The sequence below is a fragment of the Sporanaerobium hydrogeniformans genome (assembly GCF_002735925.1).
In the GTDB taxonomy this organism is placed as follows: Bacteria; Bacillota; Clostridia; order Lachnospirales; family Cellulosilyticaceae; genus Sporanaerobium; species Sporanaerobium hydrogeniformans.
The window spans coordinates 230,685-288,355 of sequence record NZ_PEDL01000002.1 but is presented as its reverse complement, the minus strand read 5'-3'; the positions used below and the strand labels follow the sequence as shown (position 1 = coordinate 288,355).

60 protein-coding genes and 3 pseudogenes (2 of these 63 cut by a window edge) are annotated in these 57,671 nt (G+C 34.1%); 5 read left to right on the top strand and 58 right to left on the bottom strand.

Features of this window, described 5'->3' with window-relative positions:
• From nusA to proC, 49 genes and pseudogenes are all read right to left on the bottom strand, one after another.
• On the bottom strand, nucleotides 1-668 hold the 5' portion of the coding sequence (gene nusA / locus CS063_RS04280) for a transcription termination factor NusA (RefSeq protein WP_099448441.1). Its footprint begins 454 nt before the window's first position; 668 of the gene's 1,122 nt are visible here — the first part of the coding sequence; its start codon is at nucleotides 666-668; its stop codon lies beyond the left edge, outside the window.
• Nucleotides 669-740: 72 nt separating this feature from the next.
• Entirely contained in the window at nucleotides 741-1,202 is a 462-nt protein-coding gene (locus tag CS063_RS04275) for a ribosome maturation factor RimP (protein ID WP_099448556.1), read from the bottom strand.
• Between the two features lie 172 nt (nucleotides 1,203-1,374).
• On the bottom strand, nucleotides 1,375-2,433 hold the full coding sequence (gene ispG, locus CS063_RS04270; RefSeq protein WP_099448440.1) for a flavodoxin-dependent (E)-4-hydroxy-3-methylbut-2-enyl-diphosphate synthase: 1,059 nt from the start codon (nucleotides 2,431-2,433) through the stop codon (nucleotides 1,375-1,377).
• Nucleotides 2,430-3,467, bottom strand: coding sequence for a M50 family metallopeptidase (locus CS063_RS04265; RefSeq protein ID WP_180270675.1), 1,038 nt, complete (start codon nucleotides 3,465-3,467; stop codon nucleotides 2,430-2,432). Before CS063_RS04265 ends, ispG begins: the two co-directional genes overlap by 4 nt.
• A complete protein-coding gene (locus tag CS063_RS04260) occupies nucleotides 3,452-4,630 on the bottom strand; it encodes a 1-deoxy-D-xylulose-5-phosphate reductoisomerase (RefSeq protein ID WP_099448438.1) in 1,179 nt (392 codons plus the stop codon). Before CS063_RS04260 ends, CS063_RS04265 begins: the two co-directional genes overlap by 16 nt.
• A 12-nt stretch (nucleotides 4,631-4,642) precedes the next feature.
• Nucleotides 4,643-5,452, bottom strand: coding sequence for a phosphatidate cytidylyltransferase (locus CS063_RS04255; RefSeq protein WP_099448437.1), 810 nt, complete (start codon nucleotides 5,450-5,452; stop codon nucleotides 4,643-4,645).
• Nucleotides 5,453-5,463: 11 nt separating this feature from the next.
• Complete coding sequence (locus CS063_RS04250; RefSeq protein WP_180270674.1) at nucleotides 5,464-6,180, bottom strand: isoprenyl transferase; 717 nt, start codon at nucleotides 6,178-6,180, stop codon at nucleotides 5,464-5,466.
• Between the two features lie 53 nt (nucleotides 6,181-6,233).
• Nucleotides 6,234-6,788: a ribosome recycling factor gene (gene frr, locus CS063_RS04245; protein WP_099448436.1), complete on the bottom strand. Its 555-nt coding sequence runs from the start codon at nucleotides 6,786-6,788 to the stop codon at nucleotides 6,234-6,236.
• A 16-nt stretch (nucleotides 6,789-6,804) separates the two neighbouring features.
• Nucleotides 6,805-7,515: a UMP kinase gene (gene pyrH, locus CS063_RS04240; RefSeq protein WP_099448435.1), complete on the bottom strand. Its 711-nt coding sequence runs from the start codon at nucleotides 7,513-7,515 to the stop codon at nucleotides 6,805-6,807.
• A gap of 112 nt (nucleotides 7,516-7,627) precedes the next feature.
• Nucleotides 7,628-8,536 (bottom strand): translation elongation factor Ts, encoded by a 909-nt coding sequence (gene tsf / locus CS063_RS04235; RefSeq protein WP_099448434.1) that lies wholly within the window; start codon nucleotides 8,534-8,536, stop codon nucleotides 7,628-7,630.
• Nucleotides 8,537-8,555: 19 nt separating this feature from the next.
• The gene (gene rpsB / locus CS063_RS04230; protein ID WP_099448433.1) at nucleotides 8,556-9,299 is read right to left on the bottom strand and encodes a 30S ribosomal protein S2; all 744 of its coding nucleotides are present in this window, start codon (nucleotides 9,297-9,299) and stop codon (nucleotides 8,556-8,558) included.
• A gap of 150 nt (nucleotides 9,300-9,449) precedes the next feature.
• Complete coding sequence (locus CS063_RS04225) at nucleotides 9,450-9,971, bottom strand: hypothetical protein (protein WP_099448432.1); 522 nt, start codon at nucleotides 9,969-9,971, stop codon at nucleotides 9,450-9,452.
• Nucleotides 9,972-9,974: 3 nt separating this feature from the next.
• On the bottom strand, nucleotides 9,975-10,388 hold the full coding sequence (locus CS063_RS04220) for a DUF6115 domain-containing protein (protein ID WP_099448431.1): 414 nt from the start codon (nucleotides 10,386-10,388) through the stop codon (nucleotides 9,975-9,977).
• 11 nt (nucleotides 10,389-10,399) lie between these two features.
• Nucleotides 10,400-10,705 carry a hypothetical protein gene (locus CS063_RS04215; protein WP_099448430.1) on the bottom strand — a complete coding sequence of 102 codons (306 nt, stop codon included), beginning with the start codon at nucleotides 10,703-10,705 and terminating at the stop codon, nucleotides 10,400-10,402.
• Nucleotides 10,706-10,728: 23 nt separating this feature from the next.
• On the bottom strand, nucleotides 10,729-11,478 hold the full coding sequence (locus CS063_RS04210) for a FliA/WhiG family RNA polymerase sigma factor (RefSeq protein ID WP_099448429.1): 750 nt from the start codon (nucleotides 11,476-11,478) through the stop codon (nucleotides 10,729-10,731).
• A gap of 21 nt (nucleotides 11,479-11,499) precedes the next feature.
• Complete coding sequence (locus tag CS063_RS04205) at nucleotides 11,500-11,991, bottom strand: chemotaxis protein CheD (protein ID WP_099448428.1); 492 nt, start codon at nucleotides 11,989-11,991, stop codon at nucleotides 11,500-11,502.
• A complete protein-coding gene (locus tag CS063_RS04200) occupies nucleotides 11,988-12,611 on the bottom strand; it encodes a chemotaxis protein CheC (protein WP_099448427.1) in 624 nt (207 codons plus the stop codon). Before CS063_RS04200 ends, CS063_RS04205 begins: the two co-directional genes overlap by 4 nt.
• 19 nt (nucleotides 12,612-12,630) lie before the next feature.
• Nucleotides 12,631-13,086, bottom strand: a complete 456-nt coding sequence (locus tag CS063_RS04195) for a chemotaxis protein CheW (RefSeq protein WP_099448426.1) — start codon at nucleotides 13,084-13,086, stop codon at nucleotides 12,631-12,633.
• 11 nt (nucleotides 13,087-13,097) lie between these two features.
• Nucleotides 13,098-15,119, bottom strand: a complete 2,022-nt coding sequence (locus CS063_RS04190) for a chemotaxis protein CheA (RefSeq protein WP_099448425.1) — start codon at nucleotides 15,117-15,119, stop codon at nucleotides 13,098-13,100.
• A gap of 1 nt (nucleotide 15,120) precedes the next feature.
• Nucleotides 15,121-15,753: a CheB methylesterase domain-containing protein gene (locus CS063_RS04185; protein ID WP_099448424.1), complete on the bottom strand. Its 633-nt coding sequence runs from the start codon at nucleotides 15,751-15,753 to the stop codon at nucleotides 15,121-15,123.
• A gap of 111 nt (nucleotides 15,754-15,864) precedes the next feature.
• Complete coding sequence (locus tag CS063_RS04180) at nucleotides 15,865-16,743, bottom strand: MinD/ParA family protein (protein ID WP_099448423.1); 879 nt, start codon at nucleotides 16,741-16,743, stop codon at nucleotides 15,865-15,867.
• Nucleotides 16,736-17,869, bottom strand: coding sequence for a flagellar biosynthesis protein FlhF (flhF, locus tag CS063_RS04175; protein WP_099448422.1), 1,134 nt, complete (start codon nucleotides 17,867-17,869; stop codon nucleotides 16,736-16,738). Before flhF ends, CS063_RS04180 begins: the two co-directional genes overlap by 8 nt.
• Nucleotides 17,866-19,905, bottom strand: coding sequence for a flagellar biosynthesis protein FlhA (gene flhA, locus CS063_RS04170; protein WP_099448421.1), 2,040 nt, complete (start codon nucleotides 19,903-19,905; stop codon nucleotides 17,866-17,868). The genes flhF and flhA overlap by 4 nt, the downstream gene beginning before the upstream one ends.
• 2 nt (nucleotides 19,906-19,907) lie before the next feature.
• A complete protein-coding gene (gene flhB / locus CS063_RS04165) occupies nucleotides 19,908-21,044 on the bottom strand; it encodes a flagellar biosynthesis protein FlhB (protein ID WP_099448420.1) in 1,137 nt (378 codons plus the stop codon).
• Complete coding sequence (locus CS063_RS04160; protein WP_099448419.1) at nucleotides 21,041-21,823, bottom strand: flagellar biosynthetic protein FliR; 783 nt, start codon at nucleotides 21,821-21,823, stop codon at nucleotides 21,041-21,043. The genes flhB and CS063_RS04160 overlap by 4 nt, the downstream gene beginning before the upstream one ends.
• A gap of 15 nt (nucleotides 21,824-21,838) precedes the next feature.
• Entirely contained in the window at nucleotides 21,839-22,105 is a 267-nt protein-coding gene (gene fliQ / locus CS063_RS04155; RefSeq protein WP_099448418.1) for a flagellar biosynthesis protein FliQ, read from the bottom strand.
• 11 nt (nucleotides 22,106-22,116) lie between these two features.
• A complete protein-coding gene (gene fliP / locus CS063_RS04150) occupies nucleotides 22,117-22,857 on the bottom strand; it encodes a flagellar type III secretion system pore protein FliP (protein ID WP_308415421.1) in 741 nt (246 codons plus the stop codon).
• A 34-nt stretch (nucleotides 22,858-22,891) separates the two neighbouring features.
• Nucleotides 22,892-23,239, bottom strand: coding sequence for a flagellar biosynthetic protein FliO (locus tag CS063_RS04145; protein WP_099448416.1), 348 nt, complete (start codon nucleotides 23,237-23,239; stop codon nucleotides 22,892-22,894).
• An 88-nt stretch (nucleotides 23,240-23,327) separates the two neighbouring features.
• Nucleotides 23,328-23,690, bottom strand: a complete 363-nt coding sequence (locus CS063_RS04140) for a response regulator (RefSeq protein ID WP_099448415.1) — start codon at nucleotides 23,688-23,690, stop codon at nucleotides 23,328-23,330.
• Nucleotides 23,691-23,707: 17 nt separating this feature from the next.
• Nucleotides 23,708-24,985 (bottom strand): flagellar motor switch phosphatase FliY, encoded by a 1,278-nt coding sequence (gene fliY / locus CS063_RS04135; protein ID WP_099448414.1) that lies wholly within the window; start codon nucleotides 24,983-24,985, stop codon nucleotides 23,708-23,710.
• Nucleotides 24,985-25,971: a flagellar motor switch protein FliM gene (fliM, locus tag CS063_RS04130; protein ID WP_099448413.1), complete on the bottom strand. Its 987-nt coding sequence runs from the start codon at nucleotides 25,969-25,971 to the stop codon at nucleotides 24,985-24,987. Before fliM ends, fliY begins: the two co-directional genes overlap by 1 nt.
• Nucleotides 25,972-25,995: 24 nt before the next feature.
• The gene (locus CS063_RS04125; RefSeq protein ID WP_180270673.1) at nucleotides 25,996-26,463 is read right to left on the bottom strand and encodes a flagellar basal body-associated FliL family protein; all 468 of its coding nucleotides are present in this window, start codon (nucleotides 26,461-26,463) and stop codon (nucleotides 25,996-25,998) included.
• Nucleotides 26,464-26,472: 9 nt separating this feature from the next.
• Nucleotides 26,473-27,240, bottom strand: coding sequence for a flagellar motor protein MotB (locus CS063_RS04120; protein WP_099448411.1), 768 nt, complete (start codon nucleotides 27,238-27,240; stop codon nucleotides 26,473-26,475).
• A gap of 12 nt (nucleotides 27,241-27,252) precedes the next feature.
• A complete protein-coding gene (locus tag CS063_RS04115; protein ID WP_099448410.1) occupies nucleotides 27,253-28,038 on the bottom strand; it encodes a motility protein A in 786 nt (261 codons plus the stop codon).
• 12 nt (nucleotides 28,039-28,050) lie between these two features.
• Nucleotides 28,051-28,245, bottom strand: coding sequence for a flagellar FlbD family protein (locus tag CS063_RS04110; protein WP_099448409.1), 195 nt, complete (start codon nucleotides 28,243-28,245; stop codon nucleotides 28,051-28,053).
• Nucleotides 28,246-28,263: 18 nt separating this feature from the next.
• Nucleotides 28,264-29,610 carry a flagellar hook protein FlgE gene (locus CS063_RS04105; protein WP_099448408.1) on the bottom strand — a complete coding sequence of 449 codons (1,347 nt, stop codon included), beginning with the start codon at nucleotides 29,608-29,610 and terminating at the stop codon, nucleotides 28,264-28,266.
• A 39-nt stretch (nucleotides 29,611-29,649) separates the two neighbouring features.
• Nucleotides 29,650-30,459 (bottom strand): flagellar hook capping FlgD N-terminal domain-containing protein, encoded by an 810-nt coding sequence (locus tag CS063_RS04100; protein ID WP_180270672.1) that lies wholly within the window; start codon nucleotides 30,457-30,459, stop codon nucleotides 29,650-29,652.
• 13 nt (nucleotides 30,460-30,472) lie between these two features.
• Complete coding sequence (locus tag CS063_RS04095) at nucleotides 30,473-31,798, bottom strand: flagellar hook-length control protein FliK (RefSeq protein WP_099448406.1); 1,326 nt, start codon at nucleotides 31,796-31,798, stop codon at nucleotides 30,473-30,475.
• 12 nt (nucleotides 31,799-31,810) lie between these two features.
• The gene (locus tag CS063_RS04090; RefSeq protein ID WP_143452440.1) at nucleotides 31,811-32,620 is read right to left on the bottom strand and encodes a MotE family protein; all 810 of its coding nucleotides are present in this window, start codon (nucleotides 32,618-32,620) and stop codon (nucleotides 31,811-31,813) included.
• A 180-nt stretch (nucleotides 32,621-32,800) separates the two neighbouring features.
• Nucleotides 32,801-33,073 carry a hypothetical protein gene (locus CS063_RS04080; protein ID WP_099448404.1) on the bottom strand — a complete coding sequence of 91 codons (273 nt, stop codon included), beginning with the start codon at nucleotides 33,071-33,073 and terminating at the stop codon, nucleotides 32,801-32,803.
• Between the two features lie 8 nt (nucleotides 33,074-33,081).
• Nucleotides 33,082-34,382: pseudogene (fliI, locus tag CS063_RS18120) on the bottom strand (flagellar protein export ATPase FliI).
• 2 nt (nucleotides 34,383-34,384) lie between these two features.
• Nucleotides 34,385-35,149 carry a FliH/SctL family protein gene (locus tag CS063_RS04070; RefSeq protein WP_180270671.1) on the bottom strand — a complete coding sequence of 255 codons (765 nt, stop codon included), beginning with the start codon at nucleotides 35,147-35,149 and terminating at the stop codon, nucleotides 34,385-34,387.
• Nucleotides 35,142-36,155 carry a flagellar motor switch protein FliG gene (fliG, locus tag CS063_RS04065; protein WP_099448402.1) on the bottom strand — a complete coding sequence of 338 codons (1,014 nt, stop codon included), beginning with the start codon at nucleotides 36,153-36,155 and terminating at the stop codon, nucleotides 35,142-35,144. Before fliG ends, CS063_RS04070 begins: the two co-directional genes overlap by 8 nt.
• Nucleotides 36,155-37,741 carry a flagellar basal-body MS-ring/collar protein FliF gene (gene fliF, locus CS063_RS04060; RefSeq protein ID WP_099448401.1) on the bottom strand — a complete coding sequence of 529 codons (1,587 nt, stop codon included), beginning with the start codon at nucleotides 37,739-37,741 and terminating at the stop codon, nucleotides 36,155-36,157. The genes fliG and fliF overlap by 1 nt, the downstream gene beginning before the upstream one ends.
• Nucleotides 37,742-37,775: 34 nt before the next feature.
• Complete coding sequence (locus tag CS063_RS04055) at nucleotides 37,776-38,084, bottom strand: flagellar hook-basal body complex protein FliE (RefSeq protein WP_099448400.1); 309 nt, start codon at nucleotides 38,082-38,084, stop codon at nucleotides 37,776-37,778.
• Nucleotides 38,085-38,101: 17 nt separating this feature from the next.
• Nucleotides 38,102-38,542 (bottom strand): flagellar basal body rod protein FlgC, encoded by a 441-nt coding sequence (gene flgC, locus CS063_RS04050; protein ID WP_099448399.1) that lies wholly within the window; start codon nucleotides 38,540-38,542, stop codon nucleotides 38,102-38,104.
• A 15-nt stretch (nucleotides 38,543-38,557) separates the two neighbouring features.
• Nucleotides 38,558-38,926 (bottom strand): flagellar basal body rod protein FlgB, encoded by a 369-nt coding sequence (gene flgB / locus CS063_RS04045; protein ID WP_099448398.1) that lies wholly within the window; start codon nucleotides 38,924-38,926, stop codon nucleotides 38,558-38,560.
• 312 nt (nucleotides 38,927-39,238) lie between these two features.
• Nucleotides 39,239-39,820: a hypothetical protein gene (locus CS063_RS04040; protein ID WP_099448397.1), complete on the bottom strand. Its 582-nt coding sequence runs from the start codon at nucleotides 39,818-39,820 to the stop codon at nucleotides 39,239-39,241.
• Nucleotides 39,821-39,909: 89 nt separating this feature from the next.
• Complete coding sequence (gene proC / locus CS063_RS04035; RefSeq protein ID WP_099448396.1) at nucleotides 39,910-40,710, bottom strand: pyrroline-5-carboxylate reductase; 801 nt, start codon at nucleotides 40,708-40,710, stop codon at nucleotides 39,910-39,912.
• Between the two features lie 133 nt (nucleotides 40,711-40,843).
• Here proC and CS063_RS04030 point away from each other — a divergent pair, with 133 nt between their 5' ends.
• Nucleotides 40,844-41,287, top strand: a complete 444-nt coding sequence (locus tag CS063_RS04030) for an NfeD family protein (protein ID WP_099448395.1) — start codon at nucleotides 40,844-40,846, stop codon at nucleotides 41,285-41,287.
• Nucleotides 41,288-41,290: 3 nt separating this feature from the next.
• Complete coding sequence (locus CS063_RS04025; RefSeq protein ID WP_099448394.1) at nucleotides 41,291-42,223, top strand: SPFH domain-containing protein; 933 nt, start codon at nucleotides 41,291-41,293, stop codon at nucleotides 42,221-42,223.
• Nucleotides 42,224-42,287: 64 nt separating this feature from the next.
• On the opposite strand, the gene purB is transcribed toward CS063_RS04025, so the two are convergent.
• The 6 genes and pseudogenes from purB to CS063_RS03995 form a co-directional block, all read right to left on the bottom strand.
• Nucleotides 42,288-43,718 carry an adenylosuccinate lyase gene (gene purB, locus CS063_RS04020; RefSeq protein WP_099448393.1) on the bottom strand — a complete coding sequence of 477 codons (1,431 nt, stop codon included), beginning with the start codon at nucleotides 43,716-43,718 and terminating at the stop codon, nucleotides 42,288-42,290.
• Between the two features lie 209 nt (nucleotides 43,719-43,927).
• On the bottom strand, nucleotides 43,928-45,463 hold the full coding sequence (gene rny, locus CS063_RS04015) for a ribonuclease Y (RefSeq protein ID WP_330400967.1): 1,536 nt from the start codon (nucleotides 45,461-45,463) through the stop codon (nucleotides 43,928-43,930).
• Between the two features lie 195 nt (nucleotides 45,464-45,658).
• Nucleotides 45,659-46,713 (bottom strand): annotated as a pseudogene (recA, locus tag CS063_RS18115) (recombinase RecA).
• 72 nt (nucleotides 46,714-46,785) lie between these two features.
• Nucleotides 46,786-48,021, bottom strand: a complete 1,236-nt coding sequence (locus CS063_RS04005) for a competence/damage-inducible protein A (protein ID WP_099448391.1) — start codon at nucleotides 48,019-48,021, stop codon at nucleotides 46,786-46,788.
• A gap of 72 nt (nucleotides 48,022-48,093) precedes the next feature.
• Nucleotides 48,094-48,429, bottom strand: a complete 336-nt coding sequence (locus tag CS063_RS04000; protein WP_099448390.1) for a YHS domain-containing protein — start codon at nucleotides 48,427-48,429, stop codon at nucleotides 48,094-48,096.
• A 116-nt stretch (nucleotides 48,430-48,545) separates the two neighbouring features.
• Nucleotides 48,546-49,235 carry a YesL family protein gene (locus tag CS063_RS03995; protein WP_180270670.1) on the bottom strand — a complete coding sequence of 230 codons (690 nt, stop codon included), beginning with the start codon at nucleotides 49,233-49,235 and terminating at the stop codon, nucleotides 48,546-48,548.
• Between the two features lie 278 nt (nucleotides 49,236-49,513).
• Here CS063_RS03995 and CS063_RS18110 point away from each other — a divergent pair.
• Together CS063_RS18110 and argH are read left to right on the top strand one after the other, a co-directional pair.
• Nucleotides 49,514-50,724: pseudogene (locus CS063_RS18110) on the top strand (argininosuccinate synthase).
• A gap of 21 nt (nucleotides 50,725-50,745) precedes the next feature.
• Nucleotides 50,746-52,131, top strand: coding sequence for an argininosuccinate lyase (gene argH / locus CS063_RS03985; RefSeq protein WP_099448388.1), 1,386 nt, complete (start codon nucleotides 50,746-50,748; stop codon nucleotides 52,129-52,131).
• A gap of 64 nt (nucleotides 52,132-52,195) precedes the next feature.
• Here argH and cobT read toward each other — a convergent pair whose 3' ends face one another.
• The 3 genes from cobT to glgB all read right to left on the bottom strand — a co-directional run bounded on the left by cobT (nucleotide 52,196) and on the right by glgB (nucleotide 56,185).
• On the bottom strand, nucleotides 52,196-53,266 hold the full coding sequence (cobT, locus tag CS063_RS03980; protein WP_099448387.1) for a nicotinate-nucleotide--dimethylbenzimidazole phosphoribosyltransferase: 1,071 nt from the start codon (nucleotides 53,264-53,266) through the stop codon (nucleotides 52,196-52,198).
• A 27-nt stretch (nucleotides 53,267-53,293) separates the two neighbouring features.
• Nucleotides 53,294-53,821 carry a hypothetical protein gene (locus CS063_RS03975; RefSeq protein WP_099448386.1) on the bottom strand — a complete coding sequence of 176 codons (528 nt, stop codon included), beginning with the start codon at nucleotides 53,819-53,821 and terminating at the stop codon, nucleotides 53,294-53,296.
• A 90-nt stretch (nucleotides 53,822-53,911) separates the two neighbouring features.
• Nucleotides 53,912-56,185, bottom strand: coding sequence for a 1,4-alpha-glucan branching protein GlgB (gene glgB, locus CS063_RS03970; RefSeq protein ID WP_180270669.1), 2,274 nt, complete (start codon nucleotides 56,183-56,185; stop codon nucleotides 53,912-53,914).
• Nucleotides 56,186-56,333: 148 nt separating this feature from the next.
• On the opposite strand from glgB, the gene CS063_RS03965 reads away from it, so the two are divergent.
• Nucleotides 56,334-57,671 carry the 5' portion of a hypothetical protein gene (locus CS063_RS03965; RefSeq protein WP_099448385.1) on the top strand. Its footprint extends 24 nt past the window's final position, so the window shows 1,338 of its 1,362 coding nt (coding positions 1-1,338); the start codon lies at nucleotides 56,334-56,336; the stop codon falls past the right edge of the window.

Below are 57,671 nucleotides of genomic sequence, written 5' to 3'. Positions count from 1 at the left end.
GATACAATCACTTGAGCGCCTGCATTTTTACTCTTCACTTCTAACTTGCCTTCATTTTTATTAAAATCCTTTACGTTAAGTAAATAGAAAGCTTTATACCCCCCCATACCATCTTCTTGCTGCATTTGTGATTCTAGATCTTCTGTTGGTATAGCTTCTGTTAAAGGAAGAGAAGCTTCTGTAAAATCAAGCTGTACAATATAGCCATTTTTTTCTTTTCTAAGCACTTTACCTTTAACAATGTCATTTAATTTAACGCTATATTCTTCATATACCATTTGACGTTCAGCTTCTTTAATTTTTTGGATAACAACTTGTTTTGCATTTTGAGCTGCAATACGACCAAAGTTTTTAGGTGTAATTTCTATATCCATCATATCCTCTAATTGAACATGACTACTGAGTCTTTTAGCCTCTGTTAAGCCAATTTCAAAAAGTTCATTCATTAATTCTTCATCTGCTACAACTTTTTTGGTAGCAAAAACTTTAACTTCACCTTTTGTTTCATCAATATCTATTTTTAAATTCTGTTTTCCTGATGCACTGATTCCAAAATGCTTTTTACAAGCTACCTCAATGGATTGTTTAATCGCATCTATTAGCTTATCCTTGTTAATCCCCTTTGATTTTGCAATTTGGTCAATTGCCATAATAAATTCTTGATTCATTTTTATCCTCCTCCAAGGTCATTACACTTTCCTAAAATAATCCTTTATGCCCTGTCATTTAATAGGACAACATTAAAAAAGAATGGCTAATCTTACAATAGCTACGTTTTTCATAGGTATATTGATGACTTCATCCTCATCTTCTAGTGTTAACAATTCATCTGTTTTAGATAGTAACTTTGCTATAAAATGCTTTTTCTTATTAAAGGCTTCATACAATTTAACATCTACCATTTCACCTTTAAAGCGTTCAAAGTCTTTCTCTCTCTTTAAGATACGATCTAAACCAGGTGAACTCACTTCTAGCATATAAGCTGGCTCAATTGGATCTTTTTCATCTAGTAGCGGATTAAGTGCACGTGTAATTGTTACACAATCATCAACTGTTATCCCACCCTCTTTATCTACAAAGATTCTTAAATAATAATTAGGTCCTTCTTTAACAAATTCTATATCTACTAACTCATAATCTCCCTGCTCTAAAATAGGTGTTACAAGTGATGTTACCTCTTCAATAATTTGTTTTTTATTCATACTCTCATCCTTTCTATAGCCTATAGTTTGGCATAAACCATAGGATATATACATATAAACAATATAGAAAGAGTGGGCATATACCCACTCTTTCTGAAACGTTCTAGAATTATAATTATTAATTATACTCCTTTTCCCTCTAAAAATCAAGTTTCTTATTAAACAAGGCTTTTTAAAGGTTTTCAATTTCTTTCATAAAAGTTTCAAAGAGTTCTTCTTCTCTTACCTTTTTTATAATTTGACCCTTCTTAAAGATAAGACCTTCTCCCTTGCCGCCAGCAATACCTATATCTGCCTCTCTTGCTTCTCCTGGACCATTTACTGCACATCCCATTACGGCAATTTTAATGTCTTTTTTTAAATGCTTAGTTGCCTCTTCTACCTTTTGAGCTAGTCCAATCAAATTAACTTGTGTACGCCCACAAGTTGGGCAGGAAATAATTTCCGGACCAAATTGTCTTAGTTCTAGAGACTGCAACACAGCCTTTGCACATTCTATTTCTTTTACAGGATCATCCGAAAGTGAAACCCTTACTGTATCACCAATGCCCTGTGAAAGAATAGCACCTAAACCTACAGATGATTTGATAGTCCCTTTATACTGAGTACCAGACTCTGTAATCCCTACATGTAAAGGATAATTATAGTGCTCGGCAAAAGTAGTATAGGCTTTTAAAGCTAATGGTACATTGGATGCTTTAAGTGATACAACAATATCTTGAAAATCAAGTGCTTCCAGTATATCTATATGACTCTTAGCTCCCAACAGCATAGCCTCAGCATTAACTCCTCCACACTTATCAATAATACTCTTTTCAATAGAGCCAGAATTCACACCAATTCGTAAGGGAATATGATACGCCTTAGCTTTTTCTACAACGGCAACTACACGCTCCCTTCCCCCTATATTTCCAGGATTAATACGTAGCTTATTTACTCCATTTTCAATAGCTAAAAGCGCAAGCTTATAGTCAAAATGAATATCTGCTACAAGTGGAATATGAATGCGTGAAACAATTTTATCAATGGCCTCTGCTGCTGCTTTATGGGGAACTGCTACACGTACAATCTCACAACCAGCTTCTTCTAATTCTAAGATTTGCTCCACTGTAGCTTCTACATCCTCTGTTTTTGTATTTGTCATGGATTGAATGGCAACGGGATGTCCACCACCTATTAGTTTATCCTTTATCTTTATGATCCTTGTTTGTTCTCTTGTGTACATCATCATATATTAAACACCTTTACAATATCATTATATAAAACCACTACTGTTAAAAGCATAAGTAAGACAAGGCCTACAAAATGAACAGCTGCCTCTTTATCTACTGCTAATGGCTTTCCTCTTAATAATTCAATAAGTATAAATAAAATACGACCACCGTCTAATGCAGGTAGTGGAAGTAAATTAATAACACCTAGGTTAGCTGAAAGCAAAGCAGTAATATAAATCATATTCATAATAGCAAGGCTTAGTCCACCATTTTGAATACCTGTATCCCATTGTTTTGCACTAAAATCCACTACACCTACAATACCTGACATTTGATCTACTGATACCGCTCCTGTAAATAGAGAAATCACACCTGACCACACTTGTTTAATAACATAAAAGGTGTTCAATAATCCCATTTTCATATTATAGCCTAAGTCCCAATGTACAATCTCCGGTGTAAATCCAAAACGTGCTCTTCCTTCTTCTTGTATCCACTTAGAAGTTACTTCTTTTTCAACCACCTCACTATTAGTCCTTTTAACAGTGAATTGATAAGTTTTTTCTTTGTCAACAAGATGTGCCGAAATATCACTTAACCGCTTTACTTTAACACCATCAATAGCTAAAATCTTATCACCTTTTACAAGACCAGCCTGATCTGCTGGCATAGATGCTTCTATACTTTGAATCACATTACTTCCATAGCCTATATAGCCAGATACAATGCTGAATAAAAGCCATGCCAGCAAAAAGTTCATAATTGCTCCAAAACTTACAATGATTAGTCTTTGCCAAGCTTTTTTAGAACCCATTGCACGTGGATTAGGTATATCTCCTAACTCCTCTTCTAGGCTACAAAATCCTCCTATTGGAAAAATTCGCAGTGAGTAAATGGTTTCTCCTTTAGTAAAGTGCCAAAATCGAGGTCCCATACCTACTGCAAATTCATGGACTAAAACACCGTTTTTCTTTGCCGTAATATAATGTCCCCATTCATGAATAACTACAATGAAATTAAACATTAGCAAAATAATTATAATTTTTGCCAACATGCCTCCACCTTCTTTCTACTCCATTCTCTCGCCCATTCGTCACTCTTTAAAATATCGTCAAGACTTGGACTATTTATACATATGTGTTTTTCCATAGCATTATGAATGATAGTAGGAATTTCATTGAAGGGAAGATGCTTTTTTAAAAAGCTTTCTACAACAATTTCATTGGTAGCATTTAAAACTGTTGGCATCGTCCCACCTATTTTTAGTGCTTCATAAGCTAGGTCTAAACATGGAAATAAATCCTTTTTAGGAGGAGAAAAAGATAATGCACTTAGCTTTGTCCAATCAAGTCGATGAATATACTCTGCCTCTTTACGTTCTGGATAATAAAGCGCGTAAGCAATAGGATGTCTCATATCTGGCACACCTAATTGTGCTATTGTTGAACCATCTTTATATTCTACCATCGAATGAATAATACTCTCTTTATGCACAACAACATCAATTTGACTAGCTTCTACATCAAATAAATACTTAGCTTCAATGACTTCAAGTCCTTTATTCATTAAAGTAGCTGAATCAATAGTAATCTTACTTCCCATTACCCAATTGGGGTGTTTAAGGGCTTGTTCTACCGTTACTTCTCTTAGTTGTTCTTTTGTATAGTCTCTGAAAGGACCTCCTGAAGCGGTTAAAATAAGTCGTGATATACTAGTTGCCTCGTTTCCCCTAAGACATTGAAAAATAGCTGAATGCTCACTATCCACAGGTAAAATAGGTGTATTGTACTTTTTTGCTAAATTCATCACTAATTCACCTGCTGTCACCAATGTTTCTTTATTGGCTAAAGCAATAGTCTTACCTGCTTTTATAGCTTCTATAGTAGGTAGTAATCCAATCATTCCTACTACAGCCGTGACAATCATTTCAGCTTCGCTTAAAGTCGCCACTGTAATTAAACCTTCTATACCTGTGATAACCTCAACTTTCGAACCTTTTTGCTTTAATTTCCTTTGCAATTCTATAGCTTTATCACTGTTAAATACACCTACTACTTGGGGTGAAAAAACTTCTATTTGTTCTTCTAAAAGCTCTATATTTACATGGGTTGTTAGGCCTAAAACCTGTATGTCGCCATCTTTTTTTATGACATCTAACGTTTGTGTTCCAATAGAGCCAGTAGATCCTAAAATTGCTATTTTTTTTGTTCGCATTGCTCTTTACTCCTACCCTATGATTTTTTCCGCAAAAAAAGCTACTACATAGATAAGTGGTGAAACAAATAAAAAACTATCAAACCGGTCTAAAATACCGCCATGTCCTGGTAGTATATATCCAAAGTCTTTTTGCTCAAAAAAACGTTTAATAGCTGAAGCTGCTAAATCTCCAAACTGGGAAAGAATAGCACCTAATACTACTATTCCTACACTTAAATAAGCCAAACTTCTTAACTCTATAAAGAAATAGTGTGTATAAATAACAGCATAAATATACCCTAATACACCTGCACCTATAACCCCTCCTATACTTCCTTCAATTGTTTTTTTAGGACTAAGTTTTGGTGCAAGTTTATGTTTACCACAGAGCACCCCTGTAAAATAAGCGAAAGTATCTGATCCCCATGAACTTAACACAATAAGCCAAATCCAAAATGCCCCATATTTTAAATCTGTAATGAGTACAATAAAGCTAAATAAAAGCCCTACATACACAACAGAAAATAAAGTAAGAGCTACATCTGTCAAATTATACTTAGGATAAAAGATAACCATATAAACTAATAGAATAATAGCAGTAAGAGCTATATAAATCAAATAATGCTCCATCCAAAATGAAAGAAAAATAAAAAATAAGATAGTAACACTATAACCCACCTCTACTAAAGGTTTATGTTTCTTCCCAAGTACATGATACAACTCATAAAGACCTATACAACTTATTGTTAGCATTGTATAGCGAAGGATAGGCCCTCCTAATAGAATTAATGCAACAACTAAAGGTATTCCTACAAGAGAGGTTAAAATTCGAGTAAGCATCCTTTTTCCTCCTATTCACTTTTTCCAAAACGACGTTGTCTCTTACTGTATACTTCTAATGCCCTATCAAATTCTTTTTTTGTAAAATCTGGCCATAAACAAGGCGTAAAATAAAATTCACTATAAGTCAGCTGCCAAGGTAAAAAATTACTTGTTCGTTCTTCTCCACTTGTTCGAATCATAAGGTCTGGATCAGGTTGCCCTTTTGTATCTAGGTAGCTTTCAAATACACTTTCTGTTAATTGTTCCTTTTTTAAATCTCCTTTTTCTACATCACTTATTATCTTTTTACAGGCTCTAATCAATTCATCACGTCCACCATAATTGAAGGCCATATTAAAGCATAAACCTTGTTTATCCTTTGTTATTTCTTCTAATTTCTTAATCTTATCTCTAATCTCTTGTGGGATATATTTAGAATCCATATCTCCTATGGCATTAAACCGTACGTCATCTTTACTGGCTTTTTTAATATTTTCATCTAAATATTTTTTAAAAAGTTTCATTAGACCATCTACTTCCTCTTTTGGTCTTCTCCAATTTTCCGTAGAAAAAGCATAAACAGTTAAATATCTAACCCCTAATTGATTGGCATATTTAATGATTTCTTCTAGAACCTTTGTTCCTCGCCTATGCCCTTCATTACGTGGCATATTATGTTCTTTGGCCCATCTTCCATTGCCATCCATAATAATAGCTATATGTTGTGGGATTTTGATATCCTCCATCTATAAGTTCCTCCTATACTAAAAAACTCCTCTTACAGAGGAGCCTTCTACATTTATACAGATAATAATTCTTTACTTTTATTATCAACTAGCCTATCAATTTCATCTACGAAACGATCTGTTAATTTCTGTACATCTTTTTCGCCTACTTCTTGCTCATCTTCTGTGATTTCATTTGCTTTTTCCATCTTTTTTAAAGTTTCTAAAGCATCACGACGAATATTACGAATGGCTATCTTTGCATTTTCACCTTTTTTCTTAATATCTTTAGTTAAATCTTTTCTACGTTCCTCAGTAAGTTCAGGAAAAACAAGACGTATAACCTTTCCATCATTAGAAGGATTTATTCCAAGATCTGATTCGTGAATAGCCTTTTCAATAGCTTTAAGAAGAGAAGTATCCCATGGTTGGATTTGTAAAATACGTGCTTCTGGAACACTCATATTACCTACTTGTTGAATAGGTGTAGGTACACCATAATAATCTACTGTGATACGATCTAATACATGAGGATTAGCTCTTCCTGCACGAATAGTCCCAAATTCATCACCTAGAGATTGAATCGTCTTTTGCATTTTTTCTTCAAATTTTTTAAGCGTTTCTTTCATTATAATCCTCCTTAAATTACTCTTCTATAGAAATAGTTGTACCGATGTGTTCACCTTTAGCTACTCTTACTATACCATCAGTAGCTCCTAGGTCAAAAACAACTATAGGTAATTTTTGCTCAATACATAACGTTGCAGCAGCTGCGTCAATAGCCTTTAGGTTCTGACGTAAAAGTTCTTGACATGAAATTTGTGTATACTTCTTAGCCTCTGGATTTTGTTTAGGATCACTATCATAAACACCATCTATATTCTTAGCAAATAATAATGCATCGGCTTCAATCTCGCAGCCTCTTAATGCAGCTCCCGTATCTGTTGAAAAAAATGGGTGCCCTGTTCCACCTGCAAAGAAAACAATTTTTCCAGCTTGCATATGTGCTAAAGCTGCATCTTTAGAAAACAGCTCTGTCATACTTCCAATCTGAAAAGGTGTTTGTACAACACTTGGTATACCCTCTGCTCTACAAACATCTGCTACATAAATAGCATTCATGACCGTTGCTAACATACCAATTTGATCAGCCTTGGTGCGATCCATACTTCCTGAAGTTCTTCCTCTCCAGAAATTTCCCCCACCTATTACAACTGAAACTTCCACTTTGTTTTCGACAAGAATTTTCAATTGTTTTACAACATCTGTAATAATTAAATGATCAAATCCTCTTTGTAATGTTCCTGCTAAAGCTTCTCCACTTAGCTTTATTAATACACGCCTATAACCGTTCATTGTCTGCTCCTTCCTGCTATCACTACTCTATCATAAAAGCTTATTAATTTCTAGATGTATTTTAACTTTTATATTCATAAAAAAAGGGACACTGCTGTGTCCCTCCATAGACTTAACCTTGCATTTGTTTTGCAACTTCTTCAGCAAAGTTTTCTTCTTTCTTCTCAATACCTTCACCAGCTTCAAAGCGAACAAATGCTTTTACCATATCAGCTTTACCAATTTCAGCTGCTACATATTTACCAACTGTAAAATCTGGATCCTTAACATATTCTTGTTCAAGTAAACAGATTTCTTTAAGTTGTTTATTCAGTCTACCTATAACCATTTTTTCAATGATATTTTCAGGTTTACCTGGATTTTCGTTAAGTGCTTGATGCATTAAAATTTCTTTTTCATGCGCTTTCTTTTCTTCTGGTACTTCATTTACAGAAACAAATTCTGGGTTAGCAGCTGCAACTTGCATTGCAATATTTCTTCCTACTTCTTGAGCTTTTTCACCTTCTGCAAGAACTTCTACTAAAGAAACAATTTTTCCACCACCATGTGTATAAGAAGCAATTGTTCCTTCTGTTGATAATTTTGCAAAACGACGAATAGATAAGTTTTCCCCAATTGTTGCAATCTTTTCTGTTAGTACATCATTAACCGTTTTAGAAGCATCTGATGACCATGGAAGAGCTTTTAAAGCCTCTACATCTGCCACATCATTATTAAGAACAATTTGTGCTACTTCATTAACAAAACTAATGAATTGTTCATTTTTAGCAACAAAATCTGTTTCAGAGTTTACTTCAACGATAGCAGCCTTTTTACAATCAGCAGAGATAGCATCTTTAATAAGTCCTTCTGCAGCAACTCTATCAGCTTTTTTAGCAGCTTTTGCTAAACCATTTTCACGTAAGTATTCGATGGCTTTGTCCATGTCACCGTCTACTGCGTTTAATGCTTTTTTACAGTCCATCATACCTGCTTGTGTTCTTTCACGTAATTCTTTTACCATAGCAGCTGTTATTGCCATTTTAGTTTCCTCCCAAAAATTATTCAGCGATTGCTTCTTCAGTTACTTCGCTGTTTGCTTCTTCTGTTGTTTCAAAGATTTCACCTTGATTTGCTTCAATAATAGCATCTGCCATTTTTGCAACGATTAATTTAACCGCACGAATAGCATCATCATTACCAGGAATTACATAATCTACTTCTTCTGGATCACAGTTAGTATCTACAATAGATACAACTGGTATACCTAAAATATGTGCTTCTTGGATAGCAATTCTTTCTTTGCGTGGGTCTACTACGAACATAAGGCTTGGAATTTCTTTCATTTCTTTAATACCACCTAAGTTCTTCTCAAGTTTATCCATCTCTTTACGAAGTTCAATAACTTCTTTTTTAGGAAGTACATCAAATGTACCATCTTTTTCCATTTCTTCTAATTGTTTAAGTCTAGCTACACGGCTTTTAATAGTAGAAAAGTTAGTAAGCATACCACCTAACCATCTTTGATTTACGTAGTACATACCACTTCTTTCAGCTTCTGATTTAATAGATTCTTGAGCTTGTTTTTTTGTACCAACAAAAAGAACCTTTCCACCTGCCTCAGCTACTTCACGAATAGCTGCATAAGCTTCATCTACTTTTTTTGCTGTTTTTTGTAAGTCAATAATGTAAATACCATTTCTTTCTGTGAAGATGTATTCTTTCATTTTAGGATTCCATCTTCTTGTTTGGTGACCAAAGTGTACACCTGCTTCTAAAAGTTGTTTCATTGAAATTACTGCCATTTTAATACCTCCTGGTTAGTCCTCCGTATTTATTCAGAAATAGCAAACTGTTTCAGCACCATGCTATCCTATTAAATACGTGTGTTTTATTTTCGCTCTAAAGTATATCATACTTGTCTGCTAAATACAATCCTAAATCATCTTTTTCTTTTATCTTATAGCTAAAATAGCTAAAATCTCCTCATTAGAGGCTTCTTTTTCAAATTCTAAAACCCCACTTTTTAAATATCTCGTTTTATTTTGAGCACTAACATAGTCAAAAAAGTTTTTTTCATCTTCTATTACCCCTGCTTCTTTAAGAAGCTTACAAATTTCAATAGCATTCATTCTTTTAGAAATAAATACTTTAATCTTTTCATTTTGATTTTCATCAGTAAGGGTACTTGATTTTTCTATACCCTCCTCCTCTTGAGTTTCTTTTTTTAATCCACTTATTTCTTGCTTTAATTCTTGTAAAGCAGAAGATATTTTTTCATTAGATGGTATTTCTATTTGCTGTGCCTTTATTTCATCTGTTTGTTTTTCGGCATGTACTTCATTTTCTTTTACTATTTCCCTTATAGCCGACTCACAACTTAATATATATACCATCATAGTAATACCTGAAATAATCATTCCACACCCTAATCCAATAAGCCAAAATGTTACTTTTTTATTATTTCTTATCCTCATTATTTATCTCATGGTATAAAGTGAAATCATGAGATTCACTTCACCTATCCCCTTTTTTAATTTTTTAGCAATTTCCTCTATACTATAGCCTTCTTCATACATTTGTATCATCTCACTATTAATCATACTGGGATTTTCTTTTATGTTATTTTCCTTGCCTACTACTTCCTCTTTTTTTTGACTTGAGTGATTTAAAACCATTTCTCTTAAATTTCTATTTTTCTTTTCCTCTTCTTCTAAAAAATAAGAAAAGAGATCTTGAATATGACTACTTGATTCAGAAATAGAACGGTCTACCGTATAGTAATCTTCTTCATTTCGACTAGCCATCATAAGTACACCTATCATAATAAAAAGAAACCCTATTCCTATCCAAATCAAACAGAAAAAGGGTATATTTTGTATAGTTATAGCCATTGATGCTCCTCCTATATACGCATATCAAATTTATTTTGTTTTATATTTTTTTTATTTTTTTTAACCCCTGGTTCTTCTTTTGATTTTTCTTTTTGTCCCCTATTTTTATCCTTTTCCCGCTTTTTATCTAAATCATTATCTACTTTCTCATCTTTATCAAGCTGGTGTATTTGCTCCTTCTTAATCTCTGTTTCTTTTTGCATAATATGTGAGAAATGGCTCTGTTGTATTTGTTCCGCTTGATTGTGAGTTTGCTGACGTCCACTTATCTCCTGTGTTTGCTGATAAATAGTCTGTGTATCAATTGGCCTAATCATTATACCCCCCTCAACTAAATTTTTTATAAAGGTAATACTCTATCATATTTCTCCATTTTACTGCGTAAGCGTGACACTGCTTTTGTATGTAATTGGGATACCCTTGATTCAGATACTTCTAAAACATTACTAATTTCTTTTAATGTTAATTCTTCAAAATAATAGAGGAAAATCACTTGTTTTTCTCTATCTGGTAAATCCTCTATTGACTTAGTAAGCATTTCCTTTGTTTCTTGCTCTTGAACATAATGAGCTGGGCTCTCAGCTGTTGTATCTTTAATGGCTTCTAGTTGATATGAGTACTCATCTACAGAAATAAGTGTCGTAATATTAACCTCTTTTAGTAGCTCATTATACTCTTCTAATTTAATACCTAAATACTTTGCTACTTCCTCATCTTCAGGCTGTCTTCCTAATTGGGTTTCTAATTCTACATAGGCCCTATCCACTTCCTTTTGTTTTTTTCTTAAAGTACGTGGTACCCAATCTAATTTACGAATCGCATCCAAAATAGCCCCTCTAATACGTAAAGATGCATACGTCTCAAATTTTACATTTTTATAGGGATCAAATTTATCAATTGCATCAATAAGCCCTAAAATTCCATAGCTCACCAGGTCATCTAAGTCTACATATTGATTTAAATAAATTCCTAATCGACCTGCTACTAATTTTACCAAATAAATATAATGTTCAATGAGCCATTGCTTTGTTTGTAAATCTTTTCTTTCTACATATTGTTGCCAAATTTTATCTATATTATCTTTTAACATGTTAGAACCTCCGATACTTTGCTATATTTCTTTTATTCCATGCCCTATAGTTCTAACCAATAATATACCTGTATCCGTATGTAGCTCTATTGTTCTACCATAATTACTTCCTGTATCATTTGCTAAAATAGGTATATTCAACTTCTTTAAAATCTCCATAACTGCTGTTACGTTTCTTGTCCCTATTCGCATCATATCATCCATATTTTTAAATTCAAACATATGTGCCCCACCTGCGATTTTAGCCACAAGACGGCTAGGTTTAGCACCTATTATACTCATATCACAAATTAATTTCTCAATTGCTGTATCTGCAAACTTAGCAACGTTCTCATTATTTTTTATTTGTGTACTATCTGGAAGCATAATATGTGCTAATCCACCTATTTTAGTTATATTGTCGTAAAGAGCAATCCCTACACATGAACCTAAACCCAATGTAGTAAGTATATCGGGTGCCTTTGCAACATTTAAATCTGCCATACCTACTTTAACTACATTCCCCTCACTCATACCCAATCACCTAATACATTTACAATATTACTAAATGATGCATTATCTAAGATGATGATATAAGTTCCTTTCAGTATATTAGTCGCTTCCGTAAATTTAGTTTCAATAAATAACATTGTATTATCATTTCTTGCAAACTCTATAGCAGGATAACTTAAAATAGCTCCTGCCATGTCAATAGCCATCTGTGGAATAGATACATCTAAATCAAGACCTGTTAGACTATTCAGTGCATTAACATAAGAACCACCTAAAATGTTACCTGTCTCACATAGAACAGATAAATCCATTTCATCAAATTCTTCAACAGAGGTAACATTTTTATTTAAAATGAGGTTAACCATTTTTATTGCACTTTCCGTTTCTAATGCAAGAAGTAACATAGCATTTAAATCCCCATGTACATTAATAAGCATTCCTGCAATATACTTCTCAGGATCACCTAAAACACTTCCTAACTCTTGTATTTTTTCTATATGTACTTCTGTTATACTTATATCCAAAGTACGCCCTACTAATTTACCTAAAGAGGTCATTGCATTTCCTGCCCCGATATTCCCTGCTTCTCTAATAATATCTAGCTCTTCATTGGTTAAATTTCGATAATCTCTTTCTTTCAAGACCTTATTCTCCTAACCTTTACTTTTCAAAAGATTCTTCAATTATATTCTGAAGATTCAACAAGGTCACAATATTGTTATCACTTTGAACCTTCCCTACACCTAATAAATGATTTGACTTCATTTTGCCTTGTACATTCTGTACAACTTCTATAGCTACATCTGCAAGTTCAATAACTTCTTTTACTTCATCTACTATAATTCCTACCATTGCATCTTCCAATTTTACAATAATGATACGTGTTTTATCTGTAGTTTCTGTTTGCAAAAGTTCAAACTCTTCTCTTAAACTAATAACAGGAATAATTTCTCCTCTTAAGTTCATAACTCCTTTTACGCAATTAGGCGCTTTAGGAACACGCATAATGGGTTTCATTCTCTCAATAATTTGTACATTCTGTATATCAATTCCATAAAGTTGTTCATCTAATTTAAAGACAATAAACTGTCTTATTGCTTGAGCTGCATAATTCATATTCTCACCTCCTATATTAATGAGTTAACATCCAGAATCAATGCTACTTCACCATTACCTAAAATCGTAGCACCTGCAATAATATCAATTCCACTTAGATACTTACCTAATGACTTAATAACTATTTCTTGCTGTCCAATGAGAGAATCAATAATAAATCCAACTTGACGTTCTCCCTTCTTCACAATAACGCCCATCATTAGCTCCTTATCCTCTTGTTCTGGTAAACCTAGTACACGATGTAAACGAATAATTGGAATGATCTCGTCTCTTACTACAATAACTTCTTGCTTTTGAACTAGCTTAATATCTTCTTTTCGTACATCCTCAATATTTTGAATGTTATTAAGTGGGATGGCATACTTTTCTGAACCTATATTAATCATAAGTGCCTGAATAATAGCTAAAGTCAGTGGTAAACGTATTCTAAAAATACTCCCCTTATTTAATTCTGTCTGTACCTCAACATGTCCCCCCAGGGTTGTTATTTTACTTTTAACAACATCTAAACCAACTCCACGACCAGACAAATCTGTTATTTCTTCTGATGTACTAAAACTTGGTCTAAATAAGAGTTCTACTATTTCTTGATCAGACATTGTTCCAGCTTCTTCTTTTGTAATTGTTCCTTTTTGAATAGCCTTATTTTTAATTTTACTAACATCTATGCCCTTACCATCATCTTGTACTTCGATAACAACGCTATTACCATCTTGATAAGCTTCAAGCCTAATGGTTCCTTTTTTTGGCTTTCCACTTGCTATTCGTGCTTCAGTTGTCTCAAGTCCATGATCAGCAGCATTACGTAAAAGGTGAATAAGTGGATCTCCTATTTCATCAATAACTGTTCGGTCTAATTCTGTTTCCTCACCTAACATAACAAGTTCAATATCTTTTCCTAACTTACGAGATACATCTCTAATAAGTCTTGGGAATCGATTGAATACTGTTTCAACAGGTACCATTCGTACTTTCATAACTGCATCATGTAAACTGGTAGTTACCCTTTCAAGATATTCTACTGAATCATTGTAGTTACTACTTGAATCTTGAACATTGACATTGAGTCCTTCTAACTGTGTTTTAACAATGATTAATTCGCTCACCAAATTCATAAGCGTATCAAGCCGATCAATATTTACTCTTACTGTTTTACTTGACACCTGTTGTTTTCCATTTTGTTGTGCATTAGCTTCTGCTGAGTTCAGATGAGTTTCTTGATTTTCTTCTATCTGACTTTCTGCTGAAGTAATTACTTTTTCCTGTACTCCTTGATGAAGTGCTACAATTTCTACATTAGACACTTCTGATACACCTAAAATAACTTCTTGAAGACGCTGTTGTGATTCCTTAGTTACAAAGACAATGACAAAAGAATCTTCAAATTGCTCATCTTCTATATCTTGCACACTTGGTATACAATGAATGATTTCGCCCATTCTCTCTAAGTCTGTAAAAATAACAAAAGCTCTGGCAGATTTCAATACACAATTAGCTGAAAGATGAATATTTACCTGAAAAACATTCATATCCATTGCTAAAGCTTTATTCTTTATCGTTTCTTGCGCTTCTGGTAAAGCTATAATTTCTATATGAGAAGGACTTGCTGAAATAATTCTTTCTTTGCTTGTTTCTACTACTTCCTCTTTTTTCTGATTAACTATTCTTTCTAATTCACTGATTAATTGGGCATAATCTTCTGTACCCTCTCCTGCTGTATTTATAATTTCTTCTACATAATTCTCAAGAGCATCTAAACACTGAAATAATGTATCTAGCATATTACTATTTACTTTAATTTTTCCTGTTCTAATTTCAGATAAAACATTCTCGATATTATGGGTTAATTTCTGCATCCTAGTAAAACCCATGGTCCCAGCCATACCTTTTAAGGTATGAGCTACTCTAAATATTTCATTAAGTGTTTGAATATCTTCGGGTGTATTCTCTAATTTTAATAAATTTTCGTTTAACCTTTGTAGATTGTCTTTTGATTCTTCAATAAACATTTGTAAGTATTGACTAACATCCATTTTAATCCCCCACTATCTTTTTAATTGTTTGCGCAATTTTATCTGCTGGTACAATGTAGTCTGCTAATTCTGCATTAATAATCGCCTTTGGCATACCGTAAACTGTTGAAGTAGCTTGGTCTTGAGCAATCACTTTACAATCTTGCTTTAGCTTTAACGATTTAACGCCTTCTAGTCCATCATTACCCATTCCTGTCATAATAATGGCAATTATTTTTTTATTATTTAATTTTAATGAAGCCAATGATTCCATCATAATATTAACGGAAGGCTTTGCCCCCTTAAAAAGTGCATCCTCCATAATTGCTATTTGAGGGTTAATATTATTCACAATTCGTAACTGCTTTCCTCCAGGTGCAATATAAATAACACCCCGTTTCAGTTTATCCCCCTCTTCAGCTTCTTTTACGACAAGCTCACTCATCGCATTGAGTCGTTCTGCTAACGGCTTTGTAAAACCATCTGGCATATGTTGTGCAATTACATAAGTAGCAGGCAATTTTTCGTCTATTAGTGTTACTAATTGATTAAGTAATTTAGGACCGCCTGTAGAAATACCTATGGTTACAATATACTCATAAGTTGTGCCATCTTCTCCCACCCATCCAGAATCTATTTGTCTATTCACCTTCATATTCTGTCTCCTAAAATATTAAATAACCTCTATTTATACATTCTATTATACATCTTATTATTTTTTATTTATATGCATTATTGATAACTATCAGAAAAAAAGACTTAATCCTTAATGTGAAAATATTTTTTTAAAACGCTGTACCCAACTTATCTTTTGCTCATCTATTTTATTTATTGTTTGACTATCTTGTAACAGACTTTGAGCAATTTGATAATATGCTGTACTTGCTTTTGCTTTTTTATCATGTAAGAAAATAGGAATTTGTCTCTTTACTGCAGCTAAAATTAATTCATCATATGGCACAAAACCTGCATAATTTATTGTTGTCTTTAAAAAACTCTTTGTCACATAGGATAATTTATTAAATACATCATATGCCTCTTCTCTATTTTCAGCCTTATTAATTACTATTTTAATCTCTGGTTTAATAGGTAGTGTAGCTATTAATGTTTTAATAAGTGCATAAGCATCCGTTATAGATGTAGGCTCTGGTGTAACAATGATAAAAATTTCATGAGCTAACATGCAGAACTTTAGTACGATATCGTTGATACCTGCACCTGTATCAATAAGTAACATATCTGTCATATCTTCTAAATATACAAGTGCTTTCCCTATTTCTTCTATCTTTTCATTGGGTAAAAACATCATTTCTTTAATTCCTGATCCACCAGATATAAAAGAAATATCATATTTACTTTGAGTAACTAAATCTTTTAATTGACATTCTTCATTAATAAGCTGTGCCATATTATACTTTGGTCGCTCTCCTAATATAATTTCCACATTTGCTAAACCAAAGTCTGCATCTAATATAATGGGAGATTTTCCTAATGTCTTGAGACATAGAGCTAAATTAACTACAAAGTTACTTTTACCTACCCCCCCTTTTCCACTGGCAATAGTAACTATTTTCATATTACCTATAGGCCTCACTTCTTTATTTGAAGAAACCATTTTTCTTAATTGCTCTGCTTGATCATTCATAGTTTATTCTCCCTAATAAATCACTTGTGTAACGTTCTACCTCAAAAGTTATAATATCAGCTGGCACATTTTGCCCTACCGTTAAATAGAGGATAGGTTTTTGAGAGCTATATGCAATATTTAAAATATTACCTATTTGATCCGTTTCATCTAGTTTAGTAATAATAAGCTTAAACTCACCACATAAACCCTCATAGGTTTCTATAATCTTCTTAACATCTTTATAGGCTGTACTTGCATTCATTACTAAGAGCACTTCTTTCTCAGACACACTATCAATTAAAAATTTAACATCTTTAAGTTGCTCTACATTCTTATGAGAGCGTCCTGCTGTATCAATAAAAATATGATCTATATCTTGCCACTTATCAAGATAATGTAAAAGCTCTTTTTCTTCATAAATGATCTCAATACTAACACCTAAAATATCTGCATAAGTCTTTAATTGGTCAATAGCTGCAATGCGGTATGTATCTGAAGTAAATAGTACAACCTTTTTATTCCTATTCAGTACATAATCAGCTGTAAGTTTAGCAATTGTTGTCGTTTTTCCTACTCCTGTAGGACCTACAAAAAAAACAACTTTAGGTAACATCCTACTATTATCTACAGATTGAGTTAGTAACTCCTCCACTCGGCTATAAAAAAATCTTACGATTCCTTCTATATCTTCTTCTTGATTGTCCCTCATAAGTTTATCTATAACTTCTTGTTGAAGGCCTTGCTCAATTAATTTTTTATTTAATAAATCTTTCATCTTATCCGCTTCTGAGTACTCTAAAAACTTCTTATTCGTATCATTCCCTTCAACATGACTAAGCTTAGCAAGTGAAGCCTGCATTTCATTCATTTGAATTTTTAATGCATTTAACATCTCCATAGAAATATGAAAGGGCTCTCCTAATGTTTGATTTTGATTAACTTTTTCTTCTAGTTTTTCAGCGAAAGTAGGTTCATTTTCTGGAACAGCTACTGTTACTACCGTTTTAGTAGGTCTAAACCAATTTAAAATCCCTTTCTCCTTTTCTTTTTGTGTGCTTAAAATAAGAGCTGATTCACCATATTCCTTCTTTATTTGTTCGTAAATAATTTCTTCACTCTTTCCTTTAATCTTTAAAATTCTCATGCTATACTCACCATTCCTATTGACTGTATTTCTACACTTTGTTCAATTTCATTATAAGAAATTACAATTAAATCTGGTATGTACTGCTCAGTTAACTGTTTAAAATAAATACGTACAATGGGGGAAGTTAAGATAATAGGTTGTAATCCAATTGTCGTTAACTTGGCAATTTCCTTTTTTAGTTGCATAACAATACTTTGAATTGTTTTAGGGTCTAGAGCCACATAAGCACCTTGCTCTGTATGCTGAACATGTTCCATTATCTGTTGTTCAACAGCTGGGTCAAGTGTAATAACCTGATTAGTTCCCTCCATAAATATTTTTTTAGAGATAGCCCTAGAAAGGCCCTGTCTCACGTATTCTGTTAGAACATCTGTGTCACGAATAGTCGGAGCATAGTCTGCTAATATTTCACAAATTGTTACCAGATCGCGTATAGATATTCCTTCTTTCAATAAATTACTAAGTACCTTTTGAATGTCCCCTACACTTAATAGCTTAGGTGTTAATTCCTCTATAAGCGTAGAATGTGTTTCATTAACATGGTTAATAAGTGTCTTAACATCTTGCCTACTAAGTAATTCATGTAGATGTGCTTTAATGACTTCTGTTAAATGTGTTGCTATAATAGATGGACAATCTACAACAGTATATCCTTTAATTTCTGCTTTTTCACGCTGCATCTCTGTTATCCAAAGAGCTGGCAAACCAAAGGCTGGCTCCATTGTCTGGATACCATCTATTTCTTCTTCCACATAACCTGGGTTCATGGCCATATAATGATCAAAGAGAATTTCTCCTTTTGCTACTTCTACACCTTTAATCTTTATACTATAAGCATTAGGAGCAAGTTGAATGTTGTCTCTTAAACGGACAATTGGCACAATACTTCCTAATTCTAGCGCAATTTGCCTTCTAATCATAACAACTCGATCTAAAAGGTCTCCTCCTTGGTTTACATCAGCTAAAGGGATAATTCCATATCCAAATTCTAACTCTATTGGATCTACTTGAAGGAGTGAAATAACATTTTCTGGTTTCCTTATTTCTTCTGCTTGTTCATCCTTTTCATCTATAGCAGATTCAATAGCTGATACTTTTTTCTTGTTTGAAAATCGAAAAGCTATAACAAACCAAACAATAGCAATAGGAAAGGTAACAAGAGGTCCCATCGGTGTAAATAATCCAAGTGCTACAAGCGTAATCCCTACTACATATAAAACAATAGGGGAGTAAACTAACTGCTTAAGAATAATGCTACTCATCCCATCATCTGTGTTCGTCTTTGTAACAAGGATACCTGTTCCTGTTGAAATAAACAGAGCAGGTATAGAACTTACAAGTCCATCACCAATTGTTACAATTGTATATTTTTGGAGAGCATCCATAAATGCCATATCCTTCATTACCATACCGATAATAAGTCCACCTACAATATTAACACCTGTAATAAAAAGCCCCACCACCGCATCATTCTTTACAAATTTAGAAGCACCATCCATAGCTCCAAAAAAAGCAGCTTCATCTTGAATTTTTTTTCTTCTCTCTTTTGCCTGCGTTTCATCAATAAAACCCGTATTAAGATCTGCATCAATAGCCATTTGTTTTCCTGGCATAGCATCTAATGTGAATCGAGCTGTAACCTCTGCTACACGCTCAGAACCTTTTGTAATAACCTTAAAGTTTACAATAGTAATAATAATAAAGATAACGGCACCGATAACAATATCTCCACCAGCTACGAATTCTCCGAAAGCTTGTACAACTTCACCTGCATAACCATTTTGAAGAATCAAACGAGTAGATGAAATATTTAGTCCCAATCTAAAAAGTGTTGTTAAAAGAAGCATAGTTGGGAATAAAGATAAATCCAAAGATTCTTTAGAAAATAAAGCACTTAATAAAATCATAGCTGCAATAGAAATATTTATAATCATAAGCAAACTTAATATAAAGTCTGGTAATGGAATAATAACTAGGAAAATAACACCAATTACAAAAATCCCTAGTAAAATATCTCCTGATTTGAACTTCATCTTTATTTCCTCCTATCTACTTTCTTCTGATTGAGGTTATACACAAATGCCAGTACTTCTGCTACTGCACCGTATAACTCTGGTGGCACTTCTTTTCCCAAATCAACTGTATAATAAAGCGCACGTGCTAACGGTTTATTTTCTACAATTTGTATATGCGATTCTTTTGCTTTTTCTTTAATTTTTTGTGCTACATAATCTACACCCTTTGCAGTAACAATAGGCGCACTGTTTTTTTCAGCATCATACTTAATAGCTACTGCAAAGTGCGTTGGGTTTGTAATAATAACATCTGCTTCAGGCACGGCTTGCATCATACGTTTCATTGAAGCTTCTCTCATTTTTTGTTTGATTTTTCCTTTTATTTGCGGGTCACCTTCCATGTTTTTATATTCCTCTTTCACTTCTTGCTTTGTCATTTTAATACTCTCTTCATGTTTATGCTTTTGATACAAATAATCTAATACGGATAATATAAGAAAAGCTCCTCCTACATAAAAGCCTATATAAATAACGGTGCTTCCTAAATTAAATAAAATCTGACGTGGCGCAAAATCATAAAACTTTAAGAAAGTAGGGATACGTGACTGAATAATGGAATAAACAATGTAACCTAGAATAATAACTTTTCCCACAGAAATAAGTAATTTAAAACCTGACTCTGCAGAAAAAATTCTTTTCAATCCTGATAGAGGATCCATTTTTGAAAATTTAGGTTCAAAAGGTTTACCACTTGGCTTATAGCCTACTTGAATGTAACATATTAGAAAAGCTATTAAAAATAAGCCTCCCCATAACGGGGCAGAAGTTATAATAATATCCATTATAGCTTTTCCAGTTAAGTTATAAAAATAATTCACTTCTGTTTGTTTTAAAGCTTCTGTCCAACCATTAATTGAAATGGTCACCATCTGCTCTATATTGTTTAACATATAGCCTGCTAAAACTAACATAAATGCACAAAAACCTACAATGAGTACGGCTGTATTGAGTTCCTGGCTCTTAGCTACTTGTCCTTTTTTTCTAGCATCCTCCCGTTTTTTATCTGTTGCCTTTTCTGTTCTACCTTCATCCTCCGCTGAAAAAAAGGTTAAATTTAAAAAATAAAGTTGTTTTACCTCTACACACTCATTTCTCATGATATCATTCCTTGTATTAAACTCATTACAGTACCTATTAGCTCATCTAAAATAATGTCATTAAATACAGTAAATAGACCTAGTGTTACAATAAGTAAGAAAAATAAAACAAGCATTTTAAGTGGAATACCGATGATGAACATATTCATTTGAGGTACAGTACGTGCTAATATTCCTAAGCCCCAATCAATAATGAGTAAAACACCTAAAATAGGCATTGTCAGTTTAAAGCTAATTAACCAATAATTTGAAATTGCTTCAACTATAGCTTTCATTACATGAGGCCCAAAAACAGCTTGATCAATAGGAATTTTCTTATAGGAATCAATAAGTATTGTTATAAACCACTCATATCCTCCACTTAGTATAAAAATCACACTAAAGCCCAACATGTAAAAACGACCAATAGTAGGTACTTGTGCACCTGCAGCAGGATCATAAAGTTGACTCATTGACATTCCACTTTGCATTCCGAACAGCATTCCCATAAAATAATAAACTTGAAAAAAAATCTTCATTCCAAAACTAATAATAAGTCCTACCATACATTCTTTAACAATAACAAAAGTATACCCTAGTAATGTAGGATTATAGATTGGCTTTGTTACTTGACCCGTATAAATTGTAATAAGTGCTAGGATTGCACTAAGTCCTGATAAAGCTAGAGGTGGAATTTTGGATTCCTCTGTTACTGGCAAAAAAATAAAGGCACAAATAATCCTGCAAAATACGAGTAAAAAAATATCTATATCCTTATATAAACTCATTAACTCTTCCATAAGTTTGTCCTTCATCTAGGCTATAAAATTACTAAAACTACTTATAATTCGCGTAGTAAAACCAATTAATGTATTCATCATCCATCCACCAAATAAAATGATTGCCATAAAAGTAGCTATAATTTTAGGAATAAATGCTAATGTTTGTTCTTGGATAGATGTAGCTGTCTGAAAAATACTCACAACTAATCCTACACTTAATCCTGTTAGTAAAACAGGTAAAGAAACCTTAATAATAGTTAATAAGGTTTCACGCATTATATCTATTACTAGTTCTTCCATATTCAATCCTCCTACTGAAATGTTTGAATAAGCTGGGCAATAATCAAATTCCATCCATCAACTAATATGAAAAGTAAAATCTTAAAAGGTAAGGAAATCATAACTGGTGGTAACATCATCATCCCCATGGACATAAGAGTGGACGCCACTACCATATCAATTACAATAAAAGGTAAATAAAGTAAGAAACCGATAATAAATCCTGCACGTAATTCACTAATAATAAAAGCTGGTACAACAATATGTAATGGAAGCTGCTTTTCAAGATTCGAATCATCTTCTAAAGGTTCTCTTCCTGATAAGTCCATAAACAATTTAATATCTTCATCTCGCGTCTGTTTAAGCATAAAACCTTTAAGAGGCTCTACTCCTCGCTCTAGAGCAGCTTGTTGAGTAATTTCTTGTCGCTGATAGGGCTCTAGAGCATTTGTTTTTATTTCCGAAAATACAGGACTCATTACAAAAAATGTTAAAAACAAGGCAAGCCCAATTAAGATTTGATTAGAAGGCATTGTCTGCGTACCGATAGCTGCCCTTAAAAAATGTAATGTAATGATAATACGCAAAAAAGCCGTCATCATAATTAAAATTGACGGTGCTAGAGCAAGGATTGTAATAATAAAAATGATTTGCAGACTACTACTTACCTCTTGTGGGGAGTTCGCCTTATCGATTGATATATTAATACCTGGTAAGCCAGCAGATTCAATAGGATTTCCATATGTAATATTAATAAATGAAAAAAATAGCATACTTACTCCTATTATGTATAAAAGCATTTTCTTCTTATTTCTCATGTTTTTTTACCTGCCAATCTTTTGCAAATGCTATTAAATGTTCTTGGAAGGACTTTTCCTGGGGAATATTTATCTCAAGTTCTACCCCATCCAATTTTGCACAATAACGTATCCCTTCTTTTCCACAGCTCATTAAATGATACTCTTTTCCTATTTTAACAATATATAAATAATGAGCTTGTCCTAATTGTAAGACCTCTATAATTTGCATATTTTTATTGAAATGCATTTTTTTATTTATCATTGCCATTTTTCGAGTAACAAAATAAGTCAAAAAAAGAACACCACCAAAAACAATTAATAACAATAGAATTTCAAAAAAATCTTTTATCTCCATATACTCACCGTTATGTTTTATATTATTTCGTATACAATATTAGTGGTATTTATAACCAAATACCACTAATATTTGTTCTATTAATCTATTAACCTAACACTTTACGCACAGCTTCAAGTACACGGTCCGCTTGGAAAGGCTTTACGATAAAATCTCTTGCCCCTGCTTGTATAGATTCAATAACCATTGCTTGTTGACCCATTGCTGAACACATTACAATCTTTGCACTTGGATCAAAAGCTTTAATATTTTTTACTGCATCAATTCCATTCATTTCAGGCATAGTAATATCCATAAGAACCAAATCTGGATTTAGTTCTTTGTACTTATCAACCGCCTTAAGCCCATTATCAGCTTCACCTGCTACATCATAACCATTTTTACTTAAGATGTCCTTAATCATCATTCTCATAAATGCTGCATCATCAACTATTAATACACTCTTTGCCATTATCTTATACACCTCTCCTATATTCTATCTTCGGGATTAATTATATCTGTAATACGAATTCCAAAGTTTTCATCGATAACAACCACCTCACCTGTAGCAATAAACTTACCATTCACTAATACATCTACAGGCTCTCCAACCAATCGATTAAGTTCGATAATACTTCCTGGACCAAACTCAAGAATCTCTTTAATCTTCCTTGTTGTCCTTCCAAGTTCTGTTGATACCTCCAAAGATACATCCATTAATAAATCCATATTTTCTTTTGGATAAACCTTTTTCACTTTATCAAAAGACTGAAATTGTGGTGTTTGTACATCCACATCTCTTCTATATGTATTGCCATAATTAGTTCCTTGCTGCCCTTCACCATAATAATGCATATTTTGAGGAGGAGTTACTTGATTATAGTAAGGATCTGGTTGTGGATTATAATAAGGCTGTCCATCACTCTCCCTATAATTAGGTGTAGGCGTTGGTGTTGGTTGTACAGGTGGCGGTGCTAACTCTGGTGTTCGATTTTCTCGTGATGTTACTGGTTTTTCTTCTATTACTATTTCAGTTTCAGTAGAAGCTAATAAACCTGATATGAGGTCTTTTGCAAATTGTATAGGTAAGACCTGCATGAGTTCACTATCTATAATGTTTTCTTCAATTTGAAGTCTAAAGGAGATCTTAACAACATCTCCTTTAGGTCCAAAAACACTCTCTAAATCAGAACCTAAACGGATAGCTTGTGGAGGGCTAATATCTATTTTTTTATTAAATATTTGAGCCATAGATGTAGAGGATGAACCAATCATTTGGTTCATTGACTCCGCAATAGCACTTAAATGTAGGTCTGTAATCGGCCCCTCTATATAACTTCCGGTTCCCCCCATCATTAAATCTGCTATAACTTTTACATCATGTTCTTTTAATATTAATAAATTGGCACCTGTTAAACCTTCTGTATAATCTACTGATACAGCAATTAAATCATCAGAGATTATTTCTGAAAATTCGTCCCATGTCATTGCTTCAACAACAGGCGTTGTAATCATAACTTTATGATTAAGCAACGTAAACAAAGTTGTAGCAGCAGTTCCCATACTAATATTTCCAATTTCTCCCAAAGCATCTATTTCTTCAGGTGTCAATACTTCAGAACCTATTTGAAGAGCTTCTGAACTATTACTATTGGTATTGTTCATATTATTTGTATCATAAGCATTACTTATCTCACTCGGGTCATCTAGTGACATATTTCCTAGTAATGCATTAATTTCTTCCTGGGAAAGCATCTCGGCTACCATTATTCATCCTCCCTCATTACTACTTGATTGATTTTTATTGCAACTTTATTTTTATATTCTCCTGGAATGCCTCTAAATTTCAGAATATTACCTACGCATACATCTAAGTCTGCATCAATGCTTTTATCCAATTTGATAATATCGCCCCTTTGCAGTTCCAGAAATTCTTCTATAGTGATATGGGTTTTACCGAGTATTGCCTTAATAGGAATAGGGCTTTTTTCAACCATCTTCTGAATATAACTCCCATAAGATGGTCCCAGTTCTTGCTCTTTCTGTGAAAACCAGTACCTGGTGTTTATTTTATCCATAATAGATTCAAGAACAAGGTGTGGAATACAAATATTCATCATGCCTGCCACATTTCCTATTTTAACATTCAATGTAACTAATGCAATAATTTCATTTGGTGAAATAATCTGTACAACCTGTGAGTTTGTCTCTATCTTCTCTAACTGTGGGTCTAGCTCCACAACATTTTCCCATGGCTCTACTAGCAATTGAACAAACTGAAGAAAAATCTTTTCTAAGATAACATGCTCAATATCTGTAAACTCTCTAATTCTTTCTAATCCTTGTCCACTACCACCTAAAACTCTATCTATTATAGTATATCCCATATTAGGAGATAATTCCATAAGAATAGACCCCTTTAATGGTCTAAAATCCGTTACAGCTAAAATAACAGGATTAATAAGTGCATTAGAGAATTCTGAATAAGTGACCGCTTCGGAATTCATTACCTCCACTGATACCATTGTACGCAAGTGCCCTGATAAGTAGGTAGATACTAGCCTTGCATAACTTTCAAAGATAATCTCCAATGTACGTAGCTGCTCTTTAGAAAATTTAGAAGGTCTAGCAAAATCATACGCTTTTATAGGTTTTTGTTCATTGGACTCATGCATATCACTTACATCAAGTTCACCGGTATTCAAGGCTTTAAATAAATCATCTATTTCACTTTGAGATAGTACCTCTCCCACTTTGTCACCTCCTTTTGTAACGGTTTATTGAATAAAGAAGTCACTGCAATAAACTTTTTCTATAATCTTTGTATCTAAAAGCTTATTTATCTTTGTTTTGACCTCATCACTGAGCTTTGTTTTTCCATCCTTTTTATTCATCATCTCAAAAGTTTGTTCACGCATAATATCAATAATAGCATCACGAATGATTACATTCTTTTCTGTGACATCACTATTAAATTTCTTAAATTCTTTTGATTTTTCATCTACTCCAAATGAAATAACGACACGCATAACATGAGATTCTCCATATTCATCCGAAAGATTAACAGTAATCGCATCACCTAGTCCTACAACTTTAAGTTCCTTGGGTTTTTCTTCCTTTACAGCTTCACTTACTGCACTATTAGTCTTGTTTATTAAGTTAAGAACTACAAAGGTGCATCCACCAATGGCAATAAGAAGTATAGCAAGAGTTACTATAACAAATATCTTGAATTTTTTGTCCACTTCAATCACCTACTTTTCCAAGTTCTCTATATTATCTTTACTTATTTTAATTTCTACTCGTCTATTCATAGCTCTTCCCTCAGGTGTATTATTGGTGGCAATAGGATTATGCTCACCAAAGCCTTCTGTAGAAATATGAGCAGGATTAAATTCCATCTCGTTTACAAAGAATTCTGTAACAGCTATAGCTCTTGCTGCAGATAAATACCAATTGCTTTTAAATTGTGCTGTCTTTATAGGTCGATTATCTGTATGTCCCTCAAAACGTAAGCGATATCCACTAGATAAATAATTTTGTAATTTTACACCTAATGTATTTAATACCGGGATTGCCCCTGGTTTGATATCTGCTTTACCAGAATCAAATAATAAAATATCATCAAAACGTATGATAACCTCATCTCCATCTTGTTGGATCTCTACTTTATTAGTTAAATTCTTTTCATCAACATACGTTTGTAAACTCTCTTTAAGCTTTTGAATACCTTCATCCTTCTTTGCATTATTATCTGTTTCTGAATTATTTGTCTTCTTTTTAGTGGGATATTGATTAATACCATTTCCTAACATATTTGTGTTTTCCTGAACAGTCTCTCCACCAGTAAGTATTCCTGCTGCCCCTTCAAAGGAAGCTACAAGTGCTTTAAACTTTGCTACATCAACTGTAGACATGGAGAAAAGAAGTACAAAAAAAGTGAGCAATAATGTCATCATGTCCCCGTAAGTATTCATATAGGCGGGAGCGCCCTTTTTAGGTTCATCTTCTTTCTTTTTCACTTTTCCACCTACCTATTCTTCTTCATTCTTAGGAACTTCAAAGTTTTTACGCATAGCTGGAGATAAAAATGCTTTTAACTTTTCTTCTATTACACGAGGATTCTCACCTGCTTGTATTGATAAAAGTCCTTCTATCATAACTTGTTTATGTAATACTTCTTGATCACTAATTCCCTTTAATTTGCTTGAAACGGGAGTAGCAAAAAAGTTAGCTAATAATGAACCATATAATGTTGTAATTAAAGCAACACTCATTTTAGGTCCTATTGTGGTAGGGTCATCTAATGAATCCAACATGGCAATAAGGCCGATAAGTGTACCAATCATTCCCCATGCAGGTCCCAATTCTGCTACAGTTGCCCAAAAACCTTGATTATCCTTATGCCTATTTTCTACAAATGCAATTTCTGTTTCAAGAATACTACGTAACAACTCTGCGTCTGTACCATCTACTATAAGAAGAATACCTTTTTGTAAAAAAGCATCATCCATTCCTTGAGCAATTTCTTCTAGAGCTAATAAGCCTTCTTTTCGTGCTGCAAGAGCTAATTCATTAATTTGAGTAATAACAGCAGTAGGATCTGACTCTTTACTAGAAAATGCATGCTTTACTGTTTTTAATGCCGCTAAAAATCGTTTTAAAGGATAGGATACAAGTAACGCTGCCAATGTTCCTCCAAAAACAATCATTACAGAGGGAATATCAACAAATAGCCCTAATCGCCCTCCTGAAAAAACAATAGATAATAGAATGAATACAGTTCCGGATACTAACCCAATGACTGTTGCTATATCCATTTCCTTCCCCTCCTACTCTTCTACTACCTGTAGAATTTTCCTCTTGTAATCTATAATTCTCTTTATGATCTCTGCTGTACTTTCTATCACAATAAATTTATTACCTGTCGTCATCGTAATCACCGTATCTGGTGTTTGCTCCAGTGTCTCTATTAAATCTGAATTTAGCGTAAGCTCCTGGTGATTAAGCCTTGTAACTGTAATCATGTATTTCACCTAACTCTCTTAACGTTTAAGGTTTGTTAACTCTTGAAGCATTTCATCTGACACAGAAATAATACGCGAGTTAGCTTGAAAACCTCTTTGTGTGACAATCATATCCGTAAATTCACTGGATAAGTCTACGTTAGACATCTCTAAAACACCTGCTTGAAAATTCCCTACTTTACCTACATTATCAAAGTCTCCTGAGTTAGCTGTTGCCGTATACAGGTTATCACCATTCTTCTCAAGCCCAGCTGGATTATCAAACTGAGCCACTACAATCTGCCCAAGAAGACGTCTATCTCCATTACTATAATAAGCAGTAATTTTACCATCTGTGCCTACATCATAACCACTCATTGTTCCAGCTGCTTTACCAGCATTCTTCCCATCCTTATCACCTACTTTGGTGTTGACATTTGTTTTAGAAGCATATTGAGTTAAGCCACTATAATCTATCGTAATCTGACTTATATTAGCTATAGGTCCTGTCGTTGCAGTGGTTGCTCCTGTATCATCTAGTAGTAGTGCTTTACTCATATCAATTGTAGGAAGTGTAAAAGCAGCTGTAGTAGTTAATTTCCCTGAAGCATCAAACTCTAACTCTATATTGTTTGGAAATATTTCAGTAGCTTGTGCTGCTTGATAGGTATTACCATTTTGATCTGTTAATATAATGGGCTTACCTGTTTCACCATTTTGATCTGTTACTGACCATTTTCCAGCATCATATTTCAAGAAAACATTGATAGAATATAAATTTCCTAAGCTATCATACATCTTAAGCTGGCTCGGAACCCCTTTACCATCTGTACCATCATCTGTATTTAAATTACCAGAAAGAGAGGTAGCTGTTGTAGCCTCTGGAGATGTAAACTTAGTAGTTGGATCATTGAGCTTAAGAGGCTCTACATCTTTACGTGTAATTTCTTTTCCATCTTTACTTGCTGGCCAGCCCTGTACTTTCATTCCATTAGGAATAATAAGGTTCCCTTCATCATCCATTCTCAAGGCTCCTGCACGTGTGAAATATTTACCTGTCGCATCTCCTACAACAATAAATCCTTCTCCATTTATCATAAGGTCAAAAGGATTATCTGTACGCTGAGCTGCCCCTTGAGTCATAAGCATATCAATAGAAGAAATATTAACACCTAAACCAACCTGCATAGGGTTAAGGCCACCTCTACCTGTCTCATCACTTGCTGCACTTGCACTTTGTAAGGTTTGAGAAAAAACTTCATTAAAGGTAACACGTTGTGACTTATATCCAATTGTATTAACATTGGCAATATTATTACCAATTACATCCATACGTGTTTGATGCACACGAAGTCCAGATACCCCTGAAAACATGGATCTCATCATACTATTTTTCCTCCTCAATCTATCTCTTAGTTTATCAAATTATTTGTTTGTAACCGTCTTCACATCATCAAAATCTACGAATTGGCCATTCACATAAACATAAGTACTATCTTTTGTAATCTTAATATATTCTGCCAATCCTTCTATATCTTGTTTTTTGCCTTCCTTATCTGTATAGGTAGCTGTAACCCATCTACCGGTTAAAGTTGGTTTCTCTACAATATTTTGTATGTTTTCAAAAGCAAGTTCTACTTTATTTTTATCAGTTCCCATTGTTAAGTAGGGTAAACCAGACTTCATGATAATACCTTGTATTTCTCCTTCTACAACAACCTCACTCTCTACTCCTTGTGCATTTTTCTCAGTAAATACTCCTTGAACTGTTTTTCCTAACAAATCAAAAGCTGAAGTATTAGATTGAATATTAGTTGCATCAATTACAGCAATAATACCATCCTTAGAAATTTCATTTTCACCAATTCCAAAGAGTTGCTCCCCATTTTGGGTTTTCACATAATCAATCTTACCAATAGCATATTGTGTGGTCCCTGACTCATCTTCATATTGATACTGCACTTGTTGTCCAATAAGAGCGTGGGCTGATTGTTGTTCTATTGCCTTAGCTACATTCATCATTTGTTCAAGCGCTGAAAACTGTGCCATCTGTGCCATCATCTCTTGATTATCCATAGGATTAAGAGGATCTTGGTACTTCATTTGTGTTACTAATAAATTGATAAAAGCATCCTTATCTAATTCTTGATTAATAGTCCGTTTACTATCTACCTTTAACAAATCACTTGTAGGAGTCACAAGATTTGAGGGTGTTGTTACCTCAGTTGTACTCATAGTCATTCCTCCTTTATACCATATAATCAACTTGATTTTGGCTAATGTTTTCTCTTATTTGCTCTTTCTCTTGACTTATTTCTTCAGAATATAAATGTTTTTGGATAAGTTCCTGTATACGTCTAGTTGACTTTTGCTTTTGTTTTTCCATGTGAGAGTGATGAGAATTTTGTCTTACATCCACCTTTACTTCACCTACTTGTAGTCCTTGTTCTTGTAAGGTTTCTTTAAGCCTACCTACTTCACTTAAAATTAATTCCTTTGTACGGTCATTATCAACTTTTATATCTGCTACAAGAATCCCATTTGTCTCTGTAAGCTTAATAGATAAATTGCCTAATTCCTTTGGAGAAAGTTGCATATTTACTTCTTGAGTATTTAAAAAAGTCTTCATTTCAATCCTATCAATGATTTGATTAGTGAGTGGTGCTTCTCTCATCGCTTCATTCAAGTAATTAGTTGCTAGTTGACCTTCTCCATTTTTTATTTGAAAGCTGTGAGTAAAGCCTTGTATAGGCACACTAAGTCCTAAACCAAACTCCTTTAAATTAAGAAAAGTCTCTTCTAGATTTCCATCTGTATGATTTGCTGCTACTTGCTCATTATCTTTTTCTCCTCCTTGGGCAGCAACTTCTAAGTTAGCTATCGTTTCCTGAAGCATAAGTCCTTTCTCATTCACAGCTTGTTCATTTCCTTCTATCACGTCTACCACTTGTTGTACTAAACTATCTTCCTCCCCTTTATCCAAAGCTGTTACTTGAGTATCCACGACTTTGTCAGTTATTATTTTTTCCTCTACTAAAAAGCTTCCTTCTTCCGTTTCAATTACTTTACTTTGAAGTATATTATTTTCAAAATTTTCACCTAAATCTTGAAGCTCTTCAAATAACTTACTGATATTTTTCAAATTGACATTAGCTAATAATAACTCACCTTCATTTGTTTCTTGATAGATTGCTCCAATAAAATTCTTAAAATGATCTAACTGCAATAAATCTATTGGCTCTAGCTCTAATGTTTGCAATGTCTCTATTAACTTCTCAACAGGAACCTGTAACGCAGTACTCATTAGAGAGAGAATTGCTTCGTCAGGTTGTATCTCTTCTTCTTTAGTGGTCTTTGTCTCTAAAGAATTCTTCTTATTTACAGCCTTTATCTTATCATTTACAACACTTTGAGTCTTATTCTTATTATCCAGATTGGTTGCTTTATTTAAAGCCGAATCAAAACTCACCTTCTCCTTTTTATTGCTTTCCATCGGACGTGATGCTGAATGCGTACTTTTAAGCTCTACACCTGCAGTGTTAGAGGTTAATACTAGAAGCGCTGAATGATCCATTCCTCTCCCCCCTTATTGTATTACTTTATTTTCTTCTGGTGATACAAGTTTAATGACAAGCGCTGCATTTTGAGCACTCATATTGCTAAGTATTAGTGATCTACGTTCTGACTGCATACCTTTAACAACTACTTTAACTAGTTCTGGATCTGTCTTTATAAGCTCTTCTAAAGCTTTAGCAGCTTGTTCTTCATCCATGTTAGCTACCATACTACTAAAATTTTTCTGTTCTTTTGTAGTTATTATATCTATCTTAATATCTTGATAAAGCTTTTGAGCTATATCAGGATACATTTTTTCAAATTGACTAATAAATAAATTTTTATCTGTTTGAGCAATTTGGGCATCCCATTCTTCTTTTTGCTTTAGGAAATCATCATATTTAACTTCATATTCTTGAAGATTTTTAATCTTAGCTTGTAAGCTTGTTATTTCTTGTTCTTTTAAACTTACTTGTTGATTAAGCGTTTCAATCTCTAACTTTTTTTGCTCCAATTCCCGAATAAGTGTATCTTTATTTAGATCTACATAAGGATTTTGCTCTATCTTCTCTTTAAATAGCTTATTTAGAAAAGGGATATCTGCTACTTTAGGAGCTATAAATTGATTAATAGGTTTTCTAAAAGAATATCCTATTCCTACCAATGCAAGTAAAAGAATTAAAAAAACAATTTTACTATTCCGACTCTTGTGCTTTTTTCGTTTCTTGGATAAGGGGAAAGCATCTGGAGCATCTGCAAGTACTACCTTATCTGGACCCAACTTTTTACCTGGGTTAGTCCTATTTTCTGCATCTTTTATTTTCTCTTGCTTCTTAGCCATTTTATCCTTCACTTCCTTCCCTTGTGCTATACTTATAGCTTACAATACCATCAACAATAAGCTGCTCTTCTTTTCTTTGTTCTTCATTAAATTGTTCTTTTTTAAGTTCTTTAAGATTCTCAAGGATTTTTCTTTCTTTAACTGCTTCGTAAAGTTCTTGTCTTTTTTCTTCTATCTTTACTATAGCTTTTTCAATTTGAAGTTCTTTTTTCTTGTATTTTTTTTTAGCATATAATCTGCATAAATGCGTGAAACCTTTAATGCTTGAATATTAACATTCTCTCCCGCTTCTTTTTTTAGATTCTGACAAACCAAATTGTATTCTTTCAACAGAGCTTCTTTTTGGCTTACTAAAATTTCTTTCTCCCTATTAGCTAGACCTAGTTCTCTCTTTTTAGTATCTTCTATATTCCCCTTAAGAGAAAGCACAGATTCTAATTCAAATTTAAACATTGTATCACCTAATTAACTATTTGACGCATTGTATGCAGTGTCGTTTCAAAAGGTATTTTTTCCTCTACTGTTTGACAAAGAAACTGATTAATGGGTCCTATTTTTTCAATAGCCTTATCGATTTCTATATTACTTCCTTTATTATAAGCACCTACATTGATAAGATCTTCTGATTCTCTATAAATAGCTAAGTGCTTCTTAATTTCTCTTGCATAAGCTTTATGTTCATTAGAAGTTATATCTCCCATTACCCTGGATATACTTGCTAATACATCTATTGAAGGATAATGTCCCTTATTAGCTAACTTTCTCGATAAAACAATATGCCCATCTAATATTCCTCTAGCAGTATCTGTAATCGGTTCATTAAAGTCATCACCATCTACAAGAACAGTATACATACCTGTTATACTACCTTTATCGGAGTAACCGGCCCTTTCCAATAGCTTTGGAAGAGCTGCAAATACAGAAGGAGTATAGCCACGTGAAACGGGTGGTTCTCCTGTAGCTAATCCAATCTCACGCTGAGCCATAGAAAAACGTGTTAAAGAGTCCATTAAAAGTAAAACATCCTTCCCTTGATCTCTAAAATACTCCGCTAAAGCCGTAGCAGTCATTGCAGCTTTTAAACGAATAAGAGCTGGTTGATCAGAAGTTGCTACAACTACAATAGAACGTGCTAATCCTTCTGCCTTTAAATCCTTTTCAATAAATTCTCTTAACTCTCTCCCTCGCTCTCCTATCAAAGCGATAATATTAATATCAGAAAGCGCATTTCGTGCAATCATTCCCATCAAAGTACTTTGCCTACTCCACTCCCAGCAAATATACCAATACGTTGACCTTTTCCTACTGATAGCATGCCATCAATAGCTTTAACTCCTAGGTATAATTGTTCCTTTATTCTATTTCGTGTTAAAGGATTTGGAGCTTCATTATCCATGGGTACACTTATCTCACAGTGCAACTCTTCACCAGTTAAAGGTTCAGCACGCCAGTTTACTACATGACCTAAAAGCTCGAAACCTACTTTCACTGAAAGTTTATCACCGTAACTTTTCACTTTACACCCTGCTCCTATACCTTGTAAATCTGCAAGCGGCATCAGTAATACATGTTCATCTTTAAAACCTACAACTTCTGCAAACACTTCTCTATTTCCAGTTTTTGTTTCAATCACACAGACATCGCCTATATTACTAATAGGTCCAATAGACTCAATTCCCATACCAATAATGCGTGTAACCATCCCTGTATAAGTCCATAATTGTTTATTAGTTACCTGTGTATAGCGTTTTAAATCAATCATAATTACTCCTTATTAAGGTTTTGTAAAAGCTTAAGTTCTGAAATCACTCGTTCTAAACCTTGAATAACATCATACTCAATACTTCCCTGTGCTGTCACTACTTTACAAATCGTATTGGATAAATGATTATCTGCCTCTATTTCAACTTGTTTACCAAGTGCTTTGAGGGCCTTTTCTTCTTCCTCAGTTAGACGTTCTAAAACTTGTGGTGATACTTTTATATGTATCTGATCTTCAAAATTTTCATGGCTAAGCATACGTTTTACAATACAAGTAAGCCATGCCGTATGATGATAAACCTCTTCACCTATGAGATAATCCAAAAGTTTGCAAAGCGTCTGTACAAGTTCTCCTTCTGTTGCTGCAATAAGTGCTTCCTTTTCTTCATAAGCTTTTTGCAAAATGACTTCTGCTTCCTGGTTGGCTTCTATCTTCCTATTTTCCTTATAGTCTTCGCCCTCTTTGAGAATTTCTTCTTTGCTTTGAATAGCCTTTTCAATGATTTGATCAGCTTCTTGTAATGCCTCATTAATGATAACGCCTTTTTGACGATTCGCTTCTTCTATTATTTTCTCTGCATTTATTTGTGCCTCTCGAAGCATATTTTGGATATGTTTTTCCCAACTTTGCTCTCTTTCTTCTTGTCCCATATTGTTTTGATTTTCATCATTATCCATATAAGAAGCTACATAGTTTGTTTCGCTTCTATCCTTTAAAGCAATAACTGTTTGGTTACGAACACGTCCCCCTTTTATGATACTAGACAATGACCTCATCTCCTGCTCCACGTGATATGACAATTTCTCCCGCATCCTCTAGCTTACGTATAATATTAACAATCTTCTGCTGCGCATCCTCAATTTCTTTAACACGCTTTGGTCCCATGTATTCTAAGTCTTCCTCAATCATAGCTGCAAGTCGTTTAGAAATATTACTCATGATGACATCTTTAACTTGTTGACCTGTCCCTTTAAGTGCAATAGCTAGCTGATGATTATCCACTTCTCTAAGAACACGTTGTATAGATTTATTATCCAAAGTGGTAATATCCTCAAACACAAACATACGTTTTTTAATAACTTCAGCTAATTCCGGATCTTCAATCTCTAAGTTTTCCATAATATTTTTCTCTGTCCCACGATCAACTTGATTGATAATATCTACGATGGAATCAATACCACCAATAGTTGTATAATCCTCTGAAACAAGTGTTGAAAGTCTTTTTTCAAATTCTTTTTCAATCTGGCTAATCACTTCTGGTGATGCACGATCCATCAAAGCTATCCTACGAGCTGTATCAGACTGCATTTCTGATGGTAATGAACGTATAATTTGAGCTGCTTGTGATGGCTTTAAGTAAGATAAAATTAAAGCGATTGTTTGGGGATGTTCATTTTGGATAAAGTTTACAAGCTGAGCAGCATCTGTCTTTCTTGCAAACTCAAAAGGTCTTACCTGTAAAGAAACAGTTAACTTATTAATCACTTCAACTGCCTTATCAGCTCCTAATGCTTGTTCTAGCAATTGTTTAGCATAGCCAATACCACCCTCTGCAATATACTCTTGTGCCAAACACATCTCATAAAATTCACGAAGCACCTCTTCCTTTGCCTTAGGAGAAATTGCTCGAATACTAGCAATTTCCAAGGTTAGCTGTTCAATATCTTCTTCTTTTAAATACTTAAAAATCTTTGCAGATTTTTCCGGACCTAAAGCAATTAGTAACATTGCAGCCTTTTGTTTGCTATTGTATTCACCTTTTGCCAAACTCATCACTCCCACTCTTCCTCAGTTAACCAATTGCGTAATAAGTTTGCTACCGCTTCTGGTTTTTCATCTACAAATTTATCAATTTGTCGTTTTGTTTCTAGTACTTCTTTTAACTCAATTTCCTCAAGCTCTACTTCTTCTTTAGCTGTCTTAAGCATTTCTTCTACTTCTAGCTCGGGTTCAATCTCTACCACTTCTTCTTGTTTTCTAAATTTCATAACAACTACAACAACAAGGAGAAGTACAAGTAAAATAAGTATAAATGGTAAGTAGTCTTTATAATCAATACTATATTCTTCTTTATCAATAAAAATAGGATTCTCATAACATTGCACCGTCACTTGTTCAATCCCTGTTGCACTTTGAATAGAAGCTATCAAGTTTTCATCTACTGCTAAAGGAACCTGCTGACTATTTTGCTCTTTAAATTCTTTCCAAGTCATGGTCCCTAAAGTTTTCTCTAAGTCTTCTTCATTATAAATCTTATTTTTAAATAGATTGACTGCTAAAGAAGAGGCTTTTAAATCAGGTTCACCTACATTCTTAATCGAAGTAGCTACCTTTTTATCTGTTACATAAGTTACCTGTTTGTTACTTTCTTTCGTTGTACCCGTTCCACCATCTCCCATTTGGTAAGTTGGTGCATCACCGCCATTATTCGCTACGCCTGGCTCATCTCCATTTTGTGTATTAGTTGAAGAGGCACTACTTACTGTTTCACTTTGGATAATTCCTCTTGGATCATCCTCAAATTGTGGTGTATAGCTTTCACTGACTTCTTCATATTGATCATAATCAAAAATAAGGTTTGCACTAATCCGTACATCACTATACATAGCACCTAATAGTTCATTTACTTTATTTTTTATCTCATATTCGGCAGCTTGTTTATGTTCTTGCTGCTTGCTTAGGCTAAAGCTCTGTTCATCAGCCCCACTGTACAAATTATTACCTTGAGTATCTAATATGGTAATATTTTTAGTATCTAAATTTTGCACACTACTTGCAATTAATCTTGCAATCCCTTCTATTTGTTTTGAAGTTAATGGATTTGCCAGATTCAATATAACACTTGCACTACTTTGTTGCTTAGATTGCAGAAAAGAATTTTTTTCTTGCGGAATAACTAGCTTTACCTTTGCTGATTTTATATTTTCAATTGTCTCTAAACTTTCTTCTAGGTCAACCCGATTATATTCATCTAATTTAACCTTCTTATCATTTTCTGTAGTAGACATAGAGTTAGCCATAGCATCACTAAAACTATAGCCTACTTTAGGCACATCTTCTTCTGCTAATGCCATACGGGCTGCACTGTAGTCTTTTTCATCAACTTCTATGGTAGTTCCCTCTGGATTTAATTTATATTCAATTTTCCTCTCTGTAAGTACATTGGTAATATCTGCTGCTGATTTAGCATCTACATCTGAGCATAATACTCTCATTTTAGGGCGTAGCATAAATGCTACAGCTACAATAGCAACTATACATGCTGCTATTCCAATATATATCCTTATCTTCTGAGATTGAGTCAAATTATTCCATTTTTCCGTTACCTGACTCGACATCTGTTTCAATGTTTCTTGCATTTATCCACCTCATCTCTCTATTTGAAGTAGGTAACTAGATATTCAATCTCATAATTTCCTTATATGCATCAATTAGTTGATTCCTAACTTGTAAAGTAAAATTTAGCATAATAGAGGATTTTTCTTGCGCAATGAGTAAACTATGTATATTATCATTTTTACCTGTTAAAAAGTCATAGGTTAACACCTTAGCCTCTTGTTCACTTTCATTAGTAGCTTGAATTAACTTTTTAGCTGCATCTAGTGCATCCATAAAACTTGTATCACTGGTTAATGTTGCTGCTTTATTTACCTTCTCAGTTCCTATAGAAGCACTTTGAAGTGCTTGAATCGCCTCAATCATTTTTAATCCCCCTAATATTATTTACCTATAGCTAATGCTGAATTTATCATACTCTTCATATTATTAAAAGCTGTTACATTGGCTTCATAAGAGCGGCTGGCTGAAATCATATTCACCATTTCTGTTACTATATTGACATTAGGCTGTTCCACATACCCTTGCGCATTTGCATCTGGATGTGTGGGGTCATAAACAACTGGAAAAGGACTGTTATCTTCTACAATTTGCGAAACCCTTACTCCATTATTTTGAGAGTTAATCTTTTGATTGAGTATATCACCAAAATTATTAGATTGGTTAGTAATTGACTCAAATAAAACAGTTTTCCTCCTGTAAGGTCCTCCCTCTGGTGTCCTTGTTGTATTAGCATTAGCAATATTCTGTGAAATAATATCTAATCTTAATCTTTGAGCGGTTAAGCCAGATGTAGATGTATCCATAGATCCAAAAAAACTCATTTTAACTCCTCCTCATTACTTCAAGGTTTGTAAGATTGTTTTAAATCGATTGAGTTGTGCTGCCGCACGAACTGTTAAAACATTATAGCGTGCTACAACCTTCGCTTCTTCTGCCATCTCTGTATCAATATCCACATTGCTACCATCTAGACGATAACTATATCCACTCTTATCCTCATAAACACGTGGTTTAAGCTCTGTTTCATTCAAATTATTTATACCCTTTTTATTTATTTCTTGAGCAAGTAATCTCTCAAATTCTACATCTTGCCTCTTATATCCCGGAGTATCTACATTACTAATATTATTACTAATCACAGTATGCTTCAAAACCGTAGCATCCAGTGCCCTATTCATGACGTTAATGTCTGAAAATAATTCCACCTTTTTCCCCCCTATATTCACTATCTATCTCATTAAAGTTTAAAAATCTACATTTAGTACACTTAAAGTAACATTTATAACAGTATATTAATTATATATTTATATTATATATAAATCAATAAATATTGATAAAAAGCTTCACTGCTTGAAAGCTTCTTCTTTTTGGTTTTATTGTAACCTTAGGAATCTTATTGTGTATTTTGTCTAAATATTTTAAAATTAACTATGAATTTTAACAAATATTGTTTTATTTTATAATTCTAATATGTATATATGATGATTTTATGACTGCTTTTAAACAAATTAAGACTTTTATTTATTTAATAATTCTATAATATAGCTAAATTTACAAATTTTAACCATTTCTATTCCCGCAATAAGACAACTTCCTAAAAAAACAGGTAGAAGTAGCCAATAATAATTTTGCACTAACATTTTATCAAATTGAAGCCTATTTTTTATAGCTTCCTTTCCAATTATTATCCCTATACCAACAAGCAATGTACCCTGTATACCAAAATGAATTATGCTTAATGCTAAACCCATTCCTCCATATCCTAATAAAAGAACTGTAATAGTATAAGCATAAGAAAATATCATACTACCTAACAAAAATAAAGCTAATGGCAGCGTTAACGTAAAAAGCCCCATTAGCCAAATCATAAACAGCTGTATACAGTAATGATACACTATTTTAACTATTTGTATATTCTCTAATTTGCCTTGTGTATTTCCTCTAAAGAAGTCATTTAGCAATACAAATAAAGTAGCCCTTTCCTGCTGCATCATCAAAGCATAACAGCTCCCTAATACAACACTTAATACAAAAATGACTTCTACTAACTCTAGCTTAATATACTGCATTCTCCACTTAATTCTTGTATTCATACGCATCTTACCCTCTCCTTAAAATTAGCTTGTCTTACATCAAACTATGATGTAATTTCCTTTTTTAGAACTTATAGGGTAAAATGTACTTTTTGCTATTGCTTCTTCATTTCTTCTGCCTTATCATAACACGCAAACATGGCTTGTATTACACTATTTCTAAAACCACATTCTTCGAGCTTCGTAACAGCTCGTATGGTTGTTCCACCCGGAGAGGTTACCGCATCTTTTAATTCCCCTGGATGTTTGCCCGTTTGAAGCACCATTTCACATGCTCCTTTAATGGCCATTGCTGATAAATTGTAAGCCATAGCGCGTGGAATACCTAAGCTTACTGCTGCATCTGCCATAGCCTCAATAAACAAATAACCATATGCTGGTGAACTTCCTGTTGTCGCAACTACTGCTGACATTAGTTTCTCTTCCACTTCCACTGCTACTCCAAAAGCTCCTAACCACTTTAATAGTTGCCCCTTCTGTTCTTCAGAAATTTCTCCTTGCTGATAGCAATAAGCAGTAATTCCTTCATTTATAAGAGCAGGGGTATTGGGCATCGTACGAACAATCTTCACTCCTTCTCCTAATAACATCTTCATTTGCTCAATACTATGACTTGGAGAAACAGTTATGATAATCTGTTCTGGACGTAGTACTTTTTTTACTTGTTCACAAACTGATCCATAATATTGTGGTTTAACCGATAATATAATGTAATCTACTTGTTCCACTAGCTCCTTAATTGTTTGAGCTTTTTTCACATTTGTCATTCCTGAAAATTTATCATAAGCTTTTTCATAAGTATCATAAACAAATAACCTTTTTTCTCCACTACTCGCTATAGCACTAGCCATAGCGCCCCCCATATTTCCAATACCAATAAATCCTAATATGCTCACTTTTTCACATCCTTCAATCTTTATTTTTTATTTATTATAGCATATCCAGTAAAGCTAGTAATATTTTTTCTTCTTTTTTCGTATTCTATGGTATACTATTTTATAACAAGTTCATTTTATAAGGAGGAGTGTTATGTGGATTTTATGGCTTGTTGTAGGCATTATCTTCAGTGTAGCCGAAATACTTTATAGTGGTTTTTTCCTTATATGGTTTGCTGCTGGAGCAATTGCTGCACTCATCACATCATTAGTTACTTCAAATTTTATTTGGCAAAGTCTTGTTTTCATCGTTGTATCACTTACGTTACTTCTTACGCTTACAAAACGTGTAGTCAAAAAACTTAACAAACCCCCAACCGTAGCAACTAACATTGACGGACTTATTGGAAAAAAAGGAATTGTTATTCAAGCCATTGGAAAAGATAATTTAGAAAATGGTTTAGTAAAACTTGATGGTGAAGTTTGGACGGCTATCTCCACCACAGGAGAACCCATCCTTAAGGAAACTTTAGTAACCATTAACGCAGTAAAGGGTGTCAAACTTATTGTTTCACCTATTATTAATCAGGAGGTTTAAAATATGTTCGCTCTAATTATTCTTATTGTCGTTTTTATACTTATTCTTACTTTTAGTTCTATCAAAATCATCAAACAGTCCACCGTTGGTATTGTTATGCGTCTGGGAAAATTTAATCGTCGTGCAGAAACAGGAGTAAATTTTATTATTCCCTTCATCGAAACAATTTATAAAAAGGTAGATTTACGTGAAATGGTTATTGATTTCCCACCACAGCCTGTTATCACCAAAGATAACGTCACTATGCAAATTGATACAGTTGTTTATTATAAAATCACAGACCCTGTATACTATATTTTCGAAATTGCCAACCCTATTAGTGCTATCGAAAATCTTACTGCTACTACTTTACGTAACATTATTGGTGAATTAGATTTAGATGAAACACTCACTTCAAGAGATGTCATTAATACAAAACTTCGCGTCATCCTAGATGAAGCTACGGATAAATGGGGAATTCGTGTCAACCGCGTGGAGCTTAAAAATATTCTTCCACCTAAAGATATCCAAGAAGCTATGGAAAAACAAATGCGAGCTGAACGCCAACGTCGCGAAGCTGTTTTAACGGCTGAAGGTCAGAAGAAAGCTGCTATTCTTCAAGCTGAGGGAGAAAAAGAAGCTACAATTTTAAGTGCCGAAGCAAAAAAAGAAGCTCTTGTTCGTGCTGCTGAAGGACAAAAACAAGCTGATATTTTGAGAGCTGAAGGTGAAGCTGCTGCTATATTAAAGCTTCAAGAAGCTAAAGGGGAAGGTCTTAAAGCTGTTTTTACAGCTATTAAAGATTCTGGTATAGACGAAAATATTCTTGCCATTCGTTCAATGGAAGCTCTTGAAAAAATTGCAGAGGGTGAATCAAGTAAACTTGTCCTTCCTTCCGATGCTATTAACTTTTTAGGTACTTTTAAAGGCATCAAAGAAGTTCTTAATTCAAATTAACTTTATCAAAAGAGGGCACATCTTATTGGGATGTACCCTCTTTTTAAATTCTATCAAGCCAAACTTAAACTCTCACTTCACCCTGAACACCTAATATTTCTCGACTACTCTCTAAAATAGGATAAATTATATTTTGCAAAAAGTCGTCTACTTGAAGTGCTGCGCACCCAATAAAGTTCTCTGGTTTTAAAATCTTGTACAGTTCTTCTTCATTCATTTTAAAGGTACCATCCTGAATGATACGCTCGATCAAATCATTTGCTCTACCTTGTTCTTTTACTTCAGCTGCAGCTTCCATAGAAAGAACGCGTACACGTTCATGTAACTCTTGTCTATCTCCACCACGTTTTACACCTTCCATTAAAATTGTCTCTGTAGCCATAAAAGGTAGTTCTGCCATAATATGCTTTTCAATAACTTTTGGATAAACTACTAAATTAGAAGAAACATTTAAGTAAATTTCCAAAATAGCATCCACTGCTAAAAAAGCTTCTGATACAGCAATACGCTTATTTGCACTGTCATCTAGTGTCCTTTCAAACCATTGTGTAGATGCTGTAATAGCTGGATTAAGAGTATCACAAATTACATAACGTGCAAGTGAAGAGATCCTTTCTGTACGCATAGGATTGCGTTTATAAGCCATAGCAGAGGATCCAATTTGATTTTTTTCGAAAGGTTCTTCAATTTCTTTTAAGTGTTGTAAGATACGAATATCATTACTAAACTTATAGGCAGATTGTGCAATTTGACTTAAAACATTTAAAACAATAGAGTCAAATTTACGAGTATAGGTTTGTCCTGTCACAGCATAAACCTCCTCATAACCTAGTTTCTCAGCAATCTTCTTATCTAAAGCTTTTACCTTCTCATAATCTCCTTCAAATAAGGTAAGGAAGGTTGCTTGAGTGCCTGTTGTCCCTTTAGCACCACGTAACCTTTTTTTAGCTAATACTGCTTCTACTTCTTGCAAATCTAGCCATAAATCTTGAAGCCATAAAGTTGCCCTTTTACCCACGGTAGTTAACTGTGCAGGTTGAAGGTGGGTAAATCCTAAAGTAGGAAGTCCCTTATACTTATCAGCAAAATGTGCTAACTTATCCATAACATTTATCAATTTCACACGTAACAATTCTAGTGCTTCATACATAATAATTAGATCCGTATTATCACCTACATAACAACTCGTTGCCCCTAAGTGAATAATAGGCATAGCTTGAGTCGCTTGCTCTCCATAGGCATGTACATGAGCCATTACATCATGTCTTACTTTTTTTTCCCAGGCCTCAGCCACTTCATAATTTATATCCTCTTGATAACGTTTTAGTTCTTCTATCTGCTCATTCGTAATAGCTAAACCTAATTCTCTTTCCGTTTCAGCTAATACTACCCATAGCTTACGCCAAGTTTTAAATTTCTTCTCCTCTGAAAATAGATAAAGCATCTCTTTACTTGCATATCTGCCTTCTAAAGGGCTTTTATAAGAATCTCTCATGGGCTCAATCCTTTCACTCTTTTAATTTATGTCTTCATTATAAAGAAATTTTAGTTACTTTACAAGATTTTTCGAACATTATAGCTTTAATTTATATTTTTGTTCGCATTTATTTTTATAATTAGAATGCTTACTCTTATTTTTCCACTTTTTTATCCTATTAATCTTAAATTTAACATCAAAAAAGCACAGGATATTGTCCTGTGCTTTTATTTTGCATATTCAGTAGCACGTGTCTCACGAATAATACTTACTTTGATTTGACCCGGATATTCTAAATCATTTTCAATTTGTTTTGTTACATCTCTTGCTAAAAGCACTAAGCCATTATCATCCACTTCTTCTGGTACAACCATAATGCGAACCTCACGCCCTGCTTGAATCGCAAAAGATTTTTCTACTCCCTTGAAGGAAGTTGCAATCTCTTCTAATTTTTGAAGACGTTTAATATATGTCTCTAGAGTTTCTCTTCTTGCCCCTGGACGTGCTGCTGAAATGGTATCGGCAGCTTGTACAATGACAGCAATTGCAGTCTCTGGTTCCACATCTCCATGGTGCGCTTCCACTGCATTAATAACAAGAGGATTCTCTCCATATTTTCTACATAAATTAGCTCCAATACTTACATGAGAACCTTCTACTTCATAATCTACTGACTTACCAATATCATGAAGCAATCCAGCTCGTTTAGCTAAGCGAATATCTAAACCTAACTCTCCTGCCATAAGTCCTGCTAAATTAGATACTTCAATAGAATGTCTTAATACATTTTGACCATAACTGGTTCTAAATTTCATTTTACCTAATAAACGAACAAGTTCAGGATGCAAACCATGTACACCTGTCTCAAAAGTAGCTGCTTCTCCTTCTTCACGAATAAGAACTTCTACTTCTTTTCTTGCTTTTTCTACCATCTCCTCAATACGAGCAGGGTGAATACGTCCATCTACAATTAACTTCTCTAAAGCAACTCTTGCTACTTCACGACGAATCGGATCAAACCCAGATAAAATAACTGCTTCAGGTGTATCATCAATAATTAAGTCAATACCCGTTAACGTTTCTAGAGTACGAATGTTTCGCCCTTCACGACCAATGATACGTCCTTTCATTTCATCATTTGGTAATGGCACAACTGAAACTGTTGTGTCTACTACATGATCTACTGCACATTTCTGAATAGCATTAGTAAGGATTTCTTTTGCTTTCTTATCAGCTTCTAATTTTGTCTTAGCTTCAATATCTTTGATTAAAATAGCTGATTCATGTTTTACTTCTTCTTCAATTGTTTTTAGGAGGTATTCCTTAGCTTCTCCTAAAGTTAATCCTGAAATTCTTTCTAGTTCTTCTAGCTGCTTATTACGAAGGTTGTCAATATCTGCCCTAGTCTTATCTAACTTGTCTAACTTTTGTTGTAATTGGTCATCTTTTTGTTCAAGAACAACAGTCTTTTTATCTAAGGTTTCTTCTTTATGAAGAAGTCTTTTTTCCAGCTGCTGAAGCTCTGTTCTTCTTTCTCTTACTTCTTTGTCTAATTCATTCTTTACACGAATGTTTTCTTCTTTAGCTTCTAAAAGCATTTCTCTCTTTTTAGCTTCCCCAGTTTTAATCGCATCATCAATAATTTTTCGTGACTTTTCTTCTGCTGAACCAATGAGTGCTTCAGCGATACGTTTTCTATACAATACGCCACTAGAAAAGGCTATTATTCCAACAAGTACGATCAGTACAATGGCTACGATCACAATAATAACTATACTCTTTATATTACCACCTCCCTATAGTTTTTGAATGTGCAAATAACATCATAATTGTATAACTTTTTAAAAATGCTGTCAAGCATAGGGCAACCTCAGATTCCCATATATTATGAATAAATTTTCACTTTTGTAAATTAAAATAAATAATCAAATAAAAGGTAGAGCTTTCGCTCTACCTATCTACTCTTCTCCTTCATCTAATAGAGATAAATTTTCTTCAACCTTAACCCCTGCCCCAACTTCTGCTTCTTTAATCCCATAATGTTTTCTTACTTCATTTTCAATATCTGTAAGAAGCTCTGAGTGTTCTTTTAAATAGATTTTAGAATTTTCTCTCCCTTGCCCTAGACGAACGTCACCATAGGAATACCATGCCCCACTTTTATTAACAATATCAATATTAGAAGCAAGGTCTAAGACATCTCCTTCTTTAGAAATCCCCTCTCCATACATAATATCAAATTCTGCTTGTTGGAAAGGTGGAGCTACTTTATTTTTAACAACTTTTACACGTGTACGACTTCCAATAAACTCATTATTTTGCTTTAAAGTTTCAATCTTACGTACATCTAAACGTACAGATGCATAGAACTTAAGAGCACGCCCTCCTGTTGTTGTCTCATTACTTCCAAAGGTAATCCCTACCTTCTCACGAAGCTGATTAATAAAAACAACGGTACATTTGGATTTATTCACAACACCTGTAAGTTTACGAAGGGCTTGAGACATTAATCTTGCTTGAAGACCCATATGAGAATCACCATATCCCCTTCAATCTCTGCTCGGGGAACAAGAGCAGCAACGGAGTCAACAATAACTAAGTCAATAGCACCTGAACGTACCATGGTCTCTGCTATCTCAAGGGCTTGTTCACCATTATCTGGTTGCGAAATATAAAGTTCATCAATATCTACACCTAACTTTTTTGCATATGCAGGATCTAGAGCATGCTCTGCATCTATAAACGCTGCAATCCCACCACATTTTTGCACCTCTGCAATCATATGCAACGTAACAGTAGTCTTGCCAGAAGACTCTGGTCCATAGACTTCTATAATTCTCCCCCTTGGTACTCCCCCCACACCAAGAGCAATATCTAAGCTCAGAGAGCCCGTAGGGAAGGTTGAAATATTTGTATCAGTAGCTTCCCCTAGCTTCATAATAGAACCTTTACCAAATTGCTTTTGTATTTGTGAAATCGCTGCATCTAATGCTTTTTTTGATTCTGTATTCATTATCTATCACCTCTTTATTAATCGAACATTTGTTCTGTATCTATTATACCTAACTTTTCTGCTAATAGCAAGCTAAATTTGTCTTAAGCGCTTAAAGAGTGCATGAAGCGTTTTTTTCACTGTTTGTTCTCTTATTTCTTGCCGTGTTCCACTAAGATGAAGCTCCTCTACATAAGTCTCATCACCTATGGCCATTCCCACATAAATAAGTCCAACAGGCTTCTCAGGCGTGCCTCCCTCTGGACCTGCAATACCTGTTGTAGCCAAACCAATATAGGCATTTGCCTTAGCTTTTACTCCCTCTGCCATTTCCTTTGCTGTCTGCCTACTTACTGCCCCATAAAGGCAAAGCGTTTCTGTCCTTACCCCCACATATTTTTCTTTTGCCTCATTACTATAAGTAATGAATCCCTCTTTGTAGTGAGCAGAGACACCACTACAATTAATCAATGTCCCTGCTAGTAAACCACCCGTACAAGACTCAACCGTAGCAATGGTGTAGTGATACTTTTGAAGGAGCTTTAACAGTGATTCTTCTAAACTATCTTCATTATATCCAATAATATAATCCTCTAAACAAGAAAAGAGTTTATTTTTCATATTTTCTGCATATTCTTTAGCTTCTTTCACTGTTTTACCCTGTCCTGTTATACGCGCAATAACCTCATAATTTCCCACATAAGTAGCTACATTGACTGTAGTAAATTCACCCAAATAAGGTGCTATTTTTTCAGCAAGTGCACTTTCACCAATCCCCATAAGTCGTATATCTAAGGTATATATACCTTTTTTAAGTTGCTTTTGAAAATAAGGTAATACCTCTCCCTCTAATATTGGCTTCATCTCTTTAGGAGGCCCTGGTAAAAGTACTATAAAACAATCTTCTACCTTTAAAATACATCCTGGCGCTGTCCCATGATTATTGGTTAATAAATAGGCTCCTTCTGGAAAAGCTGCCTGTTTTTTATTATTGTCTGTCATCTCTATCCCCAATTGGTTAAAGTAATTTTGCATCCCTAAAAGACAGTCTACACTTTCTTTAATAGGTCTTTTTAAATAACGGCAAACTGCCTCTTTTGTTAAATCATCTTCTGTAGGCCCTAATCCACCTGTAAATACAATAAGTTGACTACGCCTAAGTGCTAGCTCTAATGCCTCTTGAATGCTTGCTTGTTCATCCCCTACAGCACTTTGATAATAAGTCATGACTCCTATGGTCTGTAAGGCTTTTGCAATAAAACTTCCATTTGTATTTACTGTATGCCCCGTTACAATTTCATTTCCTACAGCAATAATCTCAGCCTTCATCCTACTACCTCCCTACTTTTTTCCTCTTTAATTATACATCTTCTTCCTAAGTTATAACAAAAAAGAAGGCAATTATTCATTACCTTCCAAAGTATGCTCTTTTACAAACCTTTCACGACACTCCCAAGAACAGAAGAAATGCTCTTTTCCCTCTCGCATCACGCGATAAGCATCTGTTTTTTCTATTTCTTTACCACATATAGGGTCTACAACCAATTCTCTAGTTATTTCTGAAGGAGTTGGTATTTTCTCAATCACTTTAATCTCACCGTTTATAATACTAATCCCTTGTATATTAGGGTTATCCTTATTCATCTTTAAAATCTTTCTTATTTTTAACATATAACGTATTAAATTAAATAAACTTACTAACATAATAACTACAAAAATATTTAATACTAGTTCCATTTTTTCTACACCTCTTTCTCTAAAAATGGGTAGTTTCCCTTAACTAGTGTATGAATATTCTTCTTATCCATACCTATCTTGTGGAAGAATTTTAAATTTGGATACACAGCATGAGCTTATTGCTGCTCATTGGTAGTTTCCATATAATCTTCCTCCTCTAACTCTTCAGCCTGTGCGTTTTTAGTCGCCTCAACCTCTAAATATCTTGAAAAAATACCTTGAACAAAGAACGAATCAATGGCTACATTTATTCCTGGTGCCACTAAAACTATTAATGGCATTTTAAAAATAGCTAATAAAACTGCTATTTTAGCTACTGTTAAAATAATGGTTGTCAATAAATGACGATGTACGAGTACAAAGGCTGTTGTAAACAACGTATAACTTTTCATATGAAAACGAGATAGTAGTGCCCAAATATAACTTGAAAGATGTGTCGCTTCAAAAATAAATACCATCCCTACAGGTACTATAAATCGCATAACACCTTTTAGATTATCATTGAGTAACCCATCTACAGCCATAAAAACATATAAACTCCCACTTATTACCGCTATTAAAAATATAATAGCTAAAGGAAGTGATTGCTTAAAATTCATCTTAAAACTATAAAAGAAATCTCTTGTAATACTTGTTGACTCTTTACGCATCTTTTTTCCTAATACATAATAAAGAGCTGTTGTCGAAGCTCCAACAGTTACAAGCGGGATGCTACAAATCCACCAATAAAGTGAAAGTATCATCACATCTGCTACTTCTGACAGCCATACCCATACTGGTGCATCTAAATCAAATAGGCCTTTCATTCTAAAATCCTCCTCAAATATGTTCATCAAATAGTATCATTATACAATAGGGTTCCACACTTTTCTATACATTTTTGATCCTACATTCTATATTACCTACAATAAGGTATTTCTATTATAACTCTGATTGGATGTATACAATATGAAGAAAAAGCTTTATACTAGGAATAACACAAGGAATTTTAAAATATTTTTTAAAAAGGTATTGTATTATACATAAATAGGTGTATAATTATGCATAAACACTAATATATATTAAGTTTAGGAGGATTTGTTTTATGAAAGAAAAAGTTGTACTTGCTTATTCAGGTGGCTTAGACACCTCTGTTATTATTCCATGGCTTAAAGAAAATTATGACTACGATGTTATTGCTGTTTGCATTAATGTTGGTCAAGATGCTGAGCTTGTAGGTCTTGAAGAAAGGGCCTTATCTATGGGGGTTAGTAAAGTTTATGTTGAAAATGTAAAAGATGAATTTATGAAAGATTATGTCTTTCCAATGATTCAATCCGGAGCAGTTTATGAATCAAAATATTACCTTGGTACATCTATTGCGCGTGCTGTCATTGCTAAAACTTTAGTTAAAGTAGCACTTAAAGAAGATGCTGTCGCTATTTGCCACGGTTGTACAGGTAAAGGAAATGACCAAATTCGTTTTGAACTGGGTATTGCTGCACTTGCACCTCATCTTAAAGTCATTGCTCCATGGCGTATTGGGATATCTCTTCTCGCGAAGAAGAGATTGCTTACTTAGAAGCTAGAAATCTTCCAGTCCCTATGAAAAAAGAAGACAGCTACAGCCGTGACCGCAATATGTGGCATATTTCTCACGAAGGTTTAGAACTTGAAAATCCTTGGAATGCACCTAACTACGAAACACTTCTTAAACTAGGCGTTTCTCCAGAACAAGCTCCTGATAAAGCAACACTTATTACCTTAACCTTTGATAAAGGAATACCTACTCATTTAGATGGCAAGGCTATGGATCCATCTAGCTTACTTGAAAAATTAAATGAACTCGGTGGAGCTAATGGTATTGGTATTGAAGATATCGTTGAAAACCGTGTGGTAGGCATGAAATCCCGTGGGGTTTATGAAACACCAGGTGGTGTCATTCTCTACAAAGCACATGAAGAATTAGAACATCTTACTCTTGATCGTGAAACTTATCGTTACAAACAAGAAGTGGCTCTTGAGTTTGCTGACCTTATTTACAATGGTAAATGGTTTACTCCTCTTCGTGAAGCTCTTCAAGCTTTTGTAGAGAGTACTCAAAAAGTCGTAACAGGTGAAGTAAAACTTAAGCTTTACAAAGGAAATATTATTGTACAAGGCTCTCAATCTCCTTATTCGCTTTACAGTGAAGATTTGGCAAGCTTCACAACAGGTGATCTTTATGATCACAAAGATGCTGGTGGCTTTATTACCCTTTATGGTCTTCCATTACGTGTAAGAGCACTTATGGAAGCACAAAACAAGAAAAACTAATTGCGCCTAAGGAGGTCACCAATGAAATTGTGGGGAGGCAGATTTGCCAAAGAAACAGACACTTTAACAGATCATTTTAATTCATCTATTTCTTTTGATCAACGACTTTACAAGCAAGATATTATTGGAAGTATAGCTCATGTCACCATGCTTGCTAAACAAGGGATCATCAAAGAGGAAGAAGCCCTCTGTATCAAAAAAGGACTCATGGATCTTTTAGAGGCTATTGAAAAAGGAGAAGTAAGTTTCAATGAAAAAATGGAGGATATCCATATGAATATTGAAGCATTACTTATCTCTCGTATTGGTGATGTTGCTAAAAAAATGCATACAGGGCGTAGCCGTAATGACCAAGTTGCTCTAGATGTCCGCCTTTATGTACGCGAAGAGGTTAAGGAACTTCAAAGATTACTTCTTACTTTAATGAATACACTGATTGAACTAGCAACTGATCATACTGAAACGATTATGCCCGGTTATACCCATTTGCAACGTGCACAGCCTATTACCTTTGCACATCATTTAATGGCTTATTTTGAAATGCTTAAACGTGATTATAAACGTTTAGAATTCACTTATCACACTACTAATTCACTTCCACTTGGGAGTGGTGCTTTAGCAACGACTACCTATCCCCTTGACCGTGATTTTGTAGCTGAACAATTAGCCTTTGAAAGCATTTGTGAAAATAGTATAGATGGTGTATCTGATCGCGACTTCTGCCTCGATTTACTTTATAGCCTATCTACCTTAATGATGCATCTAAGTCGTTTTAGTGAAGAAATTATATTATGGAGTTCTCATGAGTTCCATTTTATTGAACTCGATGACGCTTATAGTACAGGAAGCTCCATTATGCCACAAAAGAAAAACCCAGACATCGCTGAATTAGTACGTGGAAAATGTGGCCGTGTGTATGGCAATTTACTCAGTCTTCTCACTACTATGAAAGGACTTCCTCTTGCCTATAATAAGGATATGCAGGAAGATAAAGAACGTATTTTTGACAGTATTGATACCCTCACTATGTGTCTTCCTATTTTTACAGCTATGGTAAAAACTATGAAGATTTGTCCACAAAATATGTACAAAGCCGCTTCTGGTGGCTTTACTAATGCAACTGATGCAGCAGACTATTTAGTAAAAAAAGGACTTGCCTTCCGTGATGCTCATGAAGTTATTGGTAAACTGGTTTTACATTGTGTAACTCATGATACTTCTCTTGAGGAACTATCACTCGATATTTATCAATCTATTCATCCTATTTTTGAAAAAGATATCTATGAAGCTATTTCACTTACTACTTGTGTAAATGGACGCTCAGTAAAAGGTGGTCCTAGTACAGCAGCAGTTAAAGCTCATCTTCAAAAAGCAAGACTTTTTATTACTACCCATTCATTTGCTTAAAAGAGCGTACGACTAAACGAATTTTCTTCGCTTAGTCATACGCTCTTTTTATAAAAAATTTCCTTTATTTCCAAACATCCATATAATCTTCTTTTTCTATATTAGCCTCTTCAAAAGTACCCATTGTCGTTAGTACAGAATGGGCCATATCCATAAGCTGAAAAGTAATGGGACATCCTGTCCCCTCACCGAGTCTCATCCCTAATTCAAAATAAGGTTTAAGTTTTAACTCATCCATCACAAGATGCATGCCTTTTTCTTCTGAAAGATGAGAAGGAAAAAGATACTCTCCTACTAAAGGATTAAGACGATAAGCACATAAGGCTGCTACAGCTGCAATAAAACCATCAATTACTACAGGTTTTTGATAATAACTGGCTCCTAAGTAAACACCACACAAACCAGCTAAATCTAATCCTCCTACTTTACTTAAAACATCTATCACATCTTCTTTGTTAGGGTTATGTAAATGAATAGCACTTTTGATGGCTTCTACCTTACGTTTAAAGGTTTCTTCTTTTGCACCTGCACCTTTACCTACTACCTCTTCTATCTCTTGATCTAAAAGTACACTTAGTACAGCTGATGAAGTCGTTGTATTTCCAATCCCCATCTCACCTGTTCCAAATATCTCATAACCTTTTTCCACATGCTCTTTAACCGCTTCAATCCCTACCTCAATAGCCTGAATGACTTCACTTCTTGTCATCGCTACTTCTTTGGTCATGTTCCCAGTGCTTTCTCTTACCTTTTTTTGAGCGATAAGGGGATGTTCTAATTTACCCTTCACACCAATATCGACAATATATATATCCGAATGGCAAAAATGACTCATTCGATTAATCCCTGTAATCCCTCTTGTGAAATTATAAGTTACCGTCGCAGTTACTTCCTGAGGGCATTCGCTTATTCCCTCATCACATACGCCATTGTCACTACACATGATAATAACTACCTTTTTATCAAGTTTTAACTTTTGACTGCTTTGAATACTACAAAGGCGATAGTAGATCTCTTCTAATTTGCCAAGTGAACCTACAGGTTTGGTAAGTCCATCTAAATATACTTCTGCTGCTTTGGCATGTTCAGTAGAAGGAGCCTTGATATTGTTTAAAATGTGCTGTAAGTTTTGCATAAGCTGTCCTTTCTTTAGTTAAATGCTTCAAGGGAGACAATTGCTCATCTCAAAGTAATTAAGTATTTCTTCTAGATAATATTCCATAAAACGTACAAAAGATATTACTGATTTTTCTTTCAGATTTAGTTGAAGTTGCCAATTTTCATAGAACATAAAAGCGTCTTTTGGTGAGGAAAGATGATAAAAATCATAAATAAATAGCCGAATATCACCGGTTGCTCCTTGCATCACACTTTGAAGAGAAACTGCTACTTCTTCATAAAAACAACGCGTGATTCCTACTCTTTTCTCAAACTCTTTAATAACTGCTTCTTTATCAAGCATTATCTTTAGATGCGGATAAAAATGATAGAGAAGATTGCGGTAAGGTTGATTTATTTGTAGTATAGCATAATTTAACTGAAAAGGGTATTGACTTAAAAGCTGATAAAAAGATTGAGCCCCTGTAACCCAATAGCCCTCCTTTAGTATCCAACCTGTAGTACACTTCTCGTATAGTTCCATCCTATCTTTCTTTTTCTCATTACTAGATAATTGCTTTAGTAAATACATGGCTTACCTCCTTTAACAACTTACTAAGAGTATGGCCAGACTTTTACTAAAACAAACAAGACCTGTTTTTAAAATAGACCTTGTAAGTGCTTACTTTCCTTCCTCTGTAGCTTGCACTTCACCTTTTATTTTAAGAGTAGTTATCTCAGGTTCCTTTAAAAGTCTATTAATTTTGAAAACACTCATACCAAGAGGAGGGATATTGATAGCAATACTTTGTTGTCTTCCATGCCAAGGTTGTAAAGTGGCTTTAACCTTTTCATTAGTAATACCTTTTCCACCATAGCATACTGCATCACTATTAAGTACCTCAATATATTCTGCATAACTAGGTACTCCTACACGATAATCCTTCCATATAACAGGTGTAAAGTTAATTATAATAAGAAGTTCATCCTTTACAGACGGCCCTCTTCTAATAAAAGAAAGAATACTTTGCTCCTTATTATCACAATCAATCCATTCAAAATTTTCATAGCCATTTCTTATTTCCCAAAGAGCTTTATTTTTTTTATAAAATTTATTAAGTTCTTTCACAAATTTCCTAATCTGCTCATGAGATTGATGCTCTAAAAGATTCCAATCTAACTCTCTGTCTTCATTCCATTCTGTAGTCTGAGCAAATTCATTTCCCATAAATAGCATCTTTTTACCTGGATGCATATACATGTATCCATATGCTGCTCTTAGGTTGGCAAATTTCTCCCACTCAGTTCCAGGCATTTTATAAATCATAGAACTTTTACCATGAACTACTTCATCATGAGATAGCACCTGAATGAAATTTTCACTAAAGGCATACATTAAGCTGAAGGTAATCTTTTGGTGATTGAATTTTCTAAAATAAGGATCAATTTTCATATAACTTAGAAAATCATTCATCCATCCCATATTCCACTTAAAACCAAATCCAAGTCCACCTTCATCAACTGGATGTGAAACACAAGGCCATGCTGTAGATTCTTCTGCAATCATCATAATTCCTGGAAATTGTGTATAAGCTACTGTATTAAGCTTTTTAAAAAACTCAATAGCCTCTAAGTTTTCCCTTCCACCATATTTATTAGGGATATAGTCACCCTCTCGTCCATAATCCAGGTAAAGCATGGAAGCTACGGCATCTACACGTAGACCATCAATATGATAATTATCTAACCAAGATAAAGCGCTAGCAATCATAAAAAGAGAAACTTGTGGCTTGCCATAATCAAAAATTAAAGTCCCCCAATGTGGATGTTGGGACATTTTTTCATTGGCCATTTCATAAAGAGGTTGTCCATCAAACTTTTCAAGTGAAAAAGCATCCTTAGGAAAGTGTGCGGGTACCCAATCTAAAATAACACCTATTTTATGACGGTGCATTGTATCTACAAAATATTTAAAATCATCGGGTGTCCCATAGCGACTAGTTGGTGCAAAATAGCCTGTAACTTGATATCCCCAAGACCCATCATAAGGATGTTCCATAATACCCATTAGTTCTACATGGGTATAGCCCATCTCCTTTACATACTTCGCCAAACTATCTGCTACTTCACGATAAGTATAAAACTCCCCACTTGCATGTCGTCTCCAAGAACCAATATGTACTTCATAAATAGAAACTGCTTCTTTATAATAAGCTGAAGCTTGCCGTCTATCTATCCACTTATCATCCTTCCATTTATAGGGCTTCATCTCATAAACAACGGATGCATTATCAGGCCTTAGTTGACAATACCTTGCATAAGGATCTGCCTTATAAAGAAGTTCACCCTTTTGTGTTTTGATTTCATATTTATAAGTTTCTAAGGAATTCATTTCGGGAATAAATAATTCCCAAATACCTTGTTCAGGGATGTAGCGCATTGGATGCCTTCTACCATCCCAATGATTAAAGCTTCCAACCACACTAACACGCTTAGCATGAGGTGCCCATACTGCAAAGCGTACCCCTTTTACACCTTCTACTTCTCTAAAGGTTGCCCCCATTTTCTTATACACTTCATAGTCCGTACCTTGTCCAAATAAATATAACTCGAAGTCAGAAAATGTACATTTAAATTGATAAGGATCTATGTAAGACCACGTATTCCCCTCCTTATCTTTGCACATAAGCTTGTACAAAAATTTTTTCTTACGTGTACCTATGCTTCCCTCAAACAACCCTTCACTATCAACCTTTTTAAGTGGATAGGTCTTTGTACTATCTTTGCACGAAACAACGGTTATCTCTGTAGCTGTAGGGCAAAAAACACGCGTAATCCATTTACTTTTGTTAGTCTCCTGTACAGGATGCATCCCCAAAAAATCATGTGGTCTTTTGCAATTACCTTGCTCTAAACTTTCTCTTTGATTCTCCATTACACCAGTAGTAAGTTCCATAGTTTTTCACCTCTTTATACTATATTAATATATTTTAAATCTTTTTTCAATATTTTATCCATTTTTTTACATTTTTATTTTCTTTCACTTGTCAACAGCGCTAAAATTGTTTATGCTTATAGAAACATGTCTTGAAAGGAGTCTTACTATGGAAAATCAACGTCATTCTTTAACTGTAGGTTTAGCTTATGCCTATAGCCATTGCATAGATCGCTACTTAAGAGCCCTTACTCATTCTCTTTTTTCTTCTTTACCTTATTTAGATGAAGAGACAAATAATCTTTCCAAAGAGGTAGAAGCTCTTTTCCTTGCACTCCCTACCCTTTTGTCTGAAAGTACAGATATTAAAGCAACCTATGTAGAAAAACTCATTCACTTACGTCCTGTTTTAGAGAAAAAATACCGTACACTTAAAGCTTATGAAAGGGAACTTACGCAGCTCACTTTAGTATTTGAAATGACAGCTTTGCCCTCTCAAGAAGACTTACCCTTTTTCGAAGCTGACTTAAACAGCCTGCATACCTTTGACTTTGAGAAATTAGCCCAGGATTGCACACAGTTCATCTTCCATGAAACCAATTTGCACGAGCGACAAAGTCGTGCCGCTTTGCTTTTACCTTATCTTCCTATTCGTCTAACTAAAGATAATTTTATTTATTACATCAGCAAAACACTTAAACAAATTCACATTGAAGATACTGCTGAAAGTGCTGATTTTCTTATACAAATTTTAGCTCAGCTGTTTGACGGAAAAAAATACAAAGAATATGGTAAACATTTTAAAGACATTGCTACTTCTTTAGAAGAGTTTAAGTGCTTAACGAATCGTGAAGATTTTGAAGAAAATAGGGATCTTTTAGAAGAAACTCTTCAAGGTGCATTAGAAATCGTAGAAGCTCTCTATGAGGTTATTTGTACACTATGTACTTTCTTTTTACTAGAGAACTCTTCCTTTAAAGCACTCACTGACCTTCATCCTAGTTTTTATGACCTTTACTACTCTATAAAAGCTATTTTAGAAAATGGGGAAGACCGGGAGCTTTTTATCTCTACTTTACCTGAACGCGTAGAGGAAATTAAAGCTTCTTTAGAAGAACCTTTTCTCAAAGCCTGTAAACAAAGTGTTCCTTCCTCTGTTTTCGCATTATTGCAAACTTCCTTACAAATGCGCCTTACTCATTTGTTTAGTTTTGACATCAGCAAAAAACCTCTTATGCATACACAAACCGAGTCTCTTTTTGAAGATTTTTTAATCCAGCTTCGTAAAGACTTAGATGCTTTGCCACCCTTTGAACGTAAATTACGTATGCAATATCTTATGAGTGTTGTTCCTTTTGCTATGTCAAAAGAAACTTTCCATACCTATGCCCTTCAAGCCTTCCATGCTTCTAAGGAAGCTCAACCTCTTCTAATAGCTATTATGTATTTAACTTCTATTCTAGAGCAAAATGGCTTTTATGGTGAAAGCACAGAAGAACAGCATATC

Bases quoted from the DNA above. Each gene is read 5' to 3' on its own strand.
- CS063_RS04275 (WP_099448556.1), bottom strand. From the start codon at position 1,202: ATGAATAAAAAACAAATTATTGAAGAGGTAACATCACTTGTAACACCT.
- ispG (WP_099448440.1), bottom strand. From the start codon at position 2,433: ATGATGATGTACACAAGAGAACAAACAAGGATCATAAAGATAAAGGAT.
- CS063_RS04260 (WP_099448438.1), bottom strand. From the start codon at position 4,630: ATGCGAACAAAAAAAATAGCAATTTTAGGATCTACTGGCTCTATTGGA.
- CS063_RS04255 (WP_099448437.1), bottom strand. From the start codon at position 5,452: ATGCTTACTCGAATTTTAACCTCTCTTGTAGGAATACCTTTAGTTGTT.
- CS063_RS04250 (WP_180270674.1), bottom strand. From the start codon at position 6,180: ATGGAGGATATCAAAATCCCACAACATATAGCTATTATTATGGATGGC.
- frr (WP_099448436.1), bottom strand. From the start codon at position 6,788: ATGAAAGAAACGCTTAAAAAATTTGAAGAAAAAATGCAAAAGACGATT.
- pyrH (WP_099448435.1), bottom strand. From the start codon at position 7,515: ATGAACGGTTATAGGCGTGTATTAATAAAGCTAAGTGGAGAAGCTTTA.
- tsf (WP_099448434.1), bottom strand. From the start codon at position 8,536: ATGGCAATAACAGCTGCTATGGTAAAAGAATTACGTGAAAGAACACAA.
- rpsB (WP_099448433.1), bottom strand. From the start codon at position 9,299: ATGGCAGTAATTTCAATGAAACAACTTTTAGAAGCAGGTGTACACTTT.
- CS063_RS04225 (WP_099448432.1), bottom strand. From the start codon at position 9,971: ATGAGGATAAGAAATAATAAAAAAGTAACATTTTGGCTTATTGGATTA.
- CS063_RS04220 (WP_099448431.1), bottom strand. From the start codon at position 10,388: ATGGCTATAACTATACAAAATATACCCTTTTTCTGTTTGATTTGGATA.
- CS063_RS04215 (WP_099448430.1), bottom strand. From the start codon at position 10,705: ATGATTAGGCCAATTGATACACAGACTATTTATCAGCAAACACAGGAG.
- CS063_RS04210 (WP_099448429.1), bottom strand. From the start codon at position 11,478: ATGTTAAAAGATAATATAGATAAAATTTGGCAACAATATGTAGAAAGA.
- CS063_RS04205 (WP_099448428.1), bottom strand. From the start codon at position 11,991: ATGAGTGAGGGGAATGTAGTTAAAGTAGGTATGGCAGATTTAAATGTT.
- CS063_RS04195 (WP_099448426.1), bottom strand. From the start codon at position 13,086: ATGAATTATGCAGCTCAAGCAATAAGACAGTTTATTGTCTTTAAATTA.
- CS063_RS04190 (WP_099448425.1), bottom strand. From the start codon at position 15,119: ATGGATGTTAGTCAATACTTACAAATGTTTATTGAAGAATCAAAAGAC.
- CS063_RS04185 (WP_099448424.1), bottom strand. From the start codon at position 15,753: ATGAAGGTGAATAGACAAATAGATTCTGGATGGGTGGGAGAAGATGGC.
- CS063_RS04180 (WP_099448423.1), bottom strand. From the start codon at position 16,743: ATGAATGATCAAGCAGAGCAATTAAGAAAAATGGTTTCTTCAAATAAA.
- flhF (WP_099448422.1), bottom strand. From the start codon at position 17,869: ATGAGAATTTTAAAGATTAAAGGAAAGAGTGAAGAAATTATTTACGAA.
- flhA (WP_099448421.1), bottom strand. From the start codon at position 19,905: ATGAAGTTCAAATCAGGAGATATTTTACTAGGGATTTTTGTAATTGGT.
- flhB (WP_099448420.1), bottom strand. From the start codon at position 21,044: ATGAGAAATGAGTGTGTAGAGGTAAAACAACTTTATTTTTTAAATTTA.
- CS063_RS04160 (WP_099448419.1), bottom strand. From the start codon at position 21,823: ATGGAAGAGTTAATGAGTTTATATAAGGATATAGATATTTTTTTACTC.
- fliQ (WP_099448418.1), bottom strand. From the start codon at position 22,105: ATGGAAGAACTAGTAATAGATATAATGCGTGAAACCTTATTAACTATT.
- fliP (WP_308415421.1), bottom strand. From the start codon at position 22,857: ATGCTATTTTTTTCATTTATTAATATTACATATGGAAATCCTATTGAA.
- CS063_RS04145 (WP_099448416.1), bottom strand. From the start codon at position 23,239: ATGGAGATAAAAGATTTTTTTGAAATTCTATTGTTATTAATTGTTTTT.
- CS063_RS04140 (WP_099448415.1), bottom strand. From the start codon at position 23,690: ATGGCAAAGAGTGTATTAATAGTTGATGATGCAGCATTTATGAGAATG.
- fliY (WP_099448414.1), bottom strand. From the start codon at position 24,985: ATGGTAGCCGAGATGCTTTCCCAGGAAGAAATTAATGCATTACTAGGA.
- CS063_RS04115 (WP_099448410.1), bottom strand. From the start codon at position 28,038: ATGGATATAGCAACAGTCATTGGGTTAGTATCCGGAACTGTATTCATT.
- CS063_RS04110 (WP_099448409.1), bottom strand. From the start codon at position 28,245: ATGATTACAGTTACAAGGCTTAATCACCAGGAGCTTACGCTAAATTCA.
- CS063_RS04105 (WP_099448408.1), bottom strand. From the start codon at position 29,610: ATGATGAGATCCATGTTTTCAGGGGTATCTGGACTTCGTGTGCATCAA.
- CS063_RS04100 (WP_180270672.1), bottom strand. From the start codon at position 30,459: ATGAGTACAACTGAGGTAACAACACCCTCAAATCTTGTGACTCCTACA.
- CS063_RS04095 (WP_099448406.1), bottom strand. From the start codon at position 31,798: ATGGATCATTCAGCGCTTCTAGTATTAACCTCTAACACTGCAGGTGTA.
- CS063_RS04090 (WP_143452440.1), bottom strand. From the start codon at position 32,620: ATGGCTAAGAAGCAAGAGAAAATAAAAGATGCAGAAAATAGGACTAAC.
- CS063_RS04080 (WP_099448404.1), bottom strand. From the start codon at position 33,073: ATGTTTAAATTTGAATTAGAATCTGTGCTTTCTCTTAAGGGGAATATA.
- fliG (WP_099448402.1), bottom strand. From the start codon at position 36,155: ATGAGTTTGGCAAAAGGTGAATACAATAGCAAACAAAAGGCTGCAATG.
- fliF (WP_099448401.1), bottom strand. From the start codon at position 37,741: ATGCAAGAAACATTGAAACAGATGTCGAGTCAGGTAACGGAAAAATGG.
- CS063_RS04055 (WP_099448400.1), bottom strand. From the start codon at position 38,084: ATGATTGAGGCGATTCAAGCACTTCAAAGTGCTTCTATAGGAACTGAG.
- flgC (WP_099448399.1), bottom strand. From the start codon at position 38,542: ATGAGTTTTTTTGGATCTATGGATACATCTACATCTGGCTTAACCGCT.
- CS063_RS04040 (WP_099448397.1), bottom strand. From the start codon at position 39,820: ATGCGTATGAATACAAGAATTAAGTGGAGAATGCAGTATATTAAGCTA.
- CS063_RS04030 (WP_099448395.1), top strand. From the start codon at position 40,844: ATGTGGATTTTATGGCTTGTTGTAGGCATTATCTTCAGTGTAGCCGAA.
- CS063_RS04025 (WP_099448394.1), top strand. From the start codon at position 41,291: ATGTTCGCTCTAATTATTCTTATTGTCGTTTTTATACTTATTCTTACT.
- purB (WP_099448393.1), bottom strand. From the start codon at position 43,718: ATGAGAGATTCTTATAAAAGCCCTTTAGAAGGCAGATATGCAAGTAAA.
- CS063_RS04005 (WP_099448391.1), bottom strand. From the start codon at position 48,021: ATGAAGGCTGAGATTATTGCTGTAGGAAATGAAATTGTAACGGGGCAT.
- CS063_RS04000 (WP_099448390.1), bottom strand. From the start codon at position 48,429: ATGGAACTAGTATTAAATATTTTTGTAGTTATTATGTTAGTAAGTTTA.
- CS063_RS03995 (WP_180270670.1), bottom strand. From the start codon at position 49,235: ATGAAAGGCCTATTTGATTTAGATGCACCAGTATGGGTATGGCTGTCA.
- argH (WP_099448388.1), top strand. From the start codon at position 50,746: ATGAAATTGTGGGGAGGCAGATTTGCCAAAGAAACAGACACTTTAACA.
- cobT (WP_099448387.1), bottom strand. From the start codon at position 53,266: ATGCAAAACTTACAGCACATTTTAAACAATATCAAGGCTCCTTCTACT.
- CS063_RS03975 (WP_099448386.1), bottom strand. From the start codon at position 53,821: ATGTATTTACTAAAGCAATTATCTAGTAATGAGAAAAAGAAAGATAGG.
- glgB (WP_180270669.1), bottom strand. From the start codon at position 56,185: ATGGAACTTACTACTGGTGTAATGGAGAATCAAAGAGAAAGTTTAGAG.